Consider the following 54,606-nt stretch of genomic DNA (forward strand, 5'->3'; position numbering starts at 1 on the left):
CACCAGGTCCTCGGCGGCCAGGTGCACGACGCCCTGGCCGCGGCCCGGCGGGGCTGACCAGGGAGCGGCGACGCATAGCGCGACGGGCGCCGCAGGCCGCCCGGGGCCAGGGTGCCAGGTGGGGCGGTGCGGCTAACCCGCCGCTCCCGCGACGGGCAGGGTCAGGCGCAGCGTCAGTCCGCCGCCCGGGGTGGTCTCGGGCAGCAGCGAGCCCCCCATGGCCTCCATGAGCCCGTGCGAGAGCGCCAGGCCCAGCCCGAGCCCGGTCGCGTTGTCGGTGTCCCCGAGCCGCTGGAAGGGCACGAACATGCGCTCGCGCTCGTGTTCGGGCACCCCGGGGCCGTGGTCGGCCACCAGGAGCTCCACCTGGTCGCCCGTCCAGGAGGCGGTGACCGAGGGCGGCCGGTCCTGCGGGCTGAAGCGCAGCGCGTTGCCCACCACGTTGGCCAGCACCCGCTCCAGCAGGCCGGGGTCGGCCGCGACCTCCGGCAGCTCCTCGGACACCCGCACCCGCACGGCACGCCCCTGGGCGCCCAGCTCGTCCAGGACCGCGAACACCGACTCGCGCAGCGACAGGTCCGTGACCGTCACGCCCAGCACGCCCGCCTGGAGGCGGCTCATGTCCAGCAGGTCCGTCACCAGCCGGGTCAGGCGGTCCAGGGACTCGTCCGCCGTGGCCAGCAGTTCGGCCTGGACCTCCTCGCTGAAGCGCACCTCCCGGCTGCGCAGGCTGGTCACCGACGCCTTGGCCGAGGCCAGGGGAGCCCGCAGGTCGTGGCTGACCGCGGCCAGCAGGGCGGTGCGCATCCGGTCGGCCTCCGCCAGCGTCCCGGCCGCGGCCGCCTCCCGGGCCAGCCGCTCCTGGCGCAGCGCGACGGCGGCCTGCGCGGCGAAGGCCTCGATGATGCGCCGCTCGCCCGCGCGCGGCCGGTGCCCGTGCAGCACCAGGGTCAGCCCCTCGTCCACCGGGACGTCCACGTCGGCCCCGCCCGGAGCCCCGCGGGGGCGCTCCCCGACGAAGGCGACCGCCTCCCACGCGCCGGGGTCGTTGCGGTGGTCGGGCCGGGAGGAGGCCCCCGGCCTGCGCTCCAGCAGGGCGACCGACTCCAGGGAGAAGGTCTCGCGCAGCCGCTCCAGCAACGCCTCCAGGGGGCGCGAGCCCCGCAGCACGCTTCCGGCCACCGTGGCCAGGGTCTGGGCCTCGGCGCTGGCCCGCGCCGCCTCGCGGGTGCGCCGCGCGGCCTGGTCGACCACCACGCTCACCGCCACGGCCACGAACACGAACACCACGAGGGTGAGCAGGTTGCCCGGCTGGTTGACCACCAGGGTCTCGTAGGGCTCGGTGAAGAAGAGGTTGAGCACCACGAACCCGCTGAACGCGGCGGCCAGCGCGGGCCACAGCCCGCCGACCAGCGCCGTCGCCGTCACCGTCGCGAACACCAGCAGGATTCCACCGCTGAGGTACTCCTCGCTGTGGGGGACGCCGGTGCCGAACACCAGCAGCGCCAGCGCGGTGAGCGCCAGCGCGTACCCCGCCAGCCTGCGGCGGCGAGAGACCGCGCCCGAGCGCGCGCGTCCGGAACCGCTGTCGGCCCCCTCCTGGGTGACCAGGTGGACGTCGATGGACTCCGACAGCGCCGCGGTGGCCGCGCCCACCCCCGGCCACAGCAGGCGGGCGAGCCTGCCCCGACCGCTCGCGCCCAGGACCAGCTGGGTGGCGTTGACCCCCTGGGCGAACGCGGCCAGCGCGGCGGGCACGTCCTCGCCCAGGACCTGGTGGTAGGTGCCGCCCAGGTCCTCCACCAGCACCCGCTGCCGGGCGAGCATGGCGGGGTCGGCGCCCACCGGGCCGTCGCCGAGCGCCACGTGCACGGCCAGCAGTTCGACCCCCCTGCCGCGCCCCGCGATCCGGGCGGCCCGGCGGATGAGCGCCTCCCCGCCGGGGCCTCCGCTCAGGCCCACGACCACGCGTTCGCGGGTCTGCCACGCGGAGGCCGCGCGGTGCTCGCCGCGGTGGCGCTCCAGTTCGTCGTCCACCCGTCCCGCCAGCCACAGCAACGCCAGCTCGCGCAGGGCGGACAGGGTGTCGACCCGGAACCGGTGGCCCAGTGCGGCGTCGATCCGGTCGGGGCCGTAGACGTTGCCGTGCGCCAGCCGCCGCCGCAGGGCCTCGGGCGTCATGTCCACCAGTTCGATCTGGTCGGCCCCGCGCACCCACGCGTCGGGCACGGTCTCGCTCTGGCGGGCGCCGGTGATGCGTTCCACCACGTCGTTGAGCGACTCCAGGTGCTGGACGTCGAGCGTGGACAGCACCGTGACACCGGCCTCCAGCAGGGCCTCGATGTCCTGCCAGCGCCGGGCGTTGCGCGCGCCGGGGGCGTTGGCGTGCGCGAGGTCGTCCACGAGGACGACCTGCGGGCGGCGGGCCAGCACGGCGTCCAGGTCCATCTCCTCCAGACGGGCGCCCCGGTGGGTCAGGACCGCGCGCGGGACCGTCTCCAGGTCGTCGACCATCGCCTCCGTCAGCGCACGGCCGTGGCTCTCCACGAACCCGATGACCACGTCGGCGCCGCGGTCGCGGCGCCGGTGCGCCTCGTCCAGCATCCGATAGGTCTTGCCGACACCGGGCGCCGCGCCCAGGTAGACGCGCAAGTGGCCGCGTGTCATGGTGTGCCCCCTTCCGGCTTCCCCATCCTGACTGGTCACGGAGGTGCTTTCGGGCATTCTGGTGCTAACAGGGCGCTAAATCCGCGCCTTCGGCTGCTAAGGGAGCGTTAGCGCGTCCGCCGTCCCCGCCGCCACCGCGCAGAGTCGTTGCGGCGCCCCGCGCCACCGCGACCCGTGGACACGACGCACGTGCCGACGCGACCCGCGGACGCGGCGCGCCTGGCATCGTGAGCGCGAGGCCCCGACCGGGGCACGCGGACGGGGGAGAATACGGACCAGTATGGACACGGACAGCGGCACCGGCGCGGACAGAGCGCCCTCGGTCCTCGTCGTCGACGACGACCCCCTCATCCGCAGGACGCTGGAGGTGAACCTGAGGGCCCGCGGCTACACCGCCTACCTCGCCGACACCGGTGAGCACGCGCTGCGGCTGGTGGCCCGCCACCGCCCCGACCTGCTCCTGCTCGACCTGGGCCTGTCCGGGATGGACGGCCTGGAGGTCCTGCGGGGGCTGCGCGGGTGGACGGACGTGCCGGTGCTCGTGCTCTCGGGGCGCGACACCGAGCCGATGAAGGTCCAGGCGCTGGACCTGGGCGCCGACGACTACGTCATCAAGCCGTTCGGGATGGACGAGCTGTTCGCCCGGGTGCGCGCGGCCATGCGCCGCTCCGTGGTGCCCGAGTACGAGGCGGCGGTGGCCACCGCGGACTTCACGGTCGACCTGGCCGCCAAGCAGGTCCTGCGCGGCGGCGAGCCGGTGCGGCTGACGCCGCGCCAGTGGCACATCGTGGAGGTCCTGGCGCGCAACCCCGACCGCCTGGTCACCCACAAGCACCTGCTCAACGAGGTGTGGGGCCCCTCCTACGGGCGCGAGACCAACTACCTGCGGGTGTTCATGACCAAGATCCGCCAGCGCCTGGAGCCGGACCCGCCCCGGCCGCGCTACTTCCTCACCGAGCCCGGACTGGGCTACCGGTTCCGGCCGGGCGGTGGCGGCGCCGCCGGGGGAGGGGCCGCGGAGGGAGTGTCCGGCTCGGGCGGTTCGGGCGGCTCGGACGCCGGGCCCGAGGACCGGGAGAGCGGGGCGGAGTGCCGGGAGACCGGGCCGCAGGACCGGGAGAGCGGCCGGTGAGAACGGAAACCGGACAGCTCCCGCCCGACCCGCGGGCCCCGCGCGTCCCGTCCCGGACCGGCGGCCGCGGTGCCCGCGCCGGTGCCCGCGCCGACAGGAGGCTGCGCGACCTGTCCGGGTGGTTCAAGCCGCCGCAGCTGACGGCGGCGGCCTTCGGCACCCTGATCCTGGTCGGCGCGGGCCTGCTGTCGCTGCCCGCCGCCACCGGGAGCGGGGAGCGGGCGCCCTTCGACACGGCCCTGTTGACCGCGACCTCGGCGGCCAGCGTGACCGGCCTGGCAGTGGAGGACACCGCCTCCTACTGGTCGGGACTGGGCGAGGCGGTGATCCTGCTCCTGATCCAGGTCGGCGGGTTCGGCATCATGGCGCTGGCGACCGTCCTGACCCTGGTGGTGGGGCGGCAGCTGGGGCTGCGGATGGCGGTGCGCACCGGCTCGGAGGCCAAGGTGGTCACGCTGGGCGAGGTGCGCCAGCTGGTCACCGGGGTCCTGGTGGTGACGGCGGTGTTCGAGACGGCCCTGGCGGTGGCGCTGACGCTGCGCTGGTGGCTGGGGCACGGGCTGCCCCTGCCCGAGGCCGTCTACACGGGCGTCTTCCACGCCGTCTCGGCCTTCAACAACGCCGGGTTCTCGCTCTACGCCGACAGCCTCATGGGGTTCGCCGAGGACCCGTGGATCACGGTCCCGGTGGCCCTGGGGGTCCTGGCCGGAGGGCTCGGGTTCCCGGTGTGGGTGGGGCTGTGGCGCTTCACCCGGCACCGGGCCGAGCACCGCCACTGGACGCTGCACGTCAAGATCACCCTGGTGATGACCGGGCTGCTGCTCGTGGTGGGCTTCGTGGCCTTCCTGGCCCTGGAGTGGTCCAACCCGGCGACCATGGGCGGGCTCGACCTGCGCGGGAAGCTCCTCACCGCGTTCTTCCAGTCGGTGATGCCGCGCACGGCGGGCTTCAACAGCCTCGACTTCGGACAGATGAACACCCAGACGCTGCTGGTCACCGACATCCTGATGTTCGTCGGGGGAGGCAGCGCGGGCACGGCCGGGGGCATCAAGGTGACCACCTTCGCCGTGCTGGCCTTCGTCATCTACGCCAACGTGCGCGGCGAGCCCACGGTCCACGTGTCGGGCCGCCGCCTGGCCGAGGGCACCACCTCGCAGGCGACCACGGTGGTGCTGCTGGCGCTGGGGCTGGTGCTGGCGGGGACGCTGACGCTGATGACCGTCACCCCGTTCACCCTGGACCAGATCCTGTTCGAGACGACGTCGGCCTTCGCCACGGTCGGGCTGTCCACCGGTATCACGGCCGACCTGCCGCTGTTGGGGCAGATGGTGTTGGTGTTTTTGATGTTCGTGGGCAGGATCGGGCCCATCACGCTGGCCTCGGCCCTGGCGCTGCGGCGCCGCCCCCGCCTCTACGAACTGCCGGAGGAGCGGCCGATCGTCGGTTGAGCGGTGCGGGGGCCGCCGGGCTCCGCCGTCCCCTGTCCGGCGTCACACCGGTGGCGGGGCGCCGCTACCCGAGGTGTGGCCCCGGGCCCCGCGCGGAACGCGGGCACGGGGAACGCGGCGGTCTGGGGGAGAAGGGGGCCCTCACCCCCGCCGGGCGAGGGCGGCGGTGATCTCGGCGACGGTGGCCTTGGCCGTGCGCCCGGCGCCGATGAGCGTGGCCGACGCGGAACCGGTCCAGTCCCCGTAGCCCAGCAGGAACAGGCGGGGCTCGGCCACGGCGCGGGTCCCCTCCAGTGCGATCCGGCCCCGGCGGTCCTCCAGCCCCAGCGGGGCCAGGTGGTCCAGCACCGGCCGGAACCCCGTGCACCACAGGACGGCGTCGCAGTCCAGGGTGGCGCCGTCGGCCCAGGCCACGCCGGTGCGGGTGAGGCGGTCGAACATCGGCTCGGCCTTGAGCGCGCCGCGCTCGCGCGCCTCGCGGACCGTCGGAACCACCACGATGTCACCGAGGTCGCCGACGCCCTCGGGGGCCGCCGTCCCCTGCCGGGCCGCCCGCTGCGCCCGGGTGGCGATGTCGAACAGGGCGCGCCCGTCCAGGTCGTCGGGCAGGAACCGGGGCGGTCGCGGGGCGGCCCAGGTCGTCTCGGCCGTCTTCGACAGCTCGGCGAGGATCTGGGCCGCGGAGTTGCCGCCGCCCACGACCACGACCCGCTGCCCGGCGAACTCCTCCGGGCCCCGGTAGTCGACCGTGTGCAGCTGCCTGCCGGCGAACAGTTCCCGACCCGGGACGTCGGGGACGTGGGGCGCCCGCCAGGTGCCGGTGGCGCTGATGACGTGTCGGGCGCGCCAACTCGCCAGCGGGGGCCGCCGGGCGGGGGAGCGGGGCGCCTCGGACGGACGCCCGCGGTGCGGTTCCCCCTCCGGCCGTCCGTCACCGCCCGGGGACCGTTCCGCGGGGGAACGGGTCACCCCCGACGGGCGCTCGCGCCCGGTCCCCTCCCGGGCGACCACGCGCAGGGCCCCATCCACCCGTTCGACCGCCTCCACGTGGACCGGGCGGCGCACGGGCAGCTCGTAGCGGCGCTCGTACTCGGCCAGGTACCAGGCCACATGCCGCGCGCTCGGGTACTCCTGACCCTCCTCGGCGGGCATCCACCAGCCCGGCAGCATGCTGTGCTCGGCGGGGGAGAACAGCCGCAGCGAGTTCCAGTACCCGGTCCAGGACCCGCCCGGCCCCTCACCGGCGTCCAGGACGGCGAAGTCGAGCCTGGCCCGCCGCAGGAAGTACCCCGCGGCGAGCCCGGCCTGTCCGCCGCCGACCACCACCACGTCGTGCACGTGCTCCGTGTCGTCCATTCCCGGTCCTTCGTCCCCCCGTCAGCGGTGCCGCGGTGTCCGCCGCGGCCGGGTTCAGCAGACGCTGTCGCCCGGCTTGGGCACGCCCAGACCGAACAGGCTGCGGGCACGCAGCCCCGCCCAGGTCCCGGCCAGGGCGAAGACCGCCCACAGCCACCCGTGCAGGCTGCCCGAGCCGATTCCGGCCAGGTAGGCGCCGATGTTGCAGCCGCCCGCCAGACGGGCGCCGATGCCCATGAGGATGCCGCCCAGGAGCCCGGCGGCGACCAGCTTCCAGCTCAGGCCGGTGTGCAGCTTCCACGCTCCGGCGGCGGCCGCGGCCACGGCGGCGCCGAGGATGATGCCGATGTTGGTCAGGCTGGTCTTGTCCTGGAGCACCGGACCGGCCAGCTGCGCGGCCTGCTGGGGCTGGTTCCAGAACGCCCAGGTCTCGGGGTGCGCGCCCAGCAGCTGGAGCGTCTTGGCACCCCACAGGTTGAAACCGGAGGTGACGCCCCAGGCTCCGCCGGAGACCACGAGCACCGCCGCGCCGAGCACGGACAGCACCAGGGCGCCGACGATCATGGGCCAGCTGCCCCGGACCACGCGCAGCAGCCCCCGCGCCGAGGGCGGCGTGCCCACGGGCGGAGGGACGCGGCGGTTCTGCACCGCGCGGGTGCCCACGACCACGGCCGCGAGCACGGCGACGGTGATCGCCCAGGAGCCGCCCCAGCCCACGTGGTCGGAGAGCAGGAACGGCGGCAGCGCGGGCAGGTCGTTCACCAGCGGCCACGCGGCGCTGTAGATGACCGAGCCCGCGATGAAGCCGACGAGGGTGATGACGATGGCCGACTGGCCGGAGCCGACCGCGAAGAGCGTGCCGGAGGCGCAGGCGCCGCCCAGCTGCATGCCGACGCCGAACAGGAACGCGCCCAGGAACAGGGCGATGCCGATGGGTCCGGCCGAGGCCTGCGGGTCGTTGCCGAACAGCCCGGTTCCGGTACCGATGACCAGCGCGAACAGGGTCGCGGTGGTGCCGAGCAGCACGGCGTGCGCACGCAGGCCCGTGCCGTTGCCCACGGAGAGGAACTGCCGCCAGGCGGAGGTGAAGCCGAACCGGGAGTGGAACAGGGTGAAGCCCAGGCCCGTGCCCAGGAGCAGCAGGACGGCGGGCAGCGCGCCGTGGGTGTTCCACACGTAGGCGGCCAGGCCCACGGCCACGGCCAGGGCGATCCCCAGCGGCCACCAGCGGACGGGTTCGGCCTCGGCGGCGCGGGGCCGCGGGGCGGCCAGGGCAGGCTGCCAGCTCAGGGACAGGGCGGGTGGGACGGGCGCGGCGGTGGCGTCCGGGGCTGTGCCCGCGGGGGCGCGGTCGGCGGCGCCGGGAGGCGCGGAGGGGTGAGTGGTCACGGGGAAGCTGTCCAAACGGTGACGGAGCGGGTGTCGGCCGTGGCCGAACGGGGACGGGGACACCGGTACCGCGGGGACGCCGGGCGCGGGAGACCGCGCGCGGGGGAGGGGGACGGGGCCCGGTCAGCGCACGCCGTCGCGGCACCGGCGGCGACAGAGGCCGTCGTCGGTGCTCGTCAGCGACATGGAGATGAGCACCATGCGCAGGAAACGGGCTTTGTCGGACACGGGGCTCAGTGTAGGACAAAGTCCGGCGGGGGTGACGGCACCGTGACGAAGCGCACGGAACCGCACTGGTCCGGGGCTCGGGGTGTGCCGTTTCGGAACCGGTGATGCGTACCGGCGCGCGGCAAGGGTGCGCGGAATCCACTGGGAGGCGTTGTCCCTGGTGGGGCGCTATCGGGGCTCGTGGCGTCCGGCGGCCGCGGCGGGTCGCGGGGGCGGGCCCATGTTTACCCGGAACAGGACGGGTAGACAGGAGGGTGTGCACCTGCGCGCCCCGCGGGCCACGGGGGCGGCCGTCAAGGCCACGAGGTCCCGGGGACACGGCGCGGGTGCGGGGTCGGGCGCCCACGGGGGTGAGCGCGACCGGCCCGCGCCGGACCTCCGCTATCGGGGGATTCGAGAGGGTCCGGCGAGACGCGGGAGCCCCCGCGCGACCAGGTCGCGCGGGGGCTTTTCCCTTTCCCGGATCGGCTGGCCGCTACATGTAGTTACCAGAAGTTGCTATATAACTACTCTTGGTAAACACTGGATGTGTTCCGCCGCCGCGGCCCGTCCGCGGGCCTCCGTCCGAGAAGGAAGAACCCTCCCCATGCCCATGACACTGACGCGTGCCGCCCTCGCCGCGGCCGCCGCCCTGGCCCTGGCTGGGCTGGCCAGCGCCCCCGCCCTGGCCGACGAGGTCACCGCCGAGCCCACCACGGAGCCCTCCTGCGGCAGCCCCCTGGTGCTGCTCTCGCCCGGTGCGCAGGTCGAGGGCAGCAGCTGCTCGGTGGTGAGCACGGTCGAGCAGGAGCTCCAGAGCGTCGGTTCGGGCGACCTGCTGCCCAGCATGCCCAACATGGCCGGTATGTCCGGCATGCCCGGTGCCGGCTGGGGCTGATCGCGGGCTCAGTCCTCCTCCGCGTGCCGGGGCACCACGACCACGGGCACCGGCGAACTGTGCATCACGCCCTGGCTGACCGATCCCAGCAGCACGCCGCGCACACCGCCCCGCCCGCGCGAGCCCACGACCACCAGGTCGGCCTCGGCGGCCGCCTCCACCAGCGCGTCCACGGGGTTGCGCTGGGTGCGCACTGCGCTGATGTCCACGTCCGCGGTGGCGTCGTCCATCACCTCGGCCAGCACGCCTGAGACGAGTTCCTCGGACTGGCGTTCCAGCAGGTCGTCGGGCGGGGTCCAGCCGGACTCGGCCAGGGAGGCGGTGGTGAAGGGCAGCGGAACCTCCCAGCTGTGCACCACCACGACCGAGGAACCCTCCTGGAGCGCGGCCCGGTGCAGGGCGAAGTCCAGCGCGCGCCGGGAGTCCACCGAGCCGTCCACGCCGACCGCGATCCGCAGCGGTCCCGAGAGCTTCGGCGTGCGCCCCTCGGTGCCGGGGACGACGACCACCGGGCAGTGCGCCTTGGCGGCCAGCCGCATTCCGGCCGCCCCCGCCAGCACCGAGCGCACCGGCCCCCTACCGCGCGAGCCCACGACCACCAGGTCCCCGTGGCCGGTCCGGTGCAGCAGCGCCAGCGGCGGTTCCTCCAGCCCCAGCGCGGTCTCCACACGCAGTCCCGGGCGCAGCGAGCGCACGTGCTCGGCGGCCTCCTCCAGGAGGCGGCGGCCTTGAGCGGTCATCTCCTCCGTGGGCGGGAAGCGGGTGGGACCGGCGTAGACCGACATCACCAGCGGCATGGACAGGGTGTGCACGACGTACAGGGGGAGTTTCCTGAGTTCGGCCTCCGCCGCGGCCCACTCCAGGGCCCCGCGCGCCGACGCCGATCCGTCGACGCCCACCGCGACCTTGGGAGAGGGGATCGGAACATCGGCCATGGTTTCCTGCCTTCTCGTCGCGGGACGTGTTCTTCGGGGAGGCGGACGCCCTCCCCACCGCAGAGCGTGCCCTACGGCGGGGGTTCGCACCCGCCGTGGAGGCGGTGTGGCGTGAAAAACGTCCGCCTTCCGGCGTACCTCCCTCCTCCTACCCGGGCCGCCCGCGCGGACGCGCGTCGGTCAGCCCGTCCAGCCGGGCTGTTCACCGGGCAGGTCAGAGTGCCTGGACTGGCAGGTCAGCCCGTCCAGGCACGCGACCGCAGCAGCCGCAGCCCGTTGAGGGCGACGATCACGGTGGAGCCCTCGTGCCCGGCGACGGCCAGCGCCAGGGGGAGCGTGCCCACCAGGTCCCAGGTCACGAGCACGACGATGAACGCGGCCGCCACGCACAGGTTGGCGATGACGAACCGGCGGGCGCGCCGCGACAGGGCCAGCAGCCGGGGCAGGGTCGCCAGGTCGTCGCGGACGATGACGGCGTCGGCGGTGTCCAGTGCCAGGTCCGAGCCGCGGCGACCCATGGCCACCCCGGTGGTGGCCGCGGCCATGGCCGGGGCGTCGTTGACGCCGTCGCCCACCAGCATCACCCGCGTGCCCTCGTGTTCCATCCGCGCCACCAGCGCCGACTTGTCCTGCGGCAGAAGGTCGGCGTGCACCCGTGCGATCCCGGTGGCCCGGGCCACGTGCGCGGCGGTGGCCGCGTTGTCGCCGGTCAGCAGCAGCACCGGTTCGGGGGTCAGGGCCGCCACCCGGGCCACGGCCTCGGGCGCCTCGGTGCGCGGGGCGTCGGACAGGGTGAGCACGCCCAGTTCCGTGCCGTCTGAGGTCACGGTGACCCGGGTGCCAGCCGGTCCGGACGGAGCGGCGGGCCCCGCCGGTTCTGACGTTTTCGTTGGTCCTGCCGGTTCGGACGGGGCCGCCGCTGTCCGTGCGACCCGCACCTTTCGGCCCGCGACGGTGGCGCGGACTCCGACGCCGGGCAGCGACGCGAAGTCCTCCACCCGGTCGGGCACGGTCAGCCCCCGCCGGTCGGCCTCCTCCCGGACGGCACGGGCCAGGGGGTGCTCGCTGTAGCGTTCCACGGCCGCGGCCAGGGCCAGGACCTCGTCGGCGCCGTGTCCCGGAGCCGGAATCACGCCGGTGACCTCCGGGGTGCCCCGGGTGAGGGTGCCGGTCTTGTCGAAGGCCACCGCGCCGGTCCGGCCGATCTGCTCCATGACGGTGGCCGACTTGACCAGGACGCCGTGGCGTCCGGCGTTGGCGATCGCGGCCAGCAGCGGGGGCATGGTCGAGAGCACCACCGCGCACGGCGAGGCCACGATCATGAACACGATCGCGCGCAGCAGCGCCTCCTCGAAGCCCGCGCCCAGGAGCAGGGGGATACCCAGCACGAGCAGCGTGGCCACGACGACGGCCGCCGAGTAGCGCTGTTCGACCTTCTCCACGAACAGCTGGGTCCGGGCCTTGGTGGCCGAGGCCTCCTCGACCAGGGTCACGATGCGGGCGATCACCGACTCCCGGGCCGCGCGGTCCACCCTCACCCGCAGCGCGCCGGTGCCGTTGACCGTGCCCGAGAGCACCTCGTCGCCCACCGAGCGGGGCACCGGGACCGACTCCCCGGTGACGGCCTGCTGGTCCACCTCGCTCGCGCCCTCCACGACGGTGCCGTCGGCCCCGACGCGTTCGCCAGGCCGGACCAGGACCGTGTCCCCGACCCGCAGTTCGGTGGTGTCCACGGTCTCCTCGCGTTCCCCGTCCGGGGCCGTGGTGACCCGGACGGCCCGCTCCGGGGCCAGGGTGAGCAGGGCGCTGACGGAGTCGGCGGTGCGCTGGGTGACCACGGCCTCCAGGGCGCCGGAGGTGGCGAAGATGACGATGAGCAGGGCGCCGTCGAAGACCTGGCCGATGGAGGCGGCGGCGACGGCGGCCACGATCATCAGCAGGTCCACGTCCAGCGTGCGCTGCCGGGCGGCGCGCAGTCCGGACAGGGCGGGTTCCCAACCGCCCGCGGCGTAGCAGGCCAGATAGAGGCCCCACCACAGCCAGGCCGGGGCGCCGAGGAGCTGGGCGGCCCATCCGGCCAGGAACAGGGCCAGCGCCGCGGCGGCCCAGCGCACCTCGCCGAGGCGTATGCCGGTCGCGAACAGGGACGCGGGCCGGGCCGCCGCGGTTCGGCCGGACGGGGACGGTCGGGCGTCGGCGACGGTCACCGGGTGCCGTTCCCGGAGTCGCGGGCCGGGGGGGTGACGTCGGCGCGGTGGTGGGCGGGTTCGACCTCCAGGGCGTGCTCGGCCTGGTAGACGGCGTCGGCCACCAGTTGGCGGGCGTGCTCGTTGGCCAGGCGGTAGTACATCCGGTTGCCCTCCCTGCGGAAGGCCACCACGCGTCCCATGCGGAGTTTGGCCAGGTGCTGGGAGACGGAGGGGCCGGGCTTGCCGAGGCGTTCGGCCAGCTCGTTGACGGAGAGTTCGCCTCCGCGCAGGGCGAGGATGATGCGGACCCGCGTGGCGTCGGCCAGCAGTGAGAGGATCTCGACGGCGTACTCGACGTAGGGGCTGTTCTCGTCGAGCCCGCATCTCTTAGTATTTGCGTTCATGCGCAGATAGTAGATCGAAGGACGAAGGGAGGGCAACACCCGCGGCGGCGTGGGGGTGAGCGCCGACGTGGGCTGTGTGAGGAGGGGAGCCGGGGTCAGGTGTGGTCGGCATGCCCTGGGCGAAGGCTGCGAGGACGACTCCGAAACCGTCCGGGGCACCCACGTGCGCCCCGCCGTCACCGACGGGTCCATCGAGAAGCGGACATCGCGGAACCTGGAATTCCAGGAGTGGCCGGACCTGGCCGTACCCCCACGCAGCTCCTGGCGCTCGGGTAGGACAACAGCACTCCCCCCGACACGGACAGGAGCCCCTCGTGGCCCAGTGCTCCATGTGCCAAGGTGAAGGAACCGTAGTGATCGAGTCCGACGGAGACGGCAGCGGCGGCGGTTGGACACACCGCCAGGTGGTCACGTGCAGCGGTTGCAAGGGAACGGGAGAGACGTGACGGATGACCTCGACGCGCTTCACACCGCCCTGGTGGAGCGCCTGGACACCACCGCCACGATCCGCGACGCGTTCGCCGCCCATCCCCGACACCTGTTCATCCCCGACATGGTCTGGCCTGACGCGACCGGCCTGCCCCTGTACCGGACCTCCGACCCCGACCGGTGGACACGTCTGGTGTACGGCTCCGACGCCGTCACCACCCAGGCCAACGACGGGGGCCCGGGGCCGCGCAACGAACCCAGTTCCTCGTCGTCGGCGCCCCAGGTGATGGCGGACATGATCGCCGCGGCCGGAGTCGGCGAGGGCATGCGGGTGCTGGAGGTCGGCACCGGCACCGGATGGAACGCCGCGATCCTGTCAGTCCTGGTCGGTGAGAAGGGATCCGTCACCAGCATCGAGATCGACCCCGGTGTGGCGGCCCTGGCCCGGGAACGGCTCACCGGAACCGGCATCACCGTCCGCACCGCCGCCGAGCCGCCCTCCGGGCAGGTGTACGACGCGGTCATCGCCACCTGCGCGGCGACCCGGATACCGGGCGGGTGGCTCTCCGCCGCTGACGGCGCGGTGCTCGTGCTGCCCTGGAGCCCGCACCCGGCCGCCCACAGCACACCGATCGTCGCCCTCACCGTGCGCGAGGGGCACGGGTCGGGGCCGTTCGTGCGCGAGGCCGCGTTCATGCGCGACCGCACCCAGCGCCCGGGGGACCTTCCCTTTCCCGGCCTCGGACAGAAACCGACTCCGGCTGCCGACTTCCCCGTCGGATCGGTCGAACTCACCAGCTCGGGGATGATGACCCAGCTGATGTTGATGATGCCCGGAGTCCGTCTGGGAACAGGGCTGCGCCCCTTCCGGGGTGAGCCCGGCCGGATCGTGTGGATGGGAGCCGGACCGGCGTGGGCGTACGTGTGGCCGGACGGTTCGGTCACCGGCGGTGGTGATCGTGCCTTGGGCGAGGAGCTGGGTGAGGCCTACCGGCTGCTGCGGGGTGCCGGGCTTCCAGATCTGGAGGACTTCGCCCTGGAAGCCGACACCGGTCAGGGCTTCTGCCGGGTGGCGTGCGCGGCTCTCGGGCAGCACTGGGATCACCCCGTATCGCCCTGACTGTTTCGCCTTCCTCACCTGCTCTTCGGGGTCGTACTCCGGCTTTATGAGCCTGCGACCGCTGTTCAGGCGTGGAGCGCCTGTGCGTCCGGCGCAGCAGTTCGAGGACCTCGGAAGGGTCACAGGAGGTAGTGGGGATGAGCGCCGCTGTGCGCTGTGTGAGGATGTACGTCCAGGCCAAGAGTGCTCAGCATGTCCCGGGCCAAGGTTGCGGCGAGATAACGGTCTGCGTTTTCGCAGGTCGCTAAGCGTGAGCCCCGCGCACGCGGGGATGGACCGCGCAGGCCCCGCCGCAGTGTGCCCAAGCGATCGTGAGCCCCGCGCACGCGGGGATGGACCGCCCTGCGCTGGCGCGGACGAGGACTGCACCGAGTGAGCCCCGCACAGGCGGGGATGGGCCGGTCTTGGGAAACTCCCGCCTGGTGGGGCCTGGTCTCGGTACGCTCGCCGAGACGGTGGTGCCGAGACGCGAGGGGCCTGTGGTGCGGGAGATCGAGACGAAGTACCGGGTTGCCGATCTCGAAGCACTGCTGGCCGCGCTCAAGCAGGCCGGGGTGCGCATGAGCGACCTTGCCTACCAGGACGACCAGGCCTACGCCCCTGCTGGCTGGCGTCCGGAGCTGGGCAAGGTCGGCCACACCTTCGCCCGTCTGCGCACCCAGGGCAGCGTGCACCTGCTGACTACCAAGACCCCGCTGGCCAACGCCATGGAGTGCGTGGAGTACGAGACCATCGTCGCCGACCGCGAGCAGATGCACGGCGCCCTGCTGGCGCTGGGATACGAACCCACGGTGCGCATCGTCAAGCACCGCCGCACCGGCACCACAGGACCCATCGGGGTGTGCGTGGACCTGGTCGAGGGCCTGGGCGCCTTCGTCGAGCTGGAACTGGTGGTCGATGACGACCGCGACGGTCTGGCCCTCCAGGCCGAACTCGACGCGTGGGCGCGAGGGCTCGACGTGTCCCTGGAGCGCACCACTGACACCTACGACACCCTCGTACGCGCTGCGGCGGCGTCCTGACGGTTTCCTCAACCGCGCGGCACGAAGCGGATCCTCGCGAAGCGCTCCGCCTGGGCAACGGGTCAACGGGCATGCGATGGTCGCGAGTACGGGGATGTCAGGAATCCATCGCGGCGAATGCTCCCGTCTGTGTTCGCTGTCGCGCCGCTGATGACTCATGGTCGGCCTATTTCCCGCCGGAGAGCGGACCAGCCGAAACCGCCTTTCGGTCAGCCGTAGCGCCGCCACGCCCTACATGAGAGTTCGTATATCCACTGATGCACCTTTTGCCAGGGGTACCACACGCAAAGGGAATGGCCGGGGGCGAGGCCGCAGGCGGCCAAAGAGCGCAAGGTTCGATACCCGGAGTAGTCACCGCAGGTAGATTCCTCGATGAAGACGGCCGCACGGGCCGCCCACACAGGAGAGCGGGAACACCATGGCCGAATACGCCAACGCCCCCTACGCGCAGGCCGCCGCAGCCGTCAGCAAGGACGGCGTCCTCCAGCACGGCAAGGGCGTCATCGACGTCAAGCGCAGCGGGGCCGGTCGCTACAGCATCACCCTGGAGGCCCACATCGACGCGACCACGACCGTTCCGCAGGTGAGCCTGAACCAGTCCGCCGACTGGAAGGGCGAGGTCTACGTCAAGATCATCGACAGCTCCACGATCGGTGTGCTGACCGGCGCCAACGGCTCGGCCGCCGACGAGCCCTTCTACCTGTTGGTCCCCTAACCGGGTGTGACCCCCACCGAGCCGTCCCCACGGGGACGGCTTCTTCTATTCCCGGCTTCCGGTGGGTCCCGACCAGCGCCAGTGAACACTCACCTGGCTTTCGGCCCCGGGTCCGCGCACACCGAGGCGAACCCAGGCGAGCGGGAGCCACCGGCGGACCATCACGAACCCTGGCCCTGGCTTTCCGCGTTCGGGGAGGGGGCGGGATCGTCCGGCTGGTTGAGGAGTGCGGCGATGTGTTCTTTGGGGTAGCGGCGTGCTCCGCCGGGGGTGCGGAAGGGTTGGAGGACGTTGTCCCATTCGCCTCGGTGGAGGCTGCGGGGGCGGATGTTGAACAGCTCCGCGACTTCGCCGGGGGTGAGGACGTCGGGGCGGCCGTCGAGGAGGTAGCGGTAGTCGGGCATGAGGGGCTTTCCGTGTCTCAGGGGTCCGCTGTTGTGTGAGTGGTCGGTGGCCCCGCCCTCCCGGGGAAGGGGAGGGCGGGGCTTCGGGTCGGTACGAAGGTCACCGGCCCGTCCGCACCGGCCCGGGGGGACAGGTCGGGTGGTGCGGAGCAGGGAAGTGCTGCTGGGTCACCAGGGGAAGACGGCGCGGACGGTGATCGCGCCGCAGGAGTGTTGCTTCCAGTCCCAGTAGGAGCACAGCGCCTCGACCAGGCGTAGTCCGTTGCCGCTGGGGCGCAGGGGTTCGGGAGAGGGCACGGCCGGGAAGGAGGGTTCTTCGCCGGGGCGCGGTCCGTTGTCGGTCACCCGGAGTTCGAGATGGCGCGGGGTGCGTTCGATCTCCACGCGGACGGAGCCTCCCGGAAGCCCGGACGCCGAGTGGCGCAGCGCGTTGGTGGTCATCTCGGAGACGGCGATGCCGACGGGTTCGGCCAGGCTGGGGCGGGAGCGGGTGGCCTGGGCGGCCCAGCGGCGGGCGATCCTGACGTGGCCGAGTTCGGGGCCGAGCAGAATGCCTGATTTGGTGGCGGTTCCACACAGTCGGCGTGGAAGTGCCGGGGCCTGAACGATAGGCTTGTTCATGTCTCACCTCGGGGCTTTCCGGGTGGGGCACTCTGCCTCGGAGACCGCTCTCACCTTCGGTCTCCGGGGCTTTTTCATGCCCATGTGGATATTTCGCCCGATATGGGCTGAGAAGCTTTCTGTATTTGCTTCATCACGAACCTTGCCAAGTGGTCTGTCTTCGGCGCTATGCTTATTGCCTAAGACGGTAAAAGTTCTATGGCCAGCGGTATGTTCAATTAACCTGGTGGTGGGATGGTGCAAGAAGAAGACGGAGACAAGGCCGCACAGCTCCGTTTCGGTAAGCTGCTCAGGAAACTCCGAGGTCAGGCGGGTCTTACACAGCAGGAACTCGCTGCTCTGGCTGTGGTTTCACAGAGCACCGTCAGCGATTTGGAGCGCGGGAAAAAGGGGACGCGGAGAGACCCAGTAGCACGGCTCGACAAAGCCCTTACCGCCCGGGGCGTGCTCGTGGACGCATGGGACGCGGTCTTCTCCGGGGCCGGGGTGACCGCGTACTTCCGCGAGGTGGCCGAGGCGGAGCAGATGGCTCCCAAGATCCGCGACTACTCCTATGGCCTGGTTCCTGGACTGTTCCAGGTCGAGGGGTACGTTCGGGCCATCAGTGAACTCTCCAACCCTGAAGCCACCACGGAGGCCATCGACCAGATCGTCAAGGCCAGGAAGTACCGACAACAGATCTTGGACCGGCCCCACCCGCCGACGATCACGGTGCTCCTGGACGAGGTGGTGCTGCTGCGACGGTTCCGGAAGCCGGAGGTGATGAAGGAACAGATCGACCACCTCATTGACCTGTCCCATCGCCCGCGAGTGAAGCTCCAGATCGTGCCGATCACGACCGAGGGACATCCGGGTCTGTTCGGGTCCTTTACGCTGATGGACGTGCCTGATTCGGGCACATTCGCCTATGTCGAAAGCCAGAGGACAGGGGTGTCACTGAAGCAGCCGGACGTTGTGGCAAGCTACGACCGGATATTCGCGGAGCTCAGGAGCGCCGCCCTGCCGGTGCCCTCGTCACGGTCCCGCATGGAAGAGATTCGAGGCAGCATCACATGATGACCGAGGACTGGAACAAGTCCAGCTACAGCAACGGCGAGGGCGGCCACTGCGTGGAAGCTCGTCGCGACCAGGCGGCCGTCCTGGTTCGCGACACCCAGAACCGGCCGCTCGGCCACCTGTCCGCCACGGCTTCTGAGTGGACGGCTCTGCTGGCTGCGGCGCGCAACCAGTAGCAGCAGAACATGAAAGGTCTGCGATGACCGAGGACTGGAGCAAGTCCAGCTACAGCAACGGCACCGGCGGCAACTGCGTGGAAGCCCGTCGCGACCAGGCGGCCGTCCTGGTCCGCGACACCCAGAACCGGTCGCTCGGCCACCTCGCGACCCCGACCGCCGAGTGGGCCGCCCTGGTCAGCGCCGTTCGCGCCCAGTAGTCCACAGGCAGGACCGGCCCCGCCCAGACGAACCGGGCGGGGCCGTTTCCATGTCGGTGCCCGCCGCTATCTCCGCTACCTCTGTTACCGCCGATACCGCCGCCGCAGCACCAGCGACCGGCGCGACCAGCCGGAACGACCCCGCCGAACCCGCGCGCGACCGCTCACTGTCCCGCCGCGTAGTCCCGGGGCGATGACCCCAGCACGCGCAGGAACATCGTGGAGAACGCCGACGGGCTCTCGTACCCCAGCTCCATCGCCACCCTGGTCACCGGCTCACCTCTGGCCAGCAGCGGCAGCGCGTGCAACACGCAGGCCCGCTGCCGCCACCGCGCGAAGCTCATCCCCGTCTCCGCCCGGAAGAGCCGGTGCACCGTCCGCTCGCTGACGTGCAACCGCCCCGCCCACCGCGCGGGCGGATCGTGCACGTCCGGTGCCCCCAGGAACTCCTCGCACATCTCCCGCAACCCCTCGTGCCCCGGCAGCGGCAGGTCCAGCGGCAGCGGCACGAGCCGACGCAGTTCGTGCAGCACCAGCGCGAACACCGCCGCGTCCCTGCCGTGCGGGGAGTAGCGCGGCTCCAGGTCCACCGCCGTCAACAGCAGTTCCCGGAGCAGCGGCGACACCTCCACCACCTGGCAGCGCCCCGGGAACCACGCGACCGCGCTCGGTTCCAGGTACAGGCTCCGCGTGCTCACCCCCGTCATGACCACCCGGTGGTCGGTCCGGGCCGGGATCAGCACCGCCCGGTGCGGCGGCACGGTCCACTCCCCGTCCGCCGTCTGGACCCGCATCACCCCCGTCGCCCCGTAGAGGAACTGCGCCCGCCGGTGCCGGTGGGCGGGCAGGACGTGTTCGGGCGGGTAGTCGGTGCCGATCGCCAGGACGGGCCGGTCGATGGAGTCCACCTCGGCGACGGGGATGTTGCGCATGGGGTCGAAGCTACCGGGTGTTGTCCGCTGCGCGAAGGAGAGTGGCGTTCTTTCGAAAGCGCGCCAGCGCCCGCCTGCCTAACGTGGTCCGGGTGCTCACCTTCGTCCTTCCCCTGCTGGCCCTGGGCCTGCTGACCGGCGTCACCACCGTCCTGTTCGGTTTCGGCGGCGGCTTCGTGGTCGTCCCCGTCGTCTACTACGTCACCCGCGCCCAGGCCGATCCCGGCGTGGACCCGATGGCCGTGGCCGTGGCCACCTCCACCGCCGTGATGGTCGTCAACGCGCTCAGCGCCACCCTCTCCCAGCACCGGGCCGGGCGGCTGCGCCGCGACTACGTGTGGCCGCTGGCCGCCTACATCGGCGTCGGCGCGGTGCTGGGCTCCCTGGTCGCCACCGCCGTCGGGGGAGGGGCCCAACGTGTGCTGTTCATCGCCTACATCGCCGTCACCCTGCTCGACACCCTCCTACGCAGGGGCTTCCTGACCCGCGACCCCGACGCCGGGCCCCGCCGGTTGGGGCGGCGCACCACCACGGCGGGCGGGGTCGGAATCGGCGCGGTGACCAGCTTCCTGGGCGTGGGCGGCAGCGTCATGACCGTCCCCCTGCTGCGCCGCCGGGGCCTGCCGATGGGCGAGGCGACCGCGATGGCCAACCCGCTCAGCCTTCCCGTCGCGGTGGCGGGCACGGCGGTGTACGCGCTGTTCGGCGACGGGGGAGGCGACGGGCCCGGCCACCTGGGCTCGGTGGACCTCGTGGCCGGGGCCCTCCTGCTCGCCGGGTCGCTGCCCGCCATCGCCGTCACCCGACGCCTGGTGGGCCGGGTGCCCGACCGGGTGCACGCGGTGTCCTACGTGGTGCTGCTGGCGGTGGTCCTGGCGGCCTTCGTCCTGGTGTGAGCGGAGGCCGCCGCACCGGCTCGGGCACCTCCGATCCCTCCGGCAGACCCAGGCCAGCGCATCGGAGAAGACCCGGCCGTCACCGCAGCAGCACCGGCAGCGCGGTCAGCCTGGCGCCCATGATGCCGCCGACGTCGCTCTGCCTGAGTTCGCCGTACGGCACGGCCAGACGCGCGTCGGGGAAGTCGACCCTGAACACCTCCACGAGCGTGACCAGTTCCAGCAGGGCGAGGCGGGCGCCTGTGCAGTAGTGCGGTCCCGCGCCGAAGGAGAGGTCCGGCCCGGCTGTGCGGCCGGGAACCGTATTGATGCCCTGGATGTCGACCAGCACGGGGGAGCGCGCGGGCAGGCGCACCCCGGCGAGTTCGGTCTCGGCGCTCGTGAAGCGCCACAGGGTGAAGGGCGCCGGGGAGTGCGCGCGCAGCGTCCGGCGGACGAGTTCCTCGGTGGAGCCCGCCTCCCGCACGGCTCCGTCGTCCCCCAGCAGGCGTGCGAGAAGGAAGCCCAGCGCCGGGTCGGTGGTCAGCTGCCCGGCGAAGACCAGGGTGAACAGCAGGTAGTGCAGCTGCTGCTCGGTCAGGTCGTCGGGGAGCCCGTCGCGCAGCTCGGCGGCCAGGCCGTCCCCATCGTCCGTCAGCATCGCCGCGGACAGTTCCCCGAAGGCCGTCATCGCCCGCCCGACGTCCGCGGGTGCTCCTCCGCCGTACAGGAACCGACACGCCTCGGCCGCCTGGTCGACCCGGTCGAGCGGAGCCCCGAGCAGGTCGCAGACCACCGTCAGCGGGAAGCGCGTGGTGAAGTCGGCGGCCAGGTCGACCACGCCACCGGCGTCGGCCAGTTCGGTCAGCAGCTCACGGGCGGTCTCCGCGATCCGCCCGGACCGGTCCCGCATCCGCTTCGCCGTGAACAGCGGGGTGTGCGCCCGGCGCAGCCGCGTGTGGGTGGGGCCTTCGGAGGTGGTGAGCGAGAGCTGAGCGGCGGCGGTCGGTTCGAGTCCGGAGGCGGCCGGGTCCCAGGCGGCCGGGGCGCAGGCCGGGTCCTTGACGATCCCGGGATGGGTGAGGACCTCCCGGGCGAGCGCCTCGTCGGTGACGATCCACACGGGTCCGCCCGCAGGGGCCTCGGCGCGCACGAGGGGTCCGGCCGCGCGCAGGGCGGCACGGGCGGGATGGGGTTCGTCCAGCACTCGGATCCCGGGTGCGAACGGGTCGACGGTGGCGCGGGGTGCTTCGGTCATCGGATTCCTCCTGGAGGGTCGGGTCGCCGCGCGGGCGCTTCCACGGGCTCGCGGTCGGGTCGGTGCGGTCGGGCGGGTCTCCGCGCGGGCGCTTCCACGTGTCCGGTTCGGACAGTGGCGGATCGCGGTGCGGGGGCGGGACCGGGCGGGGTCAGTGCGCGGGCGCGCCCGCGCGCCGGGGGAGCAGGAGCATGAGCGCGGCGGCGGCGACGTAGCAGGCGCACTGCCAGGGCAGGATCGCGCCGAGGGCGTCCCCGTAGGCGGCGGGAGCAGCGGCGCCGTCGGTGAGGGAGCGTTCCAGCCGGGCGAAGAACACGGCGCCGAGGACGGCGACGCCCAGCGCGTTGCCGATCTGGGTGACGGTGGTCAGGACCCCTCCGGCCGCCCCCGCTCCGCGGGCGGGCACCCCGGCCAGGATGACGTTGATCAGGGACGGGGCGGTCAGTCCCAGCCCCAGGCCGCCGGCGAGCAGCGGGGCACCGAGCGCCCAGAACGAGGGGTCGGGCCCGCCGCTGACGACGAGGAGCAGCAGGAACTGGGAGAGCACCAGCAGGAGCGCGCCCGTCACGAGCAGGGAGCGGCCGAAGCGGTGGGCGAACCGGACGCCGACCCCGGAGGTGGCGATCGAGCCCACGGCATAGGGCAGGATCACCAGCCCCGTCTCCAGGGCGCTGCGCCCGGTGCCGAGCTGGAGGTAGAGGGAGAGCAGGAGGAAGAAGGAGCCCAGCGCGCCGAAGAACAGCAGGGAGACGGCCAGACCGCAGGCGAACGCACGCACCCGGAGGAGGGCGGGGTCCAGGACCGGCTGCCTGCCGCGCGCGACGAGTCTCCGTTCCCTGGACAGGAACAGCGCACCCGCCGGGGCCGAGAGCAGCATGAGGACGTGGCCCCACCAGGGCCAGCCCCAGTCCCGCCCTTGGATCAGGGGCAGGAGCAGGAGCACCGTGCTGAGGGAGGCCAGGGCGGCACCGACCAGGTCCGGCCGGTCGCCGTCGGGGACGCGGGACTCGGGCAGGAGGCGTGCGCCCAGGGCCAGACCGGCGAGCGCGACGGGGACGTTCACCCAGAAGATCGCCCGCCAGCCCAGGCCGAGGGGGTCGGCCTCCACCAGGATCCCGCCGAGCAGCGGACCGGCCACCGAGGCCAGGCCGAGCACGGCGCCGTAGGCGCCGAACGCACCCGCGCGGGCCCTGGGGGCGAAGGAGGCGCGGATGATGCCGAAGACCTGCGGGATCATCAGTCCGGCGGCCAGTCCCTGTGCGACGCGCAGGGCGACCAGGGCATCCGGGTTCGGGGCCAGTCCGCAGCCCGCGGAGGTCAGTGCGAACGCGGCCAGACCGAGGAGGAACATCCTGCGGCGCCCGAACCGGTCGCCCAGGCTGCCGCCGGTTATCAGGCCCGCCCCGACGGCGAGTGTGTATCCGGCCACCATCCACTGGAGCGCGGTGTCGTCGGCGCCCAGGTCCTCGGCGATGGCCGGGGCCGCGACGCTGACGATGGTGGCGTCGAGCAGTTCCATGAAGTCGGCCGTGAGGATCACGGCCAGGGCGAGGACCGCCGTGCGGCCGGTGAGGGGGAGGGAGGCTGTGGCGCCGCCGGCGCGGGCACGGGACGATGTGCTCATCGGAGGCCACGCTCCTCGGAACGGGGGGAACGCGGTAAAATTCCTGCATTACGCAGTATCTGTGTCACGCAGTTAAGTTAGCACGTATTTGCTGCGCGACGCAGCGAAAAAGTGAAGGATGGTTCCATGCCACAGCTCTCCCCGGACCGGGAAGCCCTGCTCACCGCGCTCACCGGTGACGCGATACCCGGCTGGGCGGTCCAGGTCGTCCTGCTCAACAGGGTCGTCGCCGACCAACTCGGCGTGACCGACACCGACGTGCAGTGCCTGCACGTCCTGGGCCGCCACGGACCGACCACACCGGGGGCCCTGGCCGCGCACGTGAACCTCACGACCGGATCAGCCTCGCGGATGATCGACCGCCTCGCCGCCGCCGGGTGCGTCCGCCGGGTAGCCGACCCCGGCGACCGCAGGCGGGTGCTGATCGAACCCACACAGGAGGGCCTGGACCGGGTCACCGCCGCCTACGCGGGGTTGGTGGCCCGCACGCGCGAGGACCTGGCCGCCTTCACCGACGAGGAGCTCGACGTCCTCGTCCGGTTCGTGCGGGCCTCGGAGAGGGATACCGCGGCCGAGGCCCACCGCCTCCGGTCGGAGGACATCGGCGGCGCGCGCGCCTGAGCGGCCGGGCACTCCTGTCAGGGGGCTCCGGACGCTCCGCCGGAGGGGCCGCGCCGGTGTCCGGGGGTGCGTGTCGGTGCCCAGTGCCCCTACCACCTGCGGAAATACTGGCCGTATGGATCTTGAGGGAGCCCGCGTCCTTGTGGCCGGGGCCACGGGCGTACTCGGCGGACACATCAGCAGGGCACTGAACCGGGAAGGCACGCGGGTCGTCCTCGCCGGACGCGACGAGGAGGCGCTCGACGCGCTCGCGCGGGAACTCGACGGGTCCTCCACGGCCGTGTTCGAGGCGGCCGACACCGAGGGCTGCGCGGCGCTCGTGCGCCGCACCGCCGAGGAGCAGGGCGGACTGGACGGGCTGGTCATCGCCTTCGGCGTCGTGGCCTTCGACACCGGACCCGACTCCGGGTCCGGGTCCGACACCGGGTCCGGCATCGGGGACGTCGCGGTCGAGAAGATGTTCCAGGTCAACACGCTCGCGCCGATGGCGATGCTGCGCGCGGCGGTCGACGCGGTCAAGCCCGGCGGGGCGGTGGCGGCGGTCACCGCCGTGACCGCCGAGTACCCGACCCACGGCATGGCGGCCTACTCGGCCAGCAAGGCCGCCCTGTCGGCCTGGCTGACCGCCGCCCGCGCGGACTACCGGGCCAGGCACGTCGCGGCCCTGGACGTGCGCGCGCCGCACATGGACACCGGCCTCGCCGACCGCCCCCTGGCCGGGACCGCGCCGGAGAACCTGCCCGAGCCCCACCCCGTGGACGAGGTGGTGGACGCGATCGTGCGGGCCCTGCGCTCCGACGCCAGGATGGTGGCCTTCGACCCACGGGAGCGCAAGCTCACCGTCCGCTAGTGGGTTGGCGAAAGTGTTGCCGGTGTGGCGCCGGGGACTCTCCTCCCCGGTGATCTTGCTACTGGTGCCACTGTGGGCCGTCGACAGTGCCTCTGGGAGCAAGATCATCCTCGATAGGCACGCCCCGGTGAACCTTGCCGGTCACCGCGCTAGCCGGTGGCGCCCCGCCCGTCGGCAGCCGGGTAGCGGCCCCGTGCCGTGCTCGCCGGTGGTTGGTCGCAGGTCCGGGCCCTGTGCCGTGCCCGTGTGACCGGGCGCAGGTCCGTGCCCCGTGCCGTGCCCTCGATGGACGGACCTCGTGTCGCCACCCGTCGCCCTACTGGTCGCCGGGGGGGAACCGCCGGACCACGGCGATCTGCTCGGCCATGCGGCGGAGGGCGAGAAGGAGGGGTTCGGCCAGCGCCGTGCCCAGTACCACGTACCGGACCGCCTCTTCGGGGTTGCCGACCGGGATGTCGGAGGCCTCAGCCGCCGCGATGGTCTCCACGGCCTTGAGGTACGCGGTCATGACGTCCGGGGAGATCTCGAACCCGGCCTGGCGCAGGGCGTCGAGGGACCTCGCGACGTCCTCAAGGCGCTCACGCTCACACATCCCCGGCCGCCATCCGAGCCGTTCGGCCAGCCGCTCGGCGTCGGCGAGGTCGATCTCGCCCTCACCCGGAGGCAGGACCGCGGCGTGGGCGGCACCGAACAGATCAGACACGTTCTCCGGCGGGTCGTCCAGGGTGGCGATGACCTTGCGTGCTCCGGCCACGCTCACTCCGGCGTCGATCAGCGCACGAACGACCCGGAGACGGTGGACGTGGGTGTCCCCGTAGGTGGACCGGGTCGCCGACGTTCGCACTCCCTCCGGTAGCAGGCCCTCGCGCAGGTAGTACTTGATCGTCGACACGGGCACACCGGACTTCGCCGACAGTTCCGCCATGAGCATCGTGGCACCCCCTTGCTTTGGAGAGTAGTGCTATCTATAGTTCGATAGTGTCACTATCTAGTAGAGGGAGCGGTCATGGCCAAGGTTGTCCCGGGACGGGTCACGCACCAGTACGCGGGGGAGCTGGTGGTGTTCCACATCGGTGCGACGTTCAACCACTGGTGGCGGCCGGACCTTTGGATCTCCGTCGAGTCCGCCATGCGGCGGATGCTGCGCGAGCTCTCCGAGGAACCGGACTCCGGCATGCTCGGCTACGACATGCTGTTCAACCACCGCGGGCCGTACATCGTGCAGTACTGGTCCTCGGTCGACAAGCTCTACGACTACGCCTCCGACCGGTCGTTGAGCCACCGGCCGGCGTGGACGAGGTTCAACGCCATGGTGAGGAAGAACCCCGACGCGATCGGGATCTGGCACGAGACCTTCGTCGTCGAGCGGGCCGAGAGCATGTACGTCGGGACCCCTCCCATGGGGCTGCCGGGGGCCACCGAGATCCGGCCCGTGGAGAAGCGGCACCACCGGGCCCGCGCGCGCTTGGCGGACGGAGCCACCGTGTCAGCGGGCAACCCGGCGGAATGACGCTCAGCTACCTGGGCCGGTTGAGAGCGGCGACAGCGCCACGACGCATGCTGTCGGCAGCCCTTCACCGAATGGCGAGGACGCGCGCGGGTCGCACGAATCAGTAGCCCCCTGGAAGGACGCATCGCCCCGCTGACCGGAGCCGGACGCCCGCGCCGTCGTCGGACCGGGCGGCGCGTCAGGCCCCGGGGTCCAGCATCGCCGCCGCGGCGGCCAGATCGGCCTCGGCGCCGGTGGTCAGCGCGTACAGGGCGTACCCGATCGGGGAGGCGTCCCACAGGTGCCTGGCCTGCGCCGCCAGGCCGGGGTGGACGTGTCCGCCCGCCCGCTCGTAGGCAGTGAGGGTGGCCCGCAGCATCGCCTCGCCCGCGGCGCCGTACTGGGCGGACAGGTCGCGGGCTGGGTCGTCCACGCGGGCGGTCGTCCAGTCCAGGACCCCGGTGACCGCGCCCTCCCCGTCGAGCAGCACGTGCGCGGGGTAGATCTCGCCGTGGGTCATCACGGTCCGCTCGGGCCAGCAGGTGTCGTCGTCGAGCCACGTCCGCCAGGCCCCGGTCAGGGCGGGGGAGACGGTGAAGGCCTCACTCACGCGGGCGATGTCGTCCCGCCACGCCTGACGTACCCGGGCCGGGGTACGGACCTCGACGCCCGCGGCCCCGGCCCGCTCCGGGGTGATCGAGTGCAGGCGGGCCAGCAGTCGCCCCAGGCGCTCGGCGTAGTCGGGGCTGGCGGGGTCCATGTGCCAGACGGGCTCCCCGGCGTCGGTCAGGGTCAGGCCCGGGGCGCCGGGCAGGGCCGGGTAGGCGATCAGCTCGGGGGAGCGGACCCGCCAGTCGGGGACCGCGACGCCGTCCTGGGCCAGGACCGGGGCGACCAGGTCGAGGGTGCGCTTCTCGGCGGTCATGCCCTCGGTGACGTCGGCGCGGCGCGGTACGCGCAGCACCCACTTCCGGCCGGTCGTGTCGCGGGCCATGACGACGCGGTAGTCCAGGCCCGCCTCGTTCACCGTGGCGCCCCGCGCGGACAGGTGCAGGTCGTGGGCGGCGGCCAGGGCGATGGTGTGATCGATGGTGCTCATGGGATCAAGCTCCCATCCGTGCCCGCGCCGCGCCAGGCGACGGGTCGCGTGGGCGCCGCTGGGTGCGGACCGCGAGCGGTCGCGCTCCGGTCCGGCCCCGGGCCGCCGCTGGGCACCGTCCGCCGGATACGGGTCAGGGCGGCGATCCCGCCGACCGCCCGTCGCGGACGGTCTGGAGCGGGTTCGCCGGATCAGTCCGTTCGGCGGGCCGCCAGAGGTCGGGGTGCGGGTGTTTCCCCATGACCTCGCCGAGCGCCGCGAGTACCTCTCCTTCGCCCCGATCACCATCGGGGACGACGTCTGGATCGGAGCGGCCGCCGTGATCACGCAGGGGGTGACCATCGGCGCCGGTTCCGTGGTCGCCGCGGGCGCGGTGGTCACCCGCGACGTCCCGCCCGCACCGTGGTCGGGGGAGTCCCCGCCCGCGTGATCACGGCGATCGACTGAGCCCGCCCCCGGGTCACCCGGCCCGCAGGGGGCCGGGCTCCGGCGCCGGGGCGGCGAAGTACTCGTGCGCCGTGCGGGCGAGCAGCGTGGCGCCGTCGGCGATGACCCCGTTGGCGGCCTCCCCCACGCAGACGGCGGCGAACTCGGGCTGGTGGTTGCTGACCGGGAAGCAGCCCAGACCGATGTAGGGGTGGATGGCCGGAACGTGCTGGGAGACGTTGCCCATGTCGGTCGAGGCCCGGTTCATCGTCTGGTGTTCGGGGGGCGCGTCGAAGCGCCGCCCGAGCGCGAGGGCGTGACGCGTGTAGATCTCCAGGGCGCGCTCGTCCGTGCGGAACTCCGAGTAGGGCTGCGACTCCGGGGTGAACTCCAGGGCGGTGTCGGTCGCCAGCGCTCCGGCCCGGAAGCACTGTTCCACCCGGCGGCGCAACGGCTCCAGCTGCTCCAGGCTCCCGGCCCGGGTGTACCAGCGGCCCTCGGTCACCGCGGGGATGGCGTTGGGCGCCTGCCCGCCCACCGTCTGGATCCCGTGGACGCGGGTGCCCGGCGGGAGCTGCTGGCGCAGCAGGCCGAGGGCCACCTGGGCGACCACGAAGGCGTCGTTGGCGTTGCGGCCCTCGTGCGGGTAGGCGGCGGCGTGGGCCGACCGGCCGGTGAAGCGGACGTGGTCGTGGGCGACGGCGTAGGGCTCGGCCCGAGGTGCGTCCACCGGTCCGGGGTGGGCCATCAGCGCCAGGTCCAGGTCCCGGAAGGCCCCCGCGTCCAGCAGTTCGATCTTGCCGCCGCCGCCCTCCTCGGCCGGGGTGGCGATCACGTCGATACGCAGGTCGAGCGGGTCCGCCCAGGGGCGCAGCGCGATCGCCGCGCCCGCCGACATCGCGGCGATCAGGTTGTGCCCGCAGGCGTGGCCCAGGCCGGGCAGCGCGTCGTACTCCACGACGAAGCCGACCCGGCGCCGACCGGACCCGTAGGAGGCGTGCAGCGCGGTGGGAAAGCCGAGGTAGGCGGCGTTCACGGCGAAACCGAACCGCTCCAGCAGCTCCGCCGTCCACCGCGCCGCGCGGTGCTCCTCCCAGGCGGTCTCGGGGTGGGCGTGCAGCGTCTCGGAGTAGGAGACCAGGTGCGGCAGGTGCTCCGCGGCGCTCGGCAGCGCGCCGGGTTCAGCGGTCATCGCCCGGCACCCCGTATCCCGGCGAGGCGGCCGGTTCCAGGCCGCGCCGGACGTAGTCGTCGCGCTGGGGGAGCCAGATCCCGAGCAGTTCCCCCAGCTCCCCGATCGGGTCCTCCCGCCAGTCCACGCGCAGGTCCGTGTCGCGCCAGCCGTGCGCGGACACGGTGGACAGGCCCGCCGAGTACACCGGTCCGGCCTCGCCTCCGGCGGCCAGGCCCGCGGCCAGGGCGGTGAGCAGGCGTTCCTCCAGCTCCCCCCGGGCCGAGCCGAAGGCCTCGCACATGGCCGCGGGGACGCCCGGGTCCGAGAGCATGTTCCCGGCGGCGGCGCAGTGGGGGCCGGTGGCCTCGCCGTGGACGCCGAGGGTGAGGCCGCCGCTGAACGTGGCCGCGGCGCCGGAGGCGTCCACCACCGTGAGCTGCCGGTAGGCGATGTCCGGTGCGGTGCCGGTCACGGCGTCGAGTGCGGCCCGGGGGCTCGCGCCCGCGGCGAGCCGGTCCAGCAGCGCCGTTCCCAGCCGCGGGTCGGTGATGTTCTGTGAGGCGACCGCGCCGACGGAGTCGCGCAGGTGGACGACCCGCGCGGCGACGGCGGGGGAGGACGAGGACGCGGCGATGCCGAACCTGCCGTCCTGGTGGGCCGCGATGGAGAAGGTCACTTCCCGCCTCCCGAGATCACGGCCGTCGCGTCGATCTCCACGAGCCATTCGGGCCGGGCCAGGGCCTGGACGACGATGCCCGTGGAGACCGGGTGGACCCCCTTCAGCCAGCGCCCCATCTCGCGGTAGACCTCCTCGCGGTAGCGCGGATCGATGAGGTAGACGGTCACCTTGACGATGTCCTCCAGACCGCTGCCCGCCTCCCTGAGCAGGAGGTCGATGTTGGCCATGGCCTTCTCGGCCTGCGCGCGGACGTCGCCGACGCCCACGGACTCCCGGGTGTCCAGGTCCTGGCCGATCTGGCCGCGCAGGTACACGACCCCTCCGGCCACCACCGCCTGGCACAGGTCGTTGTCGAGGTTCTGCTCGGGGTAGGTGTCCCTGGTGTTGAACTTGCGGATGCGCGTGTGCGTGGTCAAGGTGTGATCACCCCTGGGTGTGGGACGGGTGCGGGTGCGCGTCGTGGTGTTCCATGTAGCCGCGCTGGATGCAGATCTGGTCGGCCACGTACTTGGCGTCGTGCCAGGCCCCCCAGATGAAGCTCGAACCGCGGCGGGACTGCCACGGCAGCCCCATGAAGTAGACGCCGGGCTCGGAGGAGACCCCGCGCTGGTGCCTGGGTCTGCCGTCCTCGTCGAACGCGTCCACCCGCAGCCAGCCGTAGTCGGCGGTGAAGCCGGTCGCCCACAGGACGGTCCGGACCCCGGCGGCGGCGAGGTCGAGTTCGGGGAGGGGGTCGGTCACCGACTCGGGGTACGCGCCCAGGACGCGGGCCTCGGGCTCCTCGGGCAGGTCGAGTCCGTTGCGCTCGACGTAGGCGTCGGCCTCGTCCAGCAGCGACAGGTAGTTGGCGTCGCCGCGGGCGATGTTGTCCCGCAGGTCGGGCGCGAAGCGGACGGTTCCGGCGTCGAAGGACTCCGTCCGGCCGACCAGCGTGACGCCGCGCCCGGCCAGGGCCCGGAAGTCCACGGTGTGGCCGCCGTGCGCGCCGCTGACCGCGATCGTGACGTGCTCGGCGCCCTGCGCGGGGGCCGAGGCCTCCCACTTGCCGAGGACGCCCAGCCACCAGACGAAGTCGTGTTCCCGGTACCTGCGCGGCGGGCGGTCGTGCGGACCGACGGACAGGTACACCTGTCGGCCGCTGGCGCGGAGTTCGTCGGCGATCTGGACCCCCGAGGAGCCCGACCCGACCACGAGCACGCCGCCCTCGGGCAGCTGCGCGGGGTTGCGGTAGGCGCTGGAGTGGATCTGGAGCAGGTCCGCGTCCTCGGGGATGAGCGGGGGGACGACCGGCCGCTGGAACGGGCCGGTGGCGGCCACGACGTAGCGGGCGTCGAGGTCCCCGTCCGAGGTCCGGACCCGGAACCCCCGGCGCCCGGTGTTGCGGCGCACCGAGGTCACCTCGACCCCGCACCGGATCGGCGCACCGATCTTCTCGGCGTAGGTCGCCAGGTAGTCCGCGACGCCGTCCTTGGAGGCGAAGTCCTCGGGGGCCAGGCCGGTGAACTCCAGTCCGGGGAACCGGTCGTGCCAGACGGGCCCGTTCGTGACCAGCGAGTCCCACCGCTCCGAGCGCCAGCGCTCGGCCACACGGTTCCTCTCCAGGACGACGTGCGGCACCCGGCGGTCGCCGAGGTGCTCGCTCATCGCGATCCCGGCCTGCCCCCCTCCGACGACGACGACCTCGATCTCTTCCAATGACATGCACAGCCTCCAGGCTCTGGTCAACGCGTGTGTTCGGGGCGGGTGCGTCCCGCGTGCCTTCCCCGGCCGCGCGGGCGCCGCCCCCCCCGGGTCCGGCGGCGGCCGGACCCGGGCAGGTGGGGGGAGGGGGTTCAGCGAGGGGCCCGGTCGCTCTCGTGCAGCAGGTCGGAGCCGCTGGTCTCGGGCATGGTGCGCAGCGTGACCGCACCGATGACGCCGATCACGACCATGGTGAAGGCGGGGACCATGCTGCTGCCGGTGAGGGAGATCAGCCAGGTCATCAGGTACGGCAGGGTTCCCGCGAAGAACGCCCCGGCGACGCTGTAGGCCATCGACAGCCCGCTCTGCCGGGTCCGGGTCGGGAAGAGTTCCGCCACCGCCGACGCGTGGGTGCCCAGGATGACCGCCAGGATCGCGGCCAGGCCGAAGGTCGCGGCGAACGCCGCCCACGAGGTCTGCACCTGCATCAGCAGGAACAACGGCACGGCGGCCACGATCAGCAGCGCGGCGGCGGTGTAGAGCACCGGCTTGCGGCCCACGCGGTCCGACACCCTGCCCGAGAGCGGGATGATCCCCATGGCGACGACCGAGGCCACCGCGGAGAGCAGGGCCGCCCGGTCGGCGGGCACCCCCACGATCTCCTCCTGGTAGGTGATCAGGTACACCAGGACGATGTAGAAGGTCGAGTTCATGAAGGTCTCGATGCCGACCGTCTGGAGGAACTGCCTGCCGTTGGAGCGGAACACCTCGACGACCGGCTGGCTGGGGACGTTGTTCATGTCCTCCAGCGCGCGGTACTCGGGCGTGTCCTCGATGCGCAGGCGGATGTAGAGGCCCACCGCGGCCATGGGCACCGTCAGCAGGAAGGGGATGCGCCACGCCCAGTCGAGGACGACCTCGGCCGGGAAGGACGCGTGCAGGGCCCACACGGCGAACGACGCGCACAGGAACCCGGCGACCGAGCCGAACTCGATCCAGGAGCACCCGAACCCGCGGCGCTTGGGCGGCGAGAACTCCGCGAGGAAGGCCGCGGCCGAGCCGAACTCCCCGCCCGCGGCGAGCCCCTGGATGATGCGGGCGACCACCAGCAGGATCGGCGCGAGGATGCCGACGGACTCGTAGCCGGGCAGCAGCCCGAGCATGAGCGTGCCCGCCGCCATCGAGATGATGACGATCGACAGCGTGGTCTTGCGCCCGAAGCGGTCGCCGAGGTGGCCGAAGAGCACCGAGCCGAGCGGACGCACGAAGAACGCCACGGCGAAGACCGCGAAGACCGACAGCAGGGCGGTGGTGCCGTCCTGCTCGGGGAAGAACACCTGCGCCATGGTGGTGGCCAGGTAGGCGTAGACGGCCCAGTCGAACCAGTGGACGAAGACGCCCACCGCCCCGGCGAACACACCCCGCCGCAGGTCCTTCTCGTCGACCTGCTCTGCGACCTCGCTCGTCATCTCTTCTCCTGGGGGTCTCGTCCTGGCGCGCACCGGGGCCCGGGAGGCCGCGGCGGCCTCCCCGGTCGGGGCGTCCCTGCGCATGGTCAGGCGGTCGCTCGTTCGCGGGAGTGTGGTCTCGAACGCCTGGCGGGGGAGGGGTGGGCCCCCGGCGCCGTCGGTGTCCGACCTGCCTGTGTCATGGGTCACCACTATCCAGGTGAGGCCTAGGATCTGTAAAACACATAGTTCCGAAGATCTCCTTCGGAAAAAGCGATAGGGGAGGTCCCCACCGATGGGCGACGTGAGCCTGCGGCAGCTGGAGTACCTCAGGGCCATAGCCAGGCTCGGATCGGTGACGGCGGCGGCTCGGGAACTGTTCGTCTCGCAGTCGACGGTCTCGACGGCGTTGACCGACCTGGAGTCGGCGCTGGGGGTCACCCTCTTCGTCCGCTCACCGAAGGGCATGCGCCCCACCGCGTCGGGGCAGCGCGCCCTGGCCGTGGCCGACGACGTGCGGGCCAGCCTCGAACAGCTCCGGGAGACCGCCAGCCGGGAGAGGGAGGAGGTCGAGGGGGAGCTCACCATCGGCTGCTACGCGACGATCGCGCCGATCCTGCTGCCCAGGGTCATCGCGGAGTTCTCGCGTCGGCACCCGCAGGTGCGGCTCTCGTTCGTCGAGGCCTCCCACGGGGCCCTCGTGGACGACCTGCTCAACTCCCGCATCGACCTGGCGATCACCTACCACTACGAGCTGGCGGGCGTGCGCCCGGCGGCCGGCGTGACCTCGCAGTGGCTGCGGTCCGATCCCCCCTACGCGCTCACCCCGGTGGACGGGCCCCTGAGCGCGAAGGGGGAGCTGACCCTGGCGGACCTGGCGGTCGAGCCGCTGATCCTCTTCGACCTGCCGCCCGGCGGCGACTACTTCCTCGGCCTGTTCGACAGGGCGGGGCTGACGCCCAACGTGCGCTTTCGCACCACGAGCTTCGAGATGGTGCGCGCCCTGGTGGCCCGCGGCCTGGGCAACGCCCTGCTCACCCAGCGCACCGTGCTGGAGCGCAGCTACGAGGACCTGCCCTACGCGACCAGGGAGCTCGACATCCGGCCCGAGGGGCTCGGGATCGAGGTCATGCGGCTCGCCGGGCGCAAGCCGGTGCGGCGGATGGAGGCCTTCGTCGACGTCTGTAGGGAGGTCGTGGTCTGACCCGCCGGGGCGCCGAGGCGCTGGGGCCGGAGGCGGGGCGGCCCGGGGCGGAGCGCTCACCTCCGGGCGGTGTCCTCCGGGCTCGGCGCGGGGGCCGGGTGCGGGAACCGCGCGGCGGTCGTGAACCGTCCGTCCTCGTGTTCCACCGTCAGTTCGCCTCCGCTGTCGGCCACGCGCTCGCGCAGGGTGGCCAGGCCCCGCAGCCGGGTGGGCGGTTCCTGGGAGGCGCCGTCGTTGACGATGCTGATGCCGGTCTCGGTCAGGGTGATGCGCACCCGCCGGGCCTGGGCGTGGCGCAGGATGTTGGTGGTGGTCTCGCGCAGGACCTGGCCCAGCAGCTCGCCCGCGCCCGGGGCCACCTCGGCCTCGCGGTCCACGCGCACGTCGATGTCGGCGGCCTCGAAGAGGTTCTTGGCGTTCTCCAGCTCCGCGGACAGGTTGAGGCGCCGTTGGGCGTAGGCCAGTTCGCGGGTCTGGGTGATGGTCTCGCCCACCAGGGTCTGGATCTCGCCCAGTTCCTCCTCGGCCCGGTCGGGGGCGGCGCGCACCAGTTTGCGGGCCAGCGCGGTCTTGAGCTTGACCACGTGCAGGGTGTGGCCCTGGATGTCGTGCAGGTCGCTGGCGAAGCGCGTGCGCTCCTGGGCCACGGCCAGCTCGGCCTCGCGCTCACGCGCCGCCGCCAACTCCGCGATGAGGCCGTGCATCGCGTGGACGAGGATCGTGAGCACGACCCCTCCCAGGGCGACACCCGCCGAGGCGACCACGTACTGGAGCAGGAAGTCGCCCACGCCGTCGCGCGACACCACCAGTTTCGCCGTGAGCCCGGCGGCGGCGAAGACGGTGATCCCCGCCGTCGCCGCCCGCTGGTGGCGCGGCAGGTCGAGGACGATGATGGTGGACACGATGGCGAACCCGTAGGCGGGCATGGAGACGTCCACCAGGAGCATGCCGAGCAGCCACAGGATCGCGGTGACGACCAGGCCGGTGAGCGCGGCCCGGGAGAGGCGGCCCACGCGCCACCGGCTGACGACCAGCAGGGTCACGGCCAGGCTCACGGCCATGAGGAGCGCGTCCCGCCACGAGCTGGCGTTCACCGCCACCAGCAGCGCCCCGACGGCGGAGATCGCGCCGGTCATGAGGTCCACGTGGAGCCTGCGCAGTCGTCCCTGCGTCTCCTCGGTCTTCTCGGACGTCATGCGTGTCCCTTCCAGGTTCGTGTCCACCATCGCGCACGGTCCCTCGCCTCGGGGCCTGACGCCGTCGGAGCGGCGGTGCCCGGGCCGCGGGGGAGGGGGCCGGGCGGAGCGGAGACGCGTCAGCCGCGGTGTCAGCCGCCCCGGGCGCGGGCGAGGACCGCGTCCGCGCGAGGGCGCTCCGCGCGGGCGGGCGCCGGGTGCGCACTCAGTATCCTTCCGGCTCCGCCGCGTGCACCAGTGACGCCGTGTCATGTCCTGCCCCCGACAAACGTCACGGCCGGTTGGTGACGTGGTCCCACTGCCCCAGAAGCGCGACGACGGCTGCAATGGACACCTGCCCCCCGAACGCTGACCGATCGCCGCGAAGACCCTCTGGAGCCCGTCACCATGACGACCGACCGTGCCGAAGGCCCGCCCGCCGACCCCGGAGCCGAAGACCCGCCCGCAGCCGCCGCCGACACCCGGGCTCCGGCGCGTTCGACGCCGGTCACCGAACGCGCCCTCGCCCCGGACCTCGCCCGCGGCATGATGCTGCTGCTGATCGCGCTGGCCCACGTGCCATGGTTCCTGTACCACACGCCCACCGGCCTGGCCATGCTGCACCCCGTCGACGGCGGCCTCGCGGACAAGGTCGCGCAGTTCATGACGATCGTCGTCGTGGACGCCCGGACGCACACGATGTTCGGCTTCCTCTTCGCCTACGGCATCGGGCAGATGTACCGCAGACAGAGGTCGCGCGGCACCAGCGAGAAGGACGCGCGCGGGCTCCTGCGCAGGCGCCACCTGTGGATGCTCGTCTTCGGCGCGGTGCACGCCGCCCTGCTGTGGCAGGGCGACATCCTGGGGACCTACGGCCTGATCGGGCTCGTCATGGTGCCGCTGTTCCTCAACCGCAGCGACCGCACCCTCAAGATCTGGTTGTCCGTCCTGCTGGCCCTGGGCGCCCTGGTCACCGCCCTCTCGGTGGCCTCGGTCCTGCTGGCGCCGGACGCGGTGTCCACGGCCGCGGCGACCGACATGCAAAGGGCCAGCATCGCCGAGACGAGCTACCTGCTCTCCACCGTGTTCCGCCTCCCGGCCTGGTTCTTCGGGCTCTTCTCCGGCCTGTTCACCCTGGCCCTGCCGACGGTGTTCCTGATCGGCCTGCTCGCGGCGCGGCACCGGTTCCTGGAGGACCCGGCGCGACACCTGGGGCTGCTGCGCCGGGTCGCGGTCCTGGGCATCGCCGTGGGGTGGGCCGCCGGAGCGGTGCTGGGTCTGCAGCACGTGGGCGTCCTGGACGCCGCCCACATCTCGGCGGTCGCCTCGGTGCACTTCTACACCGGGATCTTCACCGGGGTGGGTTACGCCGCGCTCTTCGGGCTCCTGGCGCACCGGCTCTCCGCCCGGGGGACCCAGCGGTCCCTGCCGGTCCGGGCGCTGGTGTCCCTGGGGCGGCGCTCCCTGAGCGGCTACCTGGCCCAGTCGGTGGTCTTCGCCCCGTTCCTGGCCGCCTGGGGGCTGGGCCTGGGCGTGCACCTGTCCAGCTGGTCGGCGGTGCTGGTGGCGGTGGGCACCTGGCTGCTGACCGTCGCGGCGGCGTTCTGGCTCGACCGCGCGGGCAGGCGCGGACCGGCGGAGGTCCTGCTGCGGAGGCTGACCTACCGCAAGCCGTGACGCGCTCCTGCGCCGGGGCGGCGCCACCGATCCGGCATGACGTTCCCCCTTCCGGCTCCTGACGCGGTGCCGCTGGCGGCGTCCCGCGGCCGGGAGAGCACTGAAGGACATATTCCATCCGACGCCGCGGAGCCGCGGACGGGCGCGAGGGCACGGCCCTCCCGGTCCACGGCCCCCGTCACCGAACACCAACGAGAGGGATGACATGGCACTGCCCGCGAGGATCTCGGTCGAGGACTTCTTCGGTGCGCCGGAGCGCGCCGGTGCGACGATCTCGCCGGACGGCACCCGCATCGCCTACCTGGCCCCGTGGAGGGACCGGCTCAACGTCTGGGTCCAAGGCCTCGACCCGACCGGAGGTTTGGACGGCGAGCCGCGCTGTGTGACCGCGGACGAGACCCGCAGCGTGCAGAGCTACCAGTGGACCGACGACCCGCGCTGGCTGCTCTACCTCCAGGACAGCGGCGGCGACGAGAACTGGCACCTGTTCCGGGTCGACCTGGACGCCGCCGAGCCCACCGCCGTGGACCTGACCCCCCTCCCCGGCGCACGGGTCGTCAGCTTCGAACCCTCCCGGGGGCGGCCGGGGAAGCTGACCGTCTCGCTCAACGCCCGCGACGCCGCCGAGTTCGACCTGCACGAACTCGACGTGGCCACCGGCGAGCTCACCGTGCTGGCCCGGAGCTCCGGCGCCGGGGACACCTGGTTCCAGGGCCGCGAGGGCGAGTTGTTCAGCACCTCCCTCAACGCCGACGGTGACTCCGAGGTCTCCCGCCGCGACCCCGCGACGGGCGCCCTGCGCCCGGTCCTGGTCCACGAGGGCGCCGACTACCCGGTGGGCGTCTTCCCGGCGCAGGTCACACCGGACGGCACCGGGATGTGGATCGGCTCCAGCAAGGGCACCGACCGCACCCGCCTGGTGCGCGTGGACCTGTCCACGGGTGAGGAGAGCGAGGTGGACAGCCACCCGGTCTTCGACATCGACACGCGGGCGCAGGTCTTCCCCACCTTTCCCCCGCCGCTGATCCGGGACCGGCGGGGTGAGCTGCTGGGGGTGCGCTACACGGGAAGGCGTCAGGTGATCCGGGCCCTGGATCCGCACTTCGCCGAGGTGCTGGCCGAGCTGGAGAAGCTGTCCGAGGGTGACCTGGGCGCGGTGTCCTGTGACGACAGCGGGCAGCGGTGGGTCGTGGGCTTCACCCACGACCGCGACCCGGGCGCGACCTGGTTCTACGACCACTCCACCGGCCAGTCCCGGCTGCTGTTCCGCCCCTACCCGCACCTGGATCCCGGGGCGATGGCCCCCATGCGGCCGGTGACGATTCCCGCCCGGGACGGGCTGGAACTGCCCTCCTACCTGACGCTGCCGGTGGGCGTGGAGCCCGAGAACCTGCCGATGGTGCTGCTGGTGCACGGCGGTCCCTGGGCGCGCGACAACTGGGGGTTCAACGGTTCCGCGCAGCTGTGGGCCAACCGGGGTTACGCGGTGCTCCAGGTCAACTTCCGCGGCTCCAGCGGATTCGGCAAGGCCCACATGAAGGCCGCGATCGGCGAGTTCGCCGGGAGGATGCACGACGACCTCATCGACGCCGTGGACTGGGCCGTGGAGCGGGGCCACGCCGACCCGGCCCGGGTCGCGATCCTGGGCGGCTCCTACGGCGGCTACGCCGCGCTCGTGGGGGCGGCCTTCACCCCGGACCGCTTCGCCGCCGCCGTCGACGTCGTCGGCATCTCCGACCTGGCCAACTTCATGCGGACCCAGCCCGCGTTCGTGCGGCCCGCGCTGGTCAACAACTGGTACCGCTACGTCGGCGACCCGGCCGTTCCCGAGCAGGAGGCGGACATGCTGGCCCGCTCGCCCATCAGCAGGGTGGACCGGATCACCACACCCCTGATGGTGGTGCAGGGCGCCAACGACGCCCGTGTGGTCAAGGCCGAGTCCGACAACATCGTCGCGTCGCTGCGCGAGCGCGGCGTGGACGTGGAGTACCTGGTCTTCGACGACGAGGGCCACGCCATCGTCAACACGGAGAACCTGATCACCATGTTCGGCGCCATCGACCGCTTCCTCTCGCGCCACCTCGGCGGACGGTGAACCCGTGACCGGGCACGGCCGCGCCTTCGCCAGGGCCGGGGGCCGGGGGAGGGGTGAAGCCCCGCCCCGCCCTGGGCCCGGCCCGCGGTCGGTGGGGAACACGCGGGCGCTCCGCCTCCCGCCTCCCGTGCGGCCGGGGACTCCGGTCAGTAGGGAACACGGCTGCGTCCGACGAGGAACCACAGGATGGCCCCGATCAGGGGCGCGATGCAGACGAAGATGAGCCAGACGACCTTCATCGCCCCGTCCACCCGCGACGTGAGGATGCTGAACACCGCCGCGATGATCAGCACGACCGCCACCAGGGACACCACCAGGACCCCGATCAGCAGGAGGATGGGGAGTCCGGTGGCGAGGAGGCCGGAGTCGTTCAGCGCCAGGAGCGGCATGTCGTTCCCTTTCGAGGTCCGGGTCGGGCGTCGTGTCCCCGTCCGGCCGCGGCGGATCCGCGGGCGGGCTCCCGGCGGTCCGTCGGTGTGGGCCGACCGGGCGCCCCGCGGGGACGAACACCACGTTAGGTGCGTGAACTGCGGGAGCGCATCCACCTGGGGAACCCACCGGGGCGGCTCCTAAGGCGGTACGCCCCGGGGGCCGGCGTCGCTTTGGTCGGTGCGCCGACCGACTTTCGTCGGTGCCTCCCGGTCCCGGGACACGGTGCCGATGCCCTCCGCGGTCGGCGTGACCGTGCCGTTCGGGGACCGGGCCCGGGTGTTCGCGGCCCTCCAGGGCGGATCCGCACAGTCACGCAGCGGTACGCGGCCATGTGTCGTGCGTCACTTTGGCTTGCGTTCGGAGGGTGTCGGGTAGAAATTGGGACGGACGTCCCAGTTTCTTGGTGGGGTGCTCCCCGGCCACGAATCCCGTACACGCGGAAGGACCCCTCCGTCATGCCCAATCCGTACGCGCAGATCTTCGCGGTGCGTGGAGCCAAGGGCTTCACCATCGCCGGGCTCGTCGGGCGCATGCCCGTGGCCATGACCAACGTCGGCATCATCACGATGCTCTCCACCACCCACGGCAGCTACGCCCTGGCAGGTGCCGTGGCCGCCGCCTTCACCTTGTCCATGGCGCTGATCACGCCGCAGGTCTCGCGTCTGGCCGACCGCCACGGCCAGCGCCGCGTCCTGCCCCCCGCTGCCGCAGTCAGCGTCGTGTCCCTGCTCCTGATGCTGCTGTGCGTGCGGTTCGACGCGCCGTACTGGGCACTCTTCGCGTTCGCGGTCCCCGCCGGGACCATGCCGAACATGTCCGCGATGTCCCGCGCGCGCTGGACCGGGCTGCTGCGCGGCTCGCCCCGGCTGCACACCGCCTACTCCTTCGAGTCCGTGGCCGACGAACTCACCTTCATCACCGGCCCGGCGCTGTCGGTGGTGCTGAGCACCATGGCCTTCGCGCAGGCCGGTCCGCTGGCCGCCGCGGCCTTCCTGGCCCTGGGCGTCACCCTGTTCGTGGCCCAGCGCGGTACGGAGCCGCCGCTCCAGGCCGCCGAGGAGCAGGGGGCCGAGGGCGCGACCGCGCTCAGCGGCGCCCTCCTGGTCCTGGTGCTGACCCTGCTCGCGGGAGGTGTGATCGTCGGCGCGGTCGACGTGGTCGCGGTGGCCTTCGCCGAGTCGCTCGGCGTGACCAGCGCCACCGGCGTCGTGCTGTCGGCCTACGCGCTCGGGTCGGCGGTGTCCGGACTGACGTTCGGATTGCTGAACCTGCCCTGGCGGCTCCACAGGACGCTGATCGTGGCCGTGGCCGGCACGTTCGTGACCACCCTTCCCTTCCTCGTGGTCGGTAGCATCTGGACCCTGTCCGTGGCCGTGTTCTTCGCGGGGATCTTCTTCGCCCCCACGATGATCCTGGTGATGACGCTGATCGAGCGGACCGTCCCGCCGTCCAGGCTGACGGAGGGCATGACCTGGGCCCTGACCGGTCTGACCATCGGTACCGCGATCGGCACCTTCTCCTCGGGGCTGGCGGTGGAGGAGAGCGGCACCACGGGCGGCTTCCTCGTCGCGGTCGCGGCTGGCGCCCTCGCCCTGGTCCTGGCCCTGGCGTTCGCCCCGCTCCTGGGCCGGATCCAGGAGCGGTCCAGGCGGGCGCAGGAGGAGCAGAACGCTGAGGGGGAGGCGGCCGGTACCGCTGGGTGAGCGAGTTCCGGGGCCCGCACCGACCTCCGCCCCGCGGCACACCCATCCCGAACCGGAGGAGAAGCGTTGAAACACTCGGACGGACGCCGCCTGAAGGGCGAGCAGCGCCGCCAGGCCCTGATCGAGGCCACCCTGCGCGTCATCGAACGCGACGGGGTCGCCGGGGTCAGCCACCGCACGGTCTCCCAGGAGGCGGGGGTGCCCACCTCCGCCACCACCTACTACTTCACCGGTCTGGGAGACCTGCTGACCGAGGCCCTGACCAGTGTGATGGACGAGGACTCCGAGCGGATGCGCCGCATGTCCTCGGGCGGCGACCGTCGACGCGACCTGGCCGAGCTGTTGTCCAAGGTCGTCGCTGACCCGGGCCGCCTGCTGGCCGAGTACGAGCTGTTCCTGCTGGCCGCCCGCCAGCCCCACCTGCGCGAGGCCACGGACCGCTGGCTGGCCGCGGTCTCGGCCTTCGCACGGTGCTACACCGACGATCCCGTGCGGGTCCGGAACGTGGCGGCGGTCATCGACGGCATCCTCCTGCACACCCTGCTCAGCGACACCAAACCCGACGCCGACGAGTTCGCGGCCCTGCTGGAGGACGTCCTTCCGCACCCGCCCCGGGCCTGAGGCGTTCCGTCCGCCGAGGCCCTCCCCTCCGTGGGGCCGCCTCCGCCACGACGACCCGGGCCCTGGGCAGGCTTGAACCCGGAGCCGGGCCAGGCCCCCGGCCCGGGGCCTGGCCCGGGCCGGGGCGGAGACTCCGCCTTCGCCGGGGCGACCGTGTGCCGAAGGGCGGGGCGGGCCCCGGACGCAGGCGCGGGTGCCGGGCGCACCCGCCCGGGAAGGGGGGAGCTCAGGACGTCCGCGCGGGCGCCCGGCCCAGGAGGGCCGCGGCGAGCGCGCCCAGGGCCAGGGCGGCGGCCAACCACAGGACCGCGGTGCCGCCCGCGCCGTCCAGGACCAGGCCGCCCACCAGCGCGCCGAGCGCGATGCTGCCGTTGAACACGCCGACGAACAGCGACGAGACGGCTTCGCGTTCCTCGGGGGCCGCGCGCATCATCCAGGTCTGGGAGCTGACGGACACCCCGCCGTAGGCCAGGCCCCACACGGTCATGAGCACCCCGGCGCCCAGGACCGTGACGCCGATCCAGGGAAGGAGGAACACCGATCCGCCCAGGGCCGCGCTGAGCACCACGAGGGTGGCGCGCGGGGCGCGGACGGCGCGCGGGCCCGAGGCGAAGTTGCCGACGACACCGGCCAGGCCGTAGACCAGCAGCATCGTGCCGACGAGCCCCGCGCCGACGCCCGCCGTCGTCTCCAGGACGGGGCGGAGGTAGGTGTAGGCGGCGAAGTGGCCGGTCACCAGCAGCACCGCCAGGAGCAGACCGGTGGCCACCCGGGGGTTGCGCAGCAGGCCGGTCACACCGCTCAGGCGGGCCACCCGCTCGGAGGGCAGGCGCGGCAGCAGCACGCTCATGGCGATCGCGACGACCAGGGCCAGGACGGCGAAAGAGGTGAAGGCGCTACGCCAGTCGGCCAGGGCGCCGATGAAGGCGCCCACCGGGACGCCGAACACCGAGGCGATGGCGATCCCGCTGAAGATGGTGGAGGTCGCCGACCCCACCGACCGCTCGGGCACCAGCCGGGGCGCGAGCCCCGCCGCCAGCGCCCAGACGCCGCCCATGCCCAGGCCGACGAGCACGCGGGCCGTGACCATGACAGCGAAGTTCGGTGCCCAGGCCGACAGCAGGTTGGCGGCGGCGAGCAGGAGCATGAGCGCCACGAGGACGACCTTGCGGTCGGCGCGGCCGATGAGGGTCGGGACGAAGGGCGCGGTGGCCGCCGCCACCAGGCCGGTGACGGTCAGGGTCAGACCGGCGGTGCCCTCCGTGACCTCCAGGGAGGCGCCCATGGGGGTCAGCAGCCCGACGGGCAGCATCTCGGTGGTGACGACGGTGAAGGTGCCGAGGGCCACCGCGACGACGGTGGACCATCCCCGGACGGGGGAGGGCAGGGGCGGCGAGGTCTGCGGTGGCGGGACCTGCGGCGATGAGGCCTGTGGCGAAGAGGGCTGTGGTGACGGGGTCGTGGGCATGCTCCGAGTCAAGTGCCCTCCCGGTCGCCGAACAACGGGCGATCCCTCATACTTCGATCAGCTGGGCTCATCGATCCAGCTCCGAACTCCGGGGCCGGACCACCCGGGCAGCGACGCCGGAAGGGTACGGCCGTGGCACGTGAGATCGACTTCCACGAGATCGAGTGCTTCCTGGTGTTGGCCGAGGAACTCCACTTCGGCCGTACCGGCGAACGCCTCCGCGTCTCCCAGAGCCGGGTCAGCCAGCTGATCCGCTCGCTGGAGGGCCGGATCGGCGCACGCCTGGTGGAGCGCACCAGCCGCCGCGTCCGGCTGAGCGAGTTCGGCGCCGACTTCCTGGAGTCCCTGCGCCCGTCCTACGGCGCGCTGGCCAGCGTGTTCGAGGACGCCCGCTCCCGGGCGCGCTCCACGGTCGAACGGGTGCGGATCGGGTTCCAGGGGGCCGTCTACGAGCCGCTGGCACAGGCGCTCACCGTGTTCGAGCGGCGCAACCCGCTGGTCGCGGTCGACCTGGTGGAGATCCCGCTGGCCGACCCCTTCGGCGCGGTGCGGGAGGGCGGGGTGGACGCGGCCGTGGTCCTGACGCCCGTACGGGAACCGGACCTGACCCTGGGCCTGGCCTTCTCCCGGCAGCCGCAGACCCTGGCCCTGTCCAGCTCCCACCCGTTCGCCGGGCGGGAGGAGATCGGCGCGGAGGAGTTGGCCCGTGTGCGGCTGGTTCCGCTGGCCGGGAAGGCGCCCGCGTACTGGCGGCACGTCAACTCGCCCCGGGTGACCCCGGGCGGCGCGCCCATCCCCCAGGAGGGAGGGGCGGCCACGCTCCAGGAGGGGTTGTCGCTGGTCGCGGCGGGCAGGGGCGCCCTGCTGGTGTGCGGAGCCGCCGCCGAGTACAACCGGCGGCCGGACGTGGCCTACGTGCCGGTCACCGGGCTGGCCGCGTCGGAGCTGGGGCTGGTCTGGCGGACCGCGGCCCGGGGGTCGCGGCTGGCGGCCTTCGCCGCCGTGCTGGCCGAGACGGCCGCCTGACCCCGGGGACGGACGATCGCCTGGCCCGGGGACGACCGCCTTCGCGGTGTCCGGGTTCCGCGGGGGAGGGGCGTGTCGCCGATCCGCGGGCCCCCTTGGGTGCGGAGTAGCCTCGGCGGGGAGAGGGAGGAGCACCATGACAGGACAGGGCAGGACACCCGGACCCGACCATCCCATCACCGTCGAACCCGCTGGCGCGCGCGTCGTCGCACGGGTCGGGGACCGGGTCGTCGCCGACACCGAGGCCGCGCTGACCCTGCGGGAGTCCGTCTACCCGCCGGTCCAGTACGTTCCGCTCGCCGACGTGGACCCCGGCGTGCTGCGGCCGAGCCCGACCACGACCCACTGCCCCTACAAGGGGACCGCCACCTACCGCACCCTCGCGGTCGGGGAGGGGGAGGAGCTGGTCGACGCGGTGTGGGCGTACGAGGAGCCCTACCCGGCGGTCGCGGAGATCGCCGGGCACGTCGCTTTCAACCCTGGCAAGGTCCGGGTCACCGTCGAGTCCTGAGCGGACGGGAACCGCACGCTGGCAACGGCATGCGGCCGCTGACCGGCGCCGGGCCATCCGCCCGGCGGTACGGGTGCGCTCGACCCGCCCCGAAAGGTCTGGAGCAGCGGGGGTGCGGTCGCCCCGGAGCCGTTAGTGTCGGGGCATGGCCTCTGATCCCACGGCGTCCTTCGCCCGTCCCCGGGTCGCTGCCGGCGCCCTGTTCTTCGACCACCTCGGCCGGGTGATGCTGGTGGTTCCCTCCTACAAGGACCACATGGAGATCCCCGGCGGCTACATGGAGCGCGGGGAGACGCCGAGCCAGGCCGCGGCGCGCGAGGTGAAGGAGGAGCTGGGGATCGTTCCGTCGATCGGACGCCTCCTGGTGGTGGACTGGGCGCCCACGCAGGCCGAGGGCGACAAGCAGCTGTTCGTCTTCGACGGGGGAGTGCTGGACCAGCAGTGGCTGGACCAGATCGTCCTCGACCCGAGCGAACTCACCGGATACGGGTTCCACGACGTGGGAGGGATCGCAGAGGTCACGATCCCTCCGCTGGTGCGCAGGGTCACCCAGGCCGTACGCGCCCGCCAGGAGGGCACGACGCTCTACCTGGAGAACGGCGAGCCCGCCCCGTAGGCCTACCCGGCGGTCGCGGAGATCGCCGGGCACGTCGCCTTCCAACCCGACCCGGTGTCACCGCGCCTTGTGTGACAGCCGTGGCGCCTGGTGCGATCCCGGTGCGGGACCCGTTGTGGTGGGCCCGGCCCGGCGTACTGGAGGACGACCGTGCCGGGAACTCGCCGCATCGGGAGCGCGCCCCGTGTCCGCAGGCGGCTTCGCGGCACGCTGAGCCGGGGCGCGGATTCGGGTCAGCCCCGCGTCCATGACGAGGCCGAGGTAGGCCTCGTGCACGCCGCCGTGGTTGTGGAGATGGGCGTGGTAGGTCGCGAACGCGCCGTGCTCGCTGTTGGGGAGGCCGCGGATCCGCAGGTGCTCGGAGTCGCAGTGGTCGCACGTGAAGGGGGTGGCCTGGAGGTCTGGGGCGATGCTCAGCCGCATTCCCGGATGGTCCTACTCCGTGCCGACTTTCGCTGCTCTCACGGCGGTTCGCCACCGGTGGTCCCGAGCGAGCCGTTCGCTCAGGAGCAGTCGAACCAGTGGCCGACGGGGCGTTCGGGGCATGACCAGCACTCGAAGACGTACACACCACCGGCGTCGCCCAGCATCAGACCGGCGGGATTCTGAGCCTCGCGTCCCCGCTCGGAACGCCACGTCTCCTCACCGTCGACGACCGCCCGGTCCTCGACCGGGAGCCACGTGCGCCAGGACTCCCCGTCGTACTCCCAGCTGGACACGGTGAGCAGGTGGTCCATGGGCTGCTCGCACCAGCCGCACTCCGGCCACACCGGTTCCTGGGTCCACCCCGGATACCCTCCCAGCTTGATCCCGGGGGCGTCGGAGAGGTGGTACTGGTAGCGCCAGCCCGTCTCCCGCTCGACCTGGTCGAAACGCTCTCCCAACGTGTCGAAGAGGTCCGCGGGGAGGTCCCAGCTGGGGTACTCCGTCACCTGTTCGGGATGGACCACGCAGGGGCTGGGAACGTACTCCTCCGACGCTTCGGCGTGCCGGGAAGGCGTCGCTCGCACCTCGCCCACGGCACGCGCACTGCGCCAGCGCACCCGCGGCAGGGGGTACCGGAACTCACCGTGGTCGTAGGGGCACCACAGCACCTGGAGAAGGTCGCACCCCTGCGGGAACGCAATGCCGGGAGCGTCCCTCCTGTAGACCTGTACGACGGGTACGAGGAGGACCTCCCCCTCGTAGGGTGTGTTGCTGTCCTTCTCATAGTGCTCCCCGTCGCACACGGGCCAGGATTCGTCGACCGGCCACAGGAGCGGCCCGCCCACCGAGCTTTCCTCGCACGAGGGCTGGCCCGTACGCGGATGGAGCCGTACCGCCTCCCGGCGCAGGGGCCGCAGTTCGGGAAAGAGCGTCTCCATGTCCACCGGGCGAGGCGGGGTGTGGCGGGTCATGTGAGTGGGCCTCTCCGTGCTTGCCTTGCAGGACGCGAGGACTCTACGGGCCCGGTCTGACAACCGGCCGCCCGGTCCGTGCCCGGGCGGTCTCCCAGCCAGAGCCAGCGGGGTCGGCCGAGCAGACCGAAGATTGCTGTGGCACGGGCGTCAGAGCCGCCGATCCCAGGTCCCCGCCTCGGTCAGGGCCGTCGTGACGACGGTGACGTCCATGGCGACCACGACCATCTCCCAGACCTGTGCGCCCGCGCGGAAGCTGATGACGCGTACGCAGCCGAACTGGGACTCCCTGAGGGAGGAGGGCTCCCGTACGGCGAGCAGTTCGGTGGGGCCCGGTACTGGAATCTCGCCTTCGTGCATCCCGGGGCGCCGCAGAGCAGAGTTCGACTGGCCGACGAGGTGGGAGTGCATGTCGTCGGATGCCACACGTGTCCTGGAAACGACCATGCGTGCGTTCTCTCCGCCGGACTGCCCCGGGGCTCCACGGAGTTCTGGGTGGTCGCGGAAGGGATTGACGAACTTGTGTTAGTGAGTAACACTTCTTGTGTCGGAGCCGGGTGGGGGAGGGGCGGACATGGACCAGCGCACGCGCCGCAGACAGCGCAACAGGGCCGCCATCCAGGAGGCCGCCCTGCGCCTGTTCGAGCGGCAGGGCTACGAGGCGACCACGGTCGCCCAGATCGCCCGTGAGGCGGGCGTCTCGCACATGACGTTCTTCCGCTGCTTCCCCTCCAAGGAGGACGTGGTCCTGCGGGACGAGTACGACCCGATGCTGGAGGAGCTGGTCCGCGAGCAGCCCGACACGCTCCCGGCCGTCGAGCGGATCCACCGGGCCACCCTGGTCGGACTCGGCCGCGTCTACGAGCACGGCCGGGAGGCGCTGCTGGCCCGGGCCAGCCTCCTGCTGTCCATCCCGGCCCTGCGCTCGCGTATCGGCGAGAACCTGGCCTCGTCGAGCACCGCCTTCGAACGCGGTCTGGCCCCGCGCCGGACTGGAGCCTCCGGTCCTGCCCCGCCCGGAACCGAGCCCGACCCGGTCCCGCCCGGCCCCGAGGCCCCTGCCCCCGATCTGCCTCCGCCCGGGACCAATCCCGATCTGGAGACCAGAGTCGTCGCCGCCGCCTGCTCGGCGGCGCTGTCCGAGGCCGTCATCGCCTGGGTCGACTCGGGCGGGCAGGACGAACTGCCCGCACTCGTCGACCGGGCCTTCCTGGCCCTGCGCGCCCCCTCACCCGCCCACCACCGAACCTGAGGACCCCCATGACCGACCAGGTCATCACCGTCGAGGACCTCCGGGTCCGCTACCCGAACGCCGACCGGCCCGCGGTCGCGGGGATGAGCTTCTCCGTGGCACGCGGCGAGGTCTTCGGGTTCCTCGGCCCCAGCGGCGCCGGGAAGTCCACAACCCAGAAGGTGCTCACCCGGCTGCTGCGCCGCTACGAGGGCGAGGTGCGCGTCCTCGGGCAGCCGCTGCGCGACCGGGGCGCGGACTACTTCGAGCGCGTGGGCGTGGGCTTCGAGCTCCCGGCCGGGTTCGGCAAACTCACCGCCCGCGAGAACCTCGCCGCCTTCGCCTCCCTCTACCGCGGACCCGTCGAGGACCCCGGCGAACTCCTGGCCAGGGTGGACCTGGCCGACGCGGCCGACCGCAGGGTCGACGACCTGTCCAAGGGCATGCGCATGCGGCTCAACCTGGCCCGGGCACTGGTCAACAGACCCGAACTCCTCTTCCTGGACGAGCCCACCTCGGGCCAGGACCCGGTGCGCTCCGCCCTGCTGCGGGAGGTCGTCCGGGAGGCGGCCGACCGGGGGTGCACGGTCTTCCTCACCACGCACGACATGGTCACCGCCGACCTGCTGTGCGACCGGGTCGCCTTCGTGGCCGGGGGGCGGATCGCCGCCGTGGACACACCGCGCGACTTCAAGCTCCGCTACGGACGCCCCGGACTCGTGGCCCGGGTGCGCGGACAGGCCACCCGGGAGATGCCGATGGAGGCCCTGGCCGAGGACGCCGAACTCCTGGCGCTGCTGAGGCGGGGCGAGGTGGAGACGCTGCACACCCGCGAGGCCTCGCTGGACGAGGTCTTCGCGACGGTCACCCGGGAGAGTCTGTGAACCGCGCTCACCCGGGAGCGGCTGTGAACCGCCTGCTCGCGGCCACCGCGCTGGAGTCGCGGGTCGGGCTGCGCTACGGCGTCGTGCCCGTGGCCGCCGCCCTCGGCGTCGTGTGGACCCTGGTCCTGCTCGCGGTCCCCGCCGAGGCGGCCGGGACGGTGGCGGCCTACCTGCTCTTCCTCGACACGGCGGGCTTCGGCGCGCTCTTCGCCGCGGCCCTGCTGCTCTTCGAACGCACCGAGGGAACGCGTTCGGCGCTGACGGTCACCCCGCTGCGCGCGGGGGAGGGGGTGGCGGCCCGGCTCTCGGTGCTCACCGCGCTGACGCTGCTCATCGCCGTGCCGATGCTCGCGGCGGCGCTGCGGAGCCGGTTCGCCGACCTCGCGCAGGCGCTGCCGCCGGTCCTGGGCGGGGTGGCGCTGACCTGCCTGCTGCTGCTCACCGTGTGCCTGGCGGTGGGCGCCCGCGCCCGGGACCTGTCGGGCTTCCTCCTGGCGGCCCCGCTCACCGTCGCGCCGCTGGTCCTGGTCCCCCTCGTGCACGTCAGCGGGATCCTGGAGCACCCGCTCCTGTACGCGGTCCCGACCACCGTCGGCGCCGACCTCATCCGCCTGGGAACCGCGCCCGGCTCCCTCGACGCGTCCCCCGCCGCTCTGGCCGTGGGCACCGTCTACGCGATGGCGTGGGCGGCGGCCGGGGTGGTCACCGCCTCCCGCGCGGTCGAGCGCGGAGCGGCCCCCGAACCCCGGCGGCGCACGAACGTCAGGGGTGCGAGCGACGGGGGTGCGAGCGGCCAGGGCGGGTCCGGGTCCGTCCGACCGGTCACCGGGCGCGGCGGCCTCCCGGCGATCGCGCGCTTCGCCCGCGTGGACCTCTTCGGCACGGGACGCGACCCCCTGCTGCTGCTCATGCTCGGCGCACCGGTGCTGCTGGCACTGCTCATCCGCCTGGTCTTCCCCCTGGCCTCGGAGTTCCTCCTCGGCTCCCACGGGTTCGACCTCGCACCGCACACCCCCGTGGTCCTGGCTGCGCTGGTCCTGCTGCACGTGCCCATGATGTTCGGGGTGGTCGGCGGCCTGCGCGCCGTCGAGGACTCCGACGAGAACGTCCTGCTCGTGCTGCGCGCCTCGCCCGTGTCCGTGCCCGCCTACCTCGGCTACCGGACGGCCCTGGTCGCCGCCCTGTCCCTGGCCGGGCTCGCCGCGGCACTCCCGCTGAGCGGGCTCATGACCTCCGGGTGGTCCGCGCCGGTCGTGGTCGCCCTCGTGCTCGCGGCCCTGCAGGCACCGCTGCTGACGGCGTCCATGACGGCGCTGGCGGCCAACAAGGTGGAGGCCCTGGTCGTGGTCAAGGGCCTCGGCGCGCTCCTGGTCCTGACCCCCGTGGCGGCCTGGGCCCTGCCCGCGCCCTGGAACCTCCTGCTGCTGCCGCTCCCGCCCGCCTGGCCCGCCCTGGCCCTGCCCGGCTACGACGCCGGACCGCTGGGACCGTGGCCGTGCCTGGCGGGCGGGCTCCTGGTCGCGGCCGCCGCGCTGGCGTTCCTGCTGCGGCGCACCGTGCGGCGGATCGAGGGCGCGTAGGCGGATCGAGGGCACGGAGGCGGGTCGCGCGGCCGGCGGCGTCCCCGACCCGCGGAGAGGCAGCGGGCAGGGGACACCGTCCGCTCCCCCACCCCGGCACGTCCCGGGCCGGGGGGAGCGGCCGCCCGGTTCCGTTCAGGAGGGCAGGTCGCGGCGGCGCAGCGCCCACAGCCCGACAGCCGTGAGCACCGCGGCCAGTGCCGTCAGCAGCGGGTAGGAGGCCCAGGTCTCCCGGTAGTACGGATTGACGTGGGCGAAGGGCGAGACCAGCACGAACACCACGTCCGGCACCAGGCTCACCTTCACCGCGATCTCGGTCAGGATCCCGACGGACAGGAACCCCCAGCCCACCGCCGCGCACGCGCGCGGAACCGTCCCGTAGGCCAGGAGGGTGACGGCCACGACCACCCACACGGCCGGGGCCAGGGACAGCGTCAGCGCGGTGAAGCGACCGACGTCGGTCCACATCCGCTCACTGCCCAGACCCGCGCCCAGGCCCACGGCCGCACCCAGGGCGGTCAGCAGGACCACGGGGGCGGCGAAGGCCGCCGCGGCGTGCGCCAGCGCCCAGGCCGTCCGGCCGGTCGGCCCCGCGAGCAGCAGCTCCCCCGTTCCGGCGTTCTCCTCGGCGCGCACGCGCAGGGCCGTGAGCACGGCGTGGGCCGCGACGGGGAACACGAAGGCGAAGACGACGTAGACGAAGAAGGTGTCGGCGGGCGCCACGCCCAGTTCGGCGGCCATCGCGCGCACCCACGGCATGTCGGCGTACTCGGCCATCGCCTCCGCGCCGGTGCGGCCCATCACCAGCCCCATGACCGCGAGGGCGGCCGTCCACACCAGCACGGAGCCGCGGTGCAGCCGCCACACCAGGGCGGGCACCGACCCCAGCCACCCGGCCGCCCGCACGGGGCCGCCCCGCCGGGAGAACAGGGCGGAGCCCAGGTCGCGCCGTTCGGCCAGGGCGAACGCGGCCGCGACGGTCAGCGTGATCCAGGCCAGGACCGGGAGCAGGGCCCACCACCGCTCGTCGGCGAAGGGGCGCACGTTCTCCAACCACCCGTTGGGCACCGCCCACGTCAGCCACAGGGCGTCCCCGCCCGCAGCGGCGCCCGTGCCGCGCACCATGTGCATGACGTAGAACGCGCCCAGGGCCAGCCCCGCCGCGGTGCCCGGGCGGGTGGTGCACTGCACCGCGACGGCGGCCAGGCCCGCGCCCACCCCCGCCGCCGCGGCGGTGACCAGGGCCAGCGCCACCGAGCCCGCCACGGGCAGCCCCAGGGCGAGCAGGCCCGCCGCGACGACGGCCGCCAGCACGGCCGCCGAGGTCAGCACCACGGTGAGCGCGGCCGCCAGGCCCGCGTGCCTGCCCAGCGGTGCTCCCCCGAGCAGTTCGCTCCGGCCCGAGGCCTCCTCCGTACGGGTGCCGCGCACCACCAGCAGCACCGCGCCCAGGGCGGCGCACATGGTGGCGGCGGCGAACGCCTGCTGGGCGACCAGGGCCTCGGTGCTCGCGGCGAAGGCCCGGCTCTGGAACAGGGCGAACATGGGCACGCTCTGGAGCTGCTCCCACCGCTCCTGGCGCGCCTCGGGGGTGGGGTAGGTGGCGTCGGCCGCCGCCGCGCCGCCCAGGGCGATACCGGCCGTGGCGGTCAGCCACACGGCGACCAGGATCCGGTCGCGGCGCAGGGACAGCCGCGCCAGGTGCCGCGTCCCGGCCGTCAGCGGGGGGAAGGCCGCCCGGGGAGGCCGTGCGGCGACGGACGCGCTCATCGGACCCGCTCCGGGTGTTCGCCGCCGTGGTCGGCCGCGGTGTAGTGGCGCAGGAACAGCTCCTCCAGCGTGGGCGGCCGCACGGTCAGGTCGCGCACCCCCAGTCCGGCCAGGCGCGCGCACAGGGGCTCCAGCCCCGAGGGTTCGGCGTGCAGGCGCACGCGTGAGCCCTCCACCGCCAGGTCGTGCACACCGGGCAGGGCGGCGAGTCCGTCGGGGGACCCGGTGAGTTCGGCGGTCACGGTCAGGCGGGACAGGTGGCGCAGCTCGGCCAGGGTCCCGCTCTCCACCGTGCGTCCGGCCCGGATGATGCTGACCCGGTCGCAGAGCGCCTCCACCTCGGACAGGATGTGGCTGGAGAGCAGGACGGTGCGGCCCCGGGCCCTCTCCTCGGCGACGGCGTGGCGGAAGACCTCCTCCATGAGCGGGTCCAGACCCGACGTGGGCTCGTCCAGGACCAGGAGTTCGGTGTCGGCGGCCAGCGCGGCCACCAGCGCGACCTTCTGCCGGTTGCCCTTGGAGTAGGCGCGGCCCCGGGTGCGCAGGTCCAGCTCGAAGCGGTCCACGAGTGCGGCGCGGCGCCGCTGGTCGGTTCCGCCGCGCACGCGGCCGAGCAGGTCGAGGATCTCCCCGCCGGAGAGCCCCGGCCACAGGGCGACGTCGCCCGGGACGTAGGCCAGTCGGCGGTGCAGGGCGGCGGCGTCCCGCCAGGGGTCGCCGCCGAGCAGGCGCGCGGTGCCGGAGTCGGCCCGGGCCAGTCCGAGCAGGACACGGACCGCCGTCGTCTTGCCCGCGCCGTTGGGCCCGAGGAAGCCGTGGACCTCCCCGGTTCGTACGCGCAGGTCCAAGCCGTCCAGGGCCCTGGTGGGCCCGAAGCGCTTGGTCAGGCCCGCGACGTGGATCGCGTCCGTCATGGTTCTTCTCCAGGGGGGTCGGAGTCGGGTTCGGGGTGGGGGAGGGCGTCGGCGATCCGCCGTCCCTGCTCGCCGGAGAAGAAGTCGGCCATGGCGGTGTAGACCCCGGCCATGGCCGCGCCCACGCGCGGAGCGTGCTCGGGGTCGAGCGAGTCGGCCGCCATGCGGCGGGACAGGTGGAGGTGCAGGACGAGCGTGCCCAGGTGCATGGCGCCCATGACCGCGGCGGTGTCCCGTGTGACCCGTGCTCCCGGCGGATAGCGGTCGGGCCAGTGCTCGCTGAGGAAGCGCTCGGCGAAGTCGGCGCCGGTGTCGAAGAACTCCGAGGCCGAGGCGGAGCCCTCCACCAGGGCTCGGGCGAGGTAGCGGGTGCTGGTGTGGCTGGCCTGGTACATCGCCGCCCCGAACCCGGGGGCGGCCGCGTCCTCGCCCAGACTGCTGCGGGCCTGTTCGAGCAGGGTGCCGATGGCGTAAGCGTCGCAGGCCGCGCGCAGGCCCTCCTTGGAGCCGAAGTGGTGGCGGATCAGGCCGGTGGACACGCCCGCCTCGGCGGCGATGGCCTGGACGGTCGCGCCCTTGACCCCGCGGTCGGCGAAGACCGCCAGGGCGGCGTCGCGGATGCGCGCCCGCCCGGTGAGGTCCTCGCTGGGGGGCGGTGGTGTGGAGCTCATACCGTCAGGCTACACGTTCATGTAGCGAACTACACGTTCGTGTAGCACTTTTTGCCCAGGGTCGACCGGTCGACGTGAAGGCGGGTGACTTCCGTGCTCCGTGGGGCGGCGGTGCCTCCTGGCCGGACTGGTCCCACGCGGGGCGACGGGACCGGACGCGGGCCGCGGGGCTTCCCGGCCGCACGACCGCACACGGGACGGCGAGAGCCGGGCTGGGAACAGCGAGGGGCGTGCACGGGATGGGGGATCGCGTAGGGGAGCGGCGGGAAGCGAGTGCGGGTCGGCGAGGGTCGGGCCTGGACCGGTGAGGGCCGCACGCGGGACGACGGTGACCGGGAGCGGGCCAGGGGGGAAGGCATCGCCGTCTCCCCGTCCCGGCCCGACGGGCACGGCGCGGGCCCCGCACCCCTTCGCGGGGCCCGCGCCGCGGACCCTAGACCGGCTGGTCGAAGCGGGGCGTGCGCGCGAACAGGTCGGTCACCTCGCCCGACACCTCGAAGGGAGCCGTGCCCCGGCGGAAGACGATCGCCGGGCCCGGGGCGCCCGGCTGCACGGCGGTGCCGCCCACGGTCGCGCGGACCACGTCCGACCCCGCGCCCCGCACGCGCAGGTGCGTCCCCTCCCGCAGGCCGAGGACGTCCACGTCGTTGGCCTCCAGGAACTCCCTCAGCCGGGTCTCACGGGTCTCGCCCTGGTGCGTGGACCGGGGGTCGGCGTCCAGGTAGTGCGGGTTGATCTGGAACGGGACGAAGCCCAGCGCGGTGAAGGACGACGGCTCCACGATGGGCATGTCGTTGGTGGTGCGCAGCGTGGGCGCGGTGATGTTGGTGCCCGCGCTCGCCCCCATGTAGGCCAGCCCGGCCAGGACGCGGTCGCGCAGGTCGTCCAGGAGCCCGGTGCGCTGGAGGGTGGCCACGAGGCGGAACGTGTTGCCCCCGCCCACGAAGACGGCCTGCGCCTCGTCCAGGACCCGCGCGGCCCCGGCGTCCGCCGGGACCCCCGTCACGCGGACCCCGCGCGCCGCGAAGGCCTCGGCCACCCGCGCGGTGTAGGCGTCGTGGCCGCCTCCCGCGAACGGCACGAACGCGACCGTGTCCCGGCCGTCGAG

Annotated in this window: 54 protein-coding genes (2 of these 54 running past the window's edge); 26 read left to right on the top strand and 28 right to left on the bottom strand. The window is 73.1% G+C overall.

Going from position 1 to position 54,606, the window contains the following annotated elements:
* Nucleotides 1-57 carry the end of an AQJ64_40280 family protein gene (locus FYW99_RS24825; protein ID WP_150254449.1) on the top strand. The gene continues 285 nt to the left of window position 1, outside the view, so only the last 57 of its 342 coding nucleotides appear in the window; its start codon lies off the left edge, out of view; it ends in the stop codon at nt 55-57.
* A 75-nt stretch (nt 58-132) separates the two neighbouring features.
* Here the strand turns inward: FYW99_RS24825 and FYW99_RS24830 are convergent, their stop codons facing one another.
* Nucleotides 133-2,667, bottom strand: a complete 2,535-nt coding sequence (locus tag FYW99_RS24830) for a sensor histidine kinase (protein WP_150254450.1) — start codon at nt 2,665-2,667, stop codon at nt 133-135.
* 280 nt (nt 2,668-2,947) lie between these two features.
* Here FYW99_RS24830 and FYW99_RS24835 point away from each other — a divergent pair, with 280 nt between their 5' ends.
* Together FYW99_RS24835 and FYW99_RS24840 are read left to right on the top strand one after the other, a co-directional pair.
* The gene (locus FYW99_RS24835; RefSeq protein ID WP_150254451.1) at nt 2,948-3,799 is read left to right on the top strand and encodes a response regulator; all 852 of its coding nucleotides are present in this window, start codon (nt 2,948-2,950) and stop codon (nt 3,797-3,799) included.
* A complete protein-coding gene (locus FYW99_RS24840) occupies nt 3,796-5,247 on the top strand; it encodes a TrkH family potassium uptake protein (protein WP_150254452.1) in 1,452 nt (483 codons plus the stop codon). Before FYW99_RS24835 ends, FYW99_RS24840 begins: the two co-directional genes overlap by 4 nt.
* Nucleotides 5,248-5,388: 141 nt before the next feature.
* On the opposite strand, the gene FYW99_RS24845 is transcribed toward FYW99_RS24840, so the two are convergent.
* Nucleotides 5,389-6,603: an NAD(P)-binding domain-containing protein gene (locus FYW99_RS24845; RefSeq protein ID WP_150254453.1), complete on the bottom strand. Its 1,215-nt coding sequence runs from the start codon at nt 6,601-6,603 to the stop codon at nt 5,389-5,391.
* Nucleotides 6,604-6,657: 54 nt separating this feature from the next.
* On the bottom strand, nt 6,658-7,992 hold the full coding sequence (locus FYW99_RS24850; protein WP_150254454.1) for a YeeE/YedE family protein: 1,335 nt from the start codon (nt 7,990-7,992) through the stop codon (nt 6,658-6,660).
* A gap of 814 nt (nt 7,993-8,806) precedes the next feature.
* Here FYW99_RS24850 and FYW99_RS24855 point away from each other — a divergent pair.
* The gene (locus FYW99_RS24855; RefSeq protein WP_223839510.1) at nt 8,807-9,097 is read left to right on the top strand and encodes a hypothetical protein; all 291 of its coding nucleotides are present in this window, start codon (nt 8,807-8,809) and stop codon (nt 9,095-9,097) included.
* A gap of 8 nt (nt 9,098-9,105) precedes the next feature.
* Here the strand turns inward: FYW99_RS24855 and FYW99_RS24860 are convergent, their stop codons facing one another.
* The 3 genes from FYW99_RS24860 to FYW99_RS24870 form a co-directional block, all read right to left on the bottom strand.
* Complete coding sequence (locus FYW99_RS24860) at nt 9,106-10,032, bottom strand: universal stress protein (protein WP_150254455.1); 927 nt, start codon at nt 10,030-10,032, stop codon at nt 9,106-9,108.
* A 236-nt stretch (nt 10,033-10,268) separates the two neighbouring features.
* The gene (locus FYW99_RS24865) at nt 10,269-12,239 is read right to left on the bottom strand and encodes a heavy metal translocating P-type ATPase (protein WP_150254456.1); all 1,971 of its coding nucleotides are present in this window, start codon (nt 12,237-12,239) and stop codon (nt 10,269-10,271) included.
* On the bottom strand, nt 12,236-12,625 hold the full coding sequence (locus FYW99_RS24870; protein ID WP_150254457.1) for an ArsR/SmtB family transcription factor: 390 nt from the start codon (nt 12,623-12,625) through the stop codon (nt 12,236-12,238). Before FYW99_RS24870 ends, FYW99_RS24865 begins: the two co-directional genes overlap by 4 nt.
* Nucleotides 12,626-13,067: 442 nt before the next feature.
* Between FYW99_RS24870 and FYW99_RS24875 the strand changes: the two genes are divergently transcribed.
* From FYW99_RS24875 to FYW99_RS24885, 3 genes are all read left to right on the top strand, one after another.
* A complete protein-coding gene (locus FYW99_RS24875; RefSeq protein ID WP_190394800.1) occupies nt 13,068-14,174 on the top strand; it encodes a protein-L-isoaspartate O-methyltransferase family protein in 1,107 nt (368 codons plus the stop codon).
* A gap of 482 nt (nt 14,175-14,656) precedes the next feature.
* Nucleotides 14,657-15,196: a class IV adenylate cyclase gene (locus FYW99_RS24880; RefSeq protein ID WP_150254459.1), complete on the top strand. Its 540-nt coding sequence runs from the start codon at nt 14,657-14,659 to the stop codon at nt 15,194-15,196.
* A gap of 418 nt (nt 15,197-15,614) precedes the next feature.
* Nucleotides 15,615-15,911: a hypothetical protein gene (locus FYW99_RS24885; RefSeq protein WP_150254460.1), complete on the top strand. Its 297-nt coding sequence runs from the start codon at nt 15,615-15,617 to the stop codon at nt 15,909-15,911.
* 161 nt (nt 15,912-16,072) lie between these two features.
* Here the strand turns inward: FYW99_RS24885 and FYW99_RS24890 are convergent, their stop codons facing one another.
* Nucleotides 16,073-16,315 (bottom strand): hypothetical protein, encoded by a 243-nt coding sequence (locus FYW99_RS24890; protein ID WP_150254461.1) that lies wholly within the window; start codon nt 16,313-16,315, stop codon nt 16,073-16,075.
* A gap of 168 nt (nt 16,316-16,483) precedes the next feature.
* Nucleotides 16,484-16,936 carry an ATP-binding protein gene (locus tag FYW99_RS24895; protein WP_150254462.1) on the bottom strand — a complete coding sequence of 151 codons (453 nt, stop codon included), beginning with the start codon at nt 16,934-16,936 and terminating at the stop codon, nt 16,484-16,486.
* A gap of 234 nt (nt 16,937-17,170) precedes the next feature.
* On the opposite strand from FYW99_RS24895, the gene FYW99_RS24900 reads away from it, so the two are divergent.
* Genes FYW99_RS24900 through FYW99_RS24910 form a run of 3 tightly spaced genes read left to right on the top strand, consistent with a single transcriptional unit; the run spans nt 17,171 to nt 18,368 of the window.
* On the top strand, nt 17,171-17,992 hold the full coding sequence (locus FYW99_RS24900; RefSeq protein ID WP_223839512.1) for a helix-turn-helix domain-containing protein: 822 nt from the start codon (nt 17,171-17,173) through the stop codon (nt 17,990-17,992).
* On the top strand, nt 17,989-18,168 hold the full coding sequence (locus FYW99_RS24905) for a DUF397 domain-containing protein (protein WP_150254463.1): 180 nt from the start codon (nt 17,989-17,991) through the stop codon (nt 18,166-18,168). Before FYW99_RS24900 ends, FYW99_RS24905 begins: the two co-directional genes overlap by 4 nt.
* 23 nt (nt 18,169-18,191) lie before the next feature.
* Nucleotides 18,192-18,368, top strand: coding sequence for a DUF397 domain-containing protein (locus FYW99_RS24910; RefSeq protein ID WP_150254464.1), 177 nt, complete (start codon nt 18,192-18,194; stop codon nt 18,366-18,368).
* Between the two features lie 164 nt (nt 18,369-18,532).
* Here FYW99_RS24910 and FYW99_RS24915 read toward each other — a convergent pair whose 3' ends face one another.
* Nucleotides 18,533-19,300, bottom strand: a complete 768-nt coding sequence (locus tag FYW99_RS24915; RefSeq protein ID WP_150254465.1) for an AraC family transcriptional regulator — start codon at nt 19,298-19,300, stop codon at nt 18,533-18,535.
* Between the two features lie 83 nt (nt 19,301-19,383).
* On the opposite strand from FYW99_RS24915, the gene FYW99_RS24920 reads away from it, so the two are divergent.
* Complete coding sequence (locus FYW99_RS24920; RefSeq protein WP_190394805.1) at nt 19,384-20,196, top strand: sulfite exporter TauE/SafE family protein; 813 nt, start codon at nt 19,384-19,386, stop codon at nt 20,194-20,196.
* Nucleotides 20,197-20,275: 79 nt separating this feature from the next.
* On the opposite strand, the gene FYW99_RS24925 is transcribed toward FYW99_RS24920, so the two are convergent.
* Complete coding sequence (locus tag FYW99_RS24925) at nt 20,276-21,433, bottom strand: cytochrome P450 family protein (protein ID WP_150254466.1); 1,158 nt, start codon at nt 21,431-21,433, stop codon at nt 20,276-20,278.
* Nucleotides 21,434-21,584: 151 nt separating this feature from the next.
* The gene (locus FYW99_RS24930; RefSeq protein WP_150254467.1) at nt 21,585-23,057 is read right to left on the bottom strand and encodes an MFS transporter; all 1,473 of its coding nucleotides are present in this window, start codon (nt 23,055-23,057) and stop codon (nt 21,585-21,587) included.
* A gap of 126 nt (nt 23,058-23,183) precedes the next feature.
* Between FYW99_RS24930 and FYW99_RS24935 the strand changes: the two genes are divergently transcribed.
* Together FYW99_RS24935 and FYW99_RS24940 are read left to right on the top strand one after the other, a co-directional pair.
* The gene (locus FYW99_RS24935) at nt 23,184-23,678 is read left to right on the top strand and encodes a MarR family winged helix-turn-helix transcriptional regulator (RefSeq protein ID WP_150254468.1); all 495 of its coding nucleotides are present in this window, start codon (nt 23,184-23,186) and stop codon (nt 23,676-23,678) included.
* A gap of 115 nt (nt 23,679-23,793) precedes the next feature.
* Nucleotides 23,794-24,528 (top strand): SDR family NAD(P)-dependent oxidoreductase, encoded by a 735-nt coding sequence (locus FYW99_RS24940; RefSeq protein ID WP_150254469.1) that lies wholly within the window; start codon nt 23,794-23,796, stop codon nt 24,526-24,528.
* A 316-nt stretch (nt 24,529-24,844) separates the two neighbouring features.
* On the opposite strand, the gene FYW99_RS24945 is transcribed toward FYW99_RS24940, so the two are convergent.
* Nucleotides 24,845-25,459 (bottom strand): MerR family transcriptional regulator, encoded by a 615-nt coding sequence (locus FYW99_RS24945; RefSeq protein ID WP_150254470.1) that lies wholly within the window; start codon nt 25,457-25,459, stop codon nt 24,845-24,847.
* A 75-nt stretch (nt 25,460-25,534) separates the two neighbouring features.
* Between FYW99_RS24945 and FYW99_RS24950 the strand changes: the two genes are divergently transcribed.
* Complete coding sequence (locus tag FYW99_RS24950) at nt 25,535-26,038, top strand: DUF4188 domain-containing protein (RefSeq protein WP_150254471.1); 504 nt, start codon at nt 25,535-25,537, stop codon at nt 26,036-26,038.
* A 178-nt stretch (nt 26,039-26,216) separates the two neighbouring features.
* Here FYW99_RS24950 and FYW99_RS24955 read toward each other — a convergent pair whose 3' ends face one another.
* Complete coding sequence (locus FYW99_RS24955; RefSeq protein ID WP_150254472.1) at nt 26,217-27,116, bottom strand: macrolide 2'-phosphotransferase; 900 nt, start codon at nt 27,114-27,116, stop codon at nt 26,217-26,219.
* Nucleotides 27,117-27,345: 229 nt separating this feature from the next.
* Between FYW99_RS24955 and FYW99_RS24960 the strand changes: the two genes are divergently transcribed.
* Nucleotides 27,346-27,546: a DapH/DapD/GlmU-related protein gene (locus FYW99_RS24960; RefSeq protein ID WP_317847014.1), complete on the top strand. Its 201-nt coding sequence runs from the start codon at nt 27,346-27,348 to the stop codon at nt 27,544-27,546.
* Nucleotides 27,547-27,576: 30 nt separating this feature from the next.
* Here FYW99_RS24960 and FYW99_RS24965 read toward each other — a convergent pair whose 3' ends face one another.
* The 5 genes from FYW99_RS24965 to FYW99_RS24985 form a co-directional block, all read right to left on the bottom strand.
* On the bottom strand, nt 27,577-28,734 hold the full coding sequence (locus FYW99_RS24965; RefSeq protein ID WP_150254473.1) for an amidohydrolase: 1,158 nt from the start codon (nt 28,732-28,734) through the stop codon (nt 27,577-27,579).
* Nucleotides 28,724-29,392, bottom strand: coding sequence for a DUF1028 domain-containing protein (locus FYW99_RS24970; RefSeq protein WP_150254474.1), 669 nt, complete (start codon nt 29,390-29,392; stop codon nt 28,724-28,726). The genes FYW99_RS24965 and FYW99_RS24970 overlap by 11 nt, the downstream gene beginning before the upstream one ends.
* Complete coding sequence (locus tag FYW99_RS24975; protein WP_150254475.1) at nt 29,389-29,811, bottom strand: RidA family protein; 423 nt, start codon at nt 29,809-29,811, stop codon at nt 29,389-29,391. The genes FYW99_RS24970 and FYW99_RS24975 overlap by 4 nt, the downstream gene beginning before the upstream one ends.
* 7 nt (nt 29,812-29,818) lie before the next feature.
* Nucleotides 29,819-31,096: a flavin-containing monooxygenase gene (locus tag FYW99_RS24980; protein ID WP_150254476.1), complete on the bottom strand. Its 1,278-nt coding sequence runs from the start codon at nt 31,094-31,096 to the stop codon at nt 29,819-29,821.
* A gap of 131 nt (nt 31,097-31,227) precedes the next feature.
* The gene (locus FYW99_RS24985; protein ID WP_150254477.1) at nt 31,228-32,544 is read right to left on the bottom strand and encodes an MFS transporter; all 1,317 of its coding nucleotides are present in this window, start codon (nt 32,542-32,544) and stop codon (nt 31,228-31,230) included.
* 274 nt (nt 32,545-32,818) lie between these two features.
* On the opposite strand from FYW99_RS24985, the gene FYW99_RS24990 reads away from it, so the two are divergent.
* A complete protein-coding gene (locus FYW99_RS24990; protein WP_150254478.1) occupies nt 32,819-33,727 on the top strand; it encodes a LysR family transcriptional regulator in 909 nt (302 codons plus the stop codon).
* A 56-nt stretch (nt 33,728-33,783) separates the two neighbouring features.
* On the opposite strand, the gene FYW99_RS24995 is transcribed toward FYW99_RS24990, so the two are convergent.
* Nucleotides 33,784-34,923, bottom strand: coding sequence for a sensor histidine kinase (locus FYW99_RS24995; protein ID WP_223839522.1), 1,140 nt, complete (start codon nt 34,921-34,923; stop codon nt 33,784-33,786).
* A 387-nt stretch (nt 34,924-35,310) separates the two neighbouring features.
* On the opposite strand from FYW99_RS24995, the gene FYW99_RS25000 reads away from it, so the two are divergent.
* Nucleotides 35,311-36,579: a DUF418 domain-containing protein gene (locus FYW99_RS25000; protein ID WP_150254479.1), complete on the top strand. Its 1,269-nt coding sequence runs from the start codon at nt 35,311-35,313 to the stop codon at nt 36,577-36,579.
* A 205-nt stretch (nt 36,580-36,784) separates the two neighbouring features.
* Nucleotides 36,785-38,674 (top strand): S9 family peptidase, encoded by a 1,890-nt coding sequence (locus tag FYW99_RS25005; RefSeq protein ID WP_150254480.1) that lies wholly within the window; start codon nt 36,785-36,787, stop codon nt 38,672-38,674.
* 146 nt (nt 38,675-38,820) lie between these two features.
* Here the strand turns inward: FYW99_RS25005 and FYW99_RS25010 are convergent, their stop codons facing one another.
* Entirely contained in the window at nt 38,821-39,063 is a 243-nt protein-coding gene (locus tag FYW99_RS25010) for a PLDc N-terminal domain-containing protein (RefSeq protein ID WP_150254481.1), read from the bottom strand.
* Between the two features lie 498 nt (nt 39,064-39,561).
* Here FYW99_RS25010 and FYW99_RS25015 point away from each other — a divergent pair, with 498 nt between their 5' ends.
* Together FYW99_RS25015 and FYW99_RS25020 are read left to right on the top strand one after the other, a co-directional pair.
* Nucleotides 39,562-40,809, top strand: coding sequence for an MFS transporter (locus FYW99_RS25015; RefSeq protein WP_150254482.1), 1,248 nt, complete (start codon nt 39,562-39,564; stop codon nt 40,807-40,809).
* Nucleotides 40,810-40,929: 120 nt separating this feature from the next.
* Nucleotides 40,930-41,430, top strand: coding sequence for a TetR/AcrR family transcriptional regulator (locus FYW99_RS25020; RefSeq protein ID WP_150254528.1), 501 nt, complete (start codon nt 40,930-40,932; stop codon nt 41,428-41,430).
* A 226-nt stretch (nt 41,431-41,656) separates the two neighbouring features.
* Here FYW99_RS25020 and FYW99_RS25025 read toward each other — a convergent pair whose 3' ends face one another.
* Nucleotides 41,657-42,778: an MFS transporter gene (locus FYW99_RS25025; RefSeq protein WP_150254483.1), complete on the bottom strand. Its 1,122-nt coding sequence runs from the start codon at nt 42,776-42,778 to the stop codon at nt 41,657-41,659.
* 252 nt (nt 42,779-43,030) lie between these two features.
* On the opposite strand from FYW99_RS25025, the gene FYW99_RS25030 reads away from it, so the two are divergent.
* The 3 genes from FYW99_RS25030 to FYW99_RS25040 all read left to right on the top strand — a co-directional run bounded on the left by FYW99_RS25030 (nt 43,031) and on the right by FYW99_RS25040 (nt 45,051).
* Nucleotides 43,031-43,924 (top strand): LysR family transcriptional regulator, encoded by an 894-nt coding sequence (locus FYW99_RS25030; protein ID WP_150254484.1) that lies wholly within the window; start codon nt 43,031-43,033, stop codon nt 43,922-43,924.
* A gap of 136 nt (nt 43,925-44,060) precedes the next feature.
* A complete protein-coding gene (locus tag FYW99_RS25035; RefSeq protein ID WP_150254485.1) occupies nt 44,061-44,435 on the top strand; it encodes a DUF427 domain-containing protein in 375 nt (124 codons plus the stop codon).
* Between the two features lie 145 nt (nt 44,436-44,580).
* On the top strand, nt 44,581-45,051 hold the full coding sequence (locus FYW99_RS25040) for an NUDIX domain-containing protein (protein WP_150254486.1): 471 nt from the start codon (nt 44,581-44,583) through the stop codon (nt 45,049-45,051).
* A gap of 57 nt (nt 45,052-45,108) precedes the next feature.
* Here FYW99_RS25040 and FYW99_RS31935 read toward each other — a convergent pair whose 3' ends face one another.
* The 3 genes from FYW99_RS31935 to FYW99_RS25055 form a co-directional block, all read right to left on the bottom strand.
* The gene (locus tag FYW99_RS31935; protein ID WP_190394801.1) at nt 45,109-45,474 is read right to left on the bottom strand and encodes a hypothetical protein; all 366 of its coding nucleotides are present in this window, start codon (nt 45,472-45,474) and stop codon (nt 45,109-45,111) included.
* 80 nt (nt 45,475-45,554) lie between these two features.
* Nucleotides 45,555-46,448 (bottom strand): DUF1963 domain-containing protein, encoded by an 894-nt coding sequence (locus FYW99_RS25050; RefSeq protein ID WP_150254487.1) that lies wholly within the window; start codon nt 46,446-46,448, stop codon nt 45,555-45,557.
* Nucleotides 46,449-46,598: 150 nt separating this feature from the next.
* The gene (locus tag FYW99_RS25055; RefSeq protein WP_150254488.1) at nt 46,599-46,874 is read right to left on the bottom strand and encodes a hypothetical protein; all 276 of its coding nucleotides are present in this window, start codon (nt 46,872-46,874) and stop codon (nt 46,599-46,601) included.
* A gap of 148 nt (nt 46,875-47,022) precedes the next feature.
* On the opposite strand from FYW99_RS25055, the gene FYW99_RS25060 reads away from it, so the two are divergent.
* Genes FYW99_RS25060 through FYW99_RS25070 form a run of 3 tightly spaced genes read left to right on the top strand, consistent with a single transcriptional unit; the run spans nt 47,023 to nt 50,143 of the window.
* Entirely contained in the window at nt 47,023-47,700 is a 678-nt protein-coding gene (locus tag FYW99_RS25060) for a TetR/AcrR family transcriptional regulator (RefSeq protein ID WP_150254489.1), read from the top strand.
* An 8-nt stretch (nt 47,701-47,708) separates the two neighbouring features.
* Entirely contained in the window at nt 47,709-48,563 is an 855-nt protein-coding gene (locus tag FYW99_RS25065) for an ABC transporter ATP-binding protein (RefSeq protein ID WP_150254490.1), read from the top strand.
* 23 nt (nt 48,564-48,586) lie between these two features.
* Complete coding sequence (locus tag FYW99_RS25070; RefSeq protein ID WP_150254491.1) at nt 48,587-50,143, top strand: fluoroquinolone export ABC transporter permease subunit; 1,557 nt, start codon at nt 48,587-48,589, stop codon at nt 50,141-50,143.
* A gap of 135 nt (nt 50,144-50,278) precedes the next feature.
* Here FYW99_RS25070 and FYW99_RS25075 read toward each other — a convergent pair whose 3' ends face one another.
* The 4 genes from FYW99_RS25075 to pepE all read right to left on the bottom strand — a co-directional run.
* Nucleotides 50,279-51,913: an antibiotic ABC transporter gene (locus FYW99_RS25075; RefSeq protein ID WP_150254492.1), complete on the bottom strand. Its 1,635-nt coding sequence runs from the start codon at nt 51,911-51,913 to the stop codon at nt 50,279-50,281.
* The gene (locus FYW99_RS25080; protein ID WP_150254493.1) at nt 51,910-52,827 is read right to left on the bottom strand and encodes an ABC transporter ATP-binding protein; all 918 of its coding nucleotides are present in this window, start codon (nt 52,825-52,827) and stop codon (nt 51,910-51,912) included. Before FYW99_RS25080 ends, FYW99_RS25075 begins: the two co-directional genes overlap by 4 nt.
* The gene (locus FYW99_RS25085; RefSeq protein ID WP_150254494.1) at nt 52,824-53,498 is read right to left on the bottom strand and encodes a TetR/AcrR family transcriptional regulator; all 675 of its coding nucleotides are present in this window, start codon (nt 53,496-53,498) and stop codon (nt 52,824-52,826) included. The genes FYW99_RS25080 and FYW99_RS25085 overlap by 4 nt, the downstream gene beginning before the upstream one ends.
* A 433-nt stretch (nt 53,499-53,931) precedes the next feature.
* Nucleotides 53,932-54,606, bottom strand: the 3' portion of a protein-coding gene (gene pepE / locus FYW99_RS25090; protein WP_150254495.1) for a dipeptidase PepE. It continues 84 nt past the right edge of the window; only the last 675 of its 759 coding nucleotides appear in the window; its start codon lies off the right edge, out of view; its stop codon occupies nt 53,932-53,934.

It is taken from the genome of Nocardiopsis deserti (genome assembly GCF_008638355.1).
GTDB lineage: Bacteria > Actinomycetota > Actinomycetes > Streptosporangiales > Streptosporangiaceae > Nocardiopsis > Nocardiopsis alborubida.

What these genes read in the sequence shown, in the direction of transcription:
- FYW99_RS24830 (WP_150254450.1), bottom strand. Translation starts at nt 2,667, where the DNA reads ATGACACGCGGCCACTTGCGCGTCTACCTGGGCGCGGCGCCCGGTGTC.
- FYW99_RS24835 (WP_150254451.1), top strand. Translation starts at nt 2,948, where the DNA reads ATGGACACGGACAGCGGCACCGGCGCGGACAGAGCGCCCTCGGTCCTC.
- FYW99_RS24845 (WP_150254453.1), bottom strand. Translation starts at nt 6,603, where the DNA reads ATGGACGACACGGAGCACGTGCACGACGTGGTGGTGGTCGGCGGCGGA.
- FYW99_RS24855 (WP_223839510.1), top strand. Translation starts at nt 8,807, where the DNA reads ATGCCCATGACACTGACGCGTGCCGCCCTCGCCGCGGCCGCCGCCCTG.
- FYW99_RS24860 (WP_150254455.1), bottom strand. Translation starts at nt 10,032, where the DNA reads ATGGCCGATGTTCCGATCCCCTCTCCCAAGGTCGCGGTGGGCGTCGAC.
- FYW99_RS24870 (WP_150254457.1), bottom strand. Translation starts at nt 12,625, where the DNA reads ATGAACGCAAATACTAAGAGATGCGGGCTCGACGAGAACAGCCCCTAC.
- FYW99_RS24885 (WP_150254460.1), top strand. Translation starts at nt 15,615, where the DNA reads ATGGCCGAATACGCCAACGCCCCCTACGCGCAGGCCGCCGCAGCCGTC.
- FYW99_RS24890 (WP_150254461.1), bottom strand. Translation starts at nt 16,315, where the DNA reads ATGCCCGACTACCGCTACCTCCTCGACGGCCGCCCCGACGTCCTCACC.
- FYW99_RS24895 (WP_150254462.1), bottom strand. Translation starts at nt 16,936, where the DNA reads ATGAACAAGCCTATCGTTCAGGCCCCGGCACTTCCACGCCGACTGTGT.
- FYW99_RS24900 (WP_223839512.1), top strand. Translation starts at nt 17,171, where the DNA reads ATGGTGCAAGAAGAAGACGGAGACAAGGCCGCACAGCTCCGTTTCGGT.
- FYW99_RS24905 (WP_150254463.1), top strand. Translation starts at nt 17,989, where the DNA reads ATGATGACCGAGGACTGGAACAAGTCCAGCTACAGCAACGGCGAGGGC.
- FYW99_RS24910 (WP_150254464.1), top strand. Translation starts at nt 18,192, where the DNA reads ATGACCGAGGACTGGAGCAAGTCCAGCTACAGCAACGGCACCGGCGGC.
- FYW99_RS24915 (WP_150254465.1), bottom strand. Translation starts at nt 19,300, where the DNA reads ATGCGCAACATCCCCGTCGCCGAGGTGGACTCCATCGACCGGCCCGTC.
- FYW99_RS24925 (WP_150254466.1), bottom strand. Translation starts at nt 21,433, where the DNA reads ATGACCGAAGCACCCCGCGCCACCGTCGACCCGTTCGCACCCGGGATC.
- FYW99_RS24930 (WP_150254467.1), bottom strand. Translation starts at nt 23,057, where the DNA reads ATGAGCACATCGTCCCGTGCCCGCGCCGGCGGCGCCACAGCCTCCCTC.
- FYW99_RS24935 (WP_150254468.1), top strand. Translation starts at nt 23,184, where the DNA reads ATGCCACAGCTCTCCCCGGACCGGGAAGCCCTGCTCACCGCGCTCACC.
- FYW99_RS24940 (WP_150254469.1), top strand. Translation starts at nt 23,794, where the DNA reads ATGGATCTTGAGGGAGCCCGCGTCCTTGTGGCCGGGGCCACGGGCGTA.
- FYW99_RS24945 (WP_150254470.1), bottom strand. Translation starts at nt 25,459, where the DNA reads ATGCTCATGGCGGAACTGTCGGCGAAGTCCGGTGTGCCCGTGTCGACG.
- FYW99_RS24950 (WP_150254471.1), top strand. Translation starts at nt 25,535, where the DNA reads ATGGCCAAGGTTGTCCCGGGACGGGTCACGCACCAGTACGCGGGGGAG.
- FYW99_RS24955 (WP_150254472.1), bottom strand. Translation starts at nt 27,116, where the DNA reads ATGAGCACCATCGATCACACCATCGCCCTGGCCGCCGCCCACGACCTG.
- FYW99_RS24965 (WP_150254473.1), bottom strand. Translation starts at nt 28,734, where the DNA reads ATGACCGCTGAACCCGGCGCGCTGCCGAGCGCCGCGGAGCACCTGCCG.
- FYW99_RS24980 (WP_150254476.1), bottom strand. Translation starts at nt 31,096, where the DNA reads ATGTCATTGGAAGAGATCGAGGTCGTCGTCGTCGGAGGGGGGCAGGCC.
- FYW99_RS24985 (WP_150254477.1), bottom strand. Translation starts at nt 32,544, where the DNA reads ATGACGAGCGAGGTCGCAGAGCAGGTCGACGAGAAGGACCTGCGGCGG.
- FYW99_RS24990 (WP_150254478.1), top strand. Translation starts at nt 32,819, where the DNA reads ATGGGCGACGTGAGCCTGCGGCAGCTGGAGTACCTCAGGGCCATAGCC.
- FYW99_RS24995 (WP_223839522.1), bottom strand. Translation starts at nt 34,923, where the DNA reads ATGACGTCCGAGAAGACCGAGGAGACGCAGGGACGACTGCGCAGGCTC.
- FYW99_RS25000 (WP_150254479.1), top strand. Translation starts at nt 35,311, where the DNA reads ATGACGACCGACCGTGCCGAAGGCCCGCCCGCCGACCCCGGAGCCGAA.
- FYW99_RS25005 (WP_150254480.1), top strand. Translation starts at nt 36,785, where the DNA reads ATGGCACTGCCCGCGAGGATCTCGGTCGAGGACTTCTTCGGTGCGCCG.
- FYW99_RS25010 (WP_150254481.1), bottom strand. Translation starts at nt 39,063, where the DNA reads ATGCCGCTCCTGGCGCTGAACGACTCCGGCCTCCTCGCCACCGGACTC.
- FYW99_RS25015 (WP_150254482.1), top strand. Translation starts at nt 39,562, where the DNA reads ATGCCCAATCCGTACGCGCAGATCTTCGCGGTGCGTGGAGCCAAGGGC.
- FYW99_RS25035 (WP_150254485.1), top strand. Translation starts at nt 44,061, where the DNA reads ATGACAGGACAGGGCAGGACACCCGGACCCGACCATCCCATCACCGTC.
- FYW99_RS25040 (WP_150254486.1), top strand. Translation starts at nt 44,581, where the DNA reads ATGGCCTCTGATCCCACGGCGTCCTTCGCCCGTCCCCGGGTCGCTGCC.
- FYW99_RS31935 (WP_190394801.1), bottom strand. Translation starts at nt 45,474, where the DNA reads ATGCGGCTGAGCATCGCCCCAGACCTCCAGGCCACCCCCTTCACGTGC.
- FYW99_RS25050 (WP_150254487.1), bottom strand. Translation starts at nt 46,448, where the DNA reads ATGACCCGCCACACCCCGCCTCGCCCGGTGGACATGGAGACGCTCTTT.
- FYW99_RS25060 (WP_150254489.1), top strand. Translation starts at nt 47,023, where the DNA reads ATGGACCAGCGCACGCGCCGCAGACAGCGCAACAGGGCCGCCATCCAG.
- FYW99_RS25065 (WP_150254490.1), top strand. Translation starts at nt 47,709, where the DNA reads ATGACCGACCAGGTCATCACCGTCGAGGACCTCCGGGTCCGCTACCCG.
- FYW99_RS25075 (WP_150254492.1), bottom strand. Translation starts at nt 51,913, where the DNA reads ATGAGCGCGTCCGTCGCCGCACGGCCTCCCCGGGCGGCCTTCCCCCCG.
- FYW99_RS25080 (WP_150254493.1), bottom strand. Translation starts at nt 52,827, where the DNA reads ATGACGGACGCGATCCACGTCGCGGGCCTGACCAAGCGCTTCGGGCCC.
- FYW99_RS25085 (WP_150254494.1), bottom strand. Translation starts at nt 53,498, where the DNA reads ATGAGCTCCACACCACCGCCCCCCAGCGAGGACCTCACCGGGCGGGCG.